The sequence below is a fragment of the Streptomyces sp. 5K101 genome (assembly GCF_046506645.1).
GTDB lineage: Bacteria > Actinomycetota > Actinomycetes > Streptomycetales > Streptomycetaceae > Streptomyces.
In genome coordinates this window covers 282,115-333,358 of sequence record NZ_JBKFFO010000008.1, presented here as the reverse complement: position 1 = coordinate 333,358, position 51,244 = coordinate 282,115, and the positions used below count along the sequence as shown (strand labels likewise).

General features: G+C 73.0%; 41 protein-coding genes, 1 tRNA gene and 2 pseudogenes. 27 read left to right on the top strand and 17 right to left on the bottom strand.

Annotated features, from left to right (window positions below):
- The first annotated feature begins 152 nt into the window (after positions 1-152).
- The 6 genes from ACLB9X_RS18445 to ACLB9X_RS18420 all read left to right on the top strand — a co-directional run bounded on the left by ACLB9X_RS18445 (position 153) and on the right by ACLB9X_RS18420 (position 5,729).
- Positions 153-1,622 carry a sensor histidine kinase gene (locus ACLB9X_RS18445; protein WP_410361473.1) on the top strand — a complete coding sequence of 490 codons (1,470 nt, stop codon included), beginning with the start codon at positions 153-155 and terminating at the stop codon, positions 1,620-1,622.
- Positions 1,619-2,035: a roadblock/LC7 domain-containing protein gene (locus tag ACLB9X_RS18440; protein ID WP_410361461.1), complete on the top strand. Its 417-nt coding sequence runs from the start codon at positions 1,619-1,621 to the stop codon at positions 2,033-2,035. Before ACLB9X_RS18445 ends, ACLB9X_RS18440 begins: the two co-directional genes overlap by 4 nt.
- Positions 2,032-2,391 (top strand): DUF742 domain-containing protein, encoded by a 360-nt coding sequence (locus tag ACLB9X_RS18435; RefSeq protein WP_410361460.1) that lies wholly within the window; start codon positions 2,032-2,034, stop codon positions 2,389-2,391. Before ACLB9X_RS18440 ends, ACLB9X_RS18435 begins: the two co-directional genes overlap by 4 nt.
- Positions 2,372-2,992 (top strand): GTP-binding protein, encoded by a 621-nt coding sequence (locus tag ACLB9X_RS18430; RefSeq protein ID WP_410361459.1) that lies wholly within the window; start codon positions 2,372-2,374, stop codon positions 2,990-2,992. Before ACLB9X_RS18435 ends, ACLB9X_RS18430 begins: the two co-directional genes overlap by 20 nt.
- A 243-nt stretch (positions 2,993-3,235) precedes the next feature.
- Complete coding sequence (locus ACLB9X_RS18425; protein WP_410361472.1) at positions 3,236-4,330, top strand: selina-4(15),7(11)-diene synthase; 1,095 nt, start codon at positions 3,236-3,238, stop codon at positions 4,328-4,330.
- A gap of 40 nt (positions 4,331-4,370) precedes the next feature.
- Positions 4,371-5,729, top strand: coding sequence for a cytochrome P450 (locus ACLB9X_RS18420; protein WP_410361458.1), 1,359 nt, complete (start codon positions 4,371-4,373; stop codon positions 5,727-5,729).
- A gap of 92 nt (positions 5,730-5,821) precedes the next feature.
- Here ACLB9X_RS18420 and ACLB9X_RS18415 read toward each other — a convergent pair whose 3' ends face one another.
- From ACLB9X_RS18415 to ACLB9X_RS18395, 5 genes are all read right to left on the bottom strand, one after another.
- Entirely contained in the window at positions 5,822-6,733 is a 912-nt protein-coding gene (locus ACLB9X_RS18415) for a LysR family transcriptional regulator (RefSeq protein WP_410361457.1), read from the bottom strand.
- A 58-nt stretch (positions 6,734-6,791) separates the two neighbouring features.
- Entirely contained in the window at positions 6,792-7,742 is a 951-nt protein-coding gene (locus ACLB9X_RS18410) for a DMT family transporter (RefSeq protein WP_410361456.1), read from the bottom strand.
- 180 nt (positions 7,743-7,922) lie between these two features.
- The gene (locus tag ACLB9X_RS18405) at positions 7,923-8,153 is read right to left on the bottom strand and encodes a hypothetical protein (RefSeq protein WP_177150869.1); all 231 of its coding nucleotides are present in this window, start codon (positions 8,151-8,153) and stop codon (positions 7,923-7,925) included.
- A 23-nt stretch (positions 8,154-8,176) separates the two neighbouring features.
- Entirely contained in the window at positions 8,177-10,423 is a 2,247-nt protein-coding gene (malQ, locus tag ACLB9X_RS18400) for a 4-alpha-glucanotransferase (protein WP_410361455.1), read from the bottom strand.
- 10 nt (positions 10,424-10,433) lie between these two features.
- Entirely contained in the window at positions 10,434-10,703 is a 270-nt protein-coding gene (locus tag ACLB9X_RS18395) for a hypothetical protein (RefSeq protein WP_410361454.1), read from the bottom strand.
- A gap of 296 nt (positions 10,704-10,999) precedes the next feature.
- Here ACLB9X_RS18395 and ACLB9X_RS18390 point away from each other — a divergent pair, with 296 nt between their 5' ends.
- Positions 11,000-13,912: a beta-N-acetylglucosaminidase domain-containing protein gene (locus ACLB9X_RS18390; protein ID WP_410361453.1), complete on the top strand. Its 2,913-nt coding sequence runs from the start codon at positions 11,000-11,002 to the stop codon at positions 13,910-13,912.
- A 111-nt stretch (positions 13,913-14,023) separates the two neighbouring features.
- On the opposite strand, the gene ACLB9X_RS18385 is transcribed toward ACLB9X_RS18390, so the two are convergent.
- Entirely contained in the window at positions 14,024-14,560 is a 537-nt protein-coding gene (locus tag ACLB9X_RS18385) for an HNH endonuclease (protein WP_177150873.1), read from the bottom strand.
- A 293-nt stretch (positions 14,561-14,853) separates the two neighbouring features.
- Here ACLB9X_RS18385 and ACLB9X_RS18380 point away from each other — a divergent pair, with 293 nt between their 5' ends.
- The 14 genes from ACLB9X_RS18380 to ACLB9X_RS18315 all read left to right on the top strand — a co-directional run bounded on the left by ACLB9X_RS18380 (position 14,854) and on the right by ACLB9X_RS18315 (position 34,004).
- Entirely contained in the window at positions 14,854-15,924 is a 1,071-nt protein-coding gene (locus ACLB9X_RS18380; protein WP_410361452.1) for a mechanosensitive ion channel family protein, read from the top strand.
- 183 nt (positions 15,925-16,107) lie between these two features.
- Entirely contained in the window at positions 16,108-17,310 is a 1,203-nt protein-coding gene (locus ACLB9X_RS18375) for an ROK family transcriptional regulator (protein ID WP_410361451.1), read from the top strand.
- Between the two features lie 103 nt (positions 17,311-17,413).
- Positions 17,414-18,751 (top strand): ABC transporter substrate-binding protein, encoded by a 1,338-nt coding sequence (locus ACLB9X_RS18370; RefSeq protein ID WP_410361450.1) that lies wholly within the window; start codon positions 17,414-17,416, stop codon positions 18,749-18,751.
- Positions 18,751-19,704 (top strand): carbohydrate ABC transporter permease, encoded by a 954-nt coding sequence (locus ACLB9X_RS18365; protein ID WP_410361449.1) that lies wholly within the window; start codon positions 18,751-18,753, stop codon positions 19,702-19,704. Before ACLB9X_RS18370 ends, ACLB9X_RS18365 begins: the two co-directional genes overlap by 1 nt.
- A 3-nt stretch (positions 19,705-19,707) precedes the next feature.
- Positions 19,708-20,619 (top strand): carbohydrate ABC transporter permease, encoded by a 912-nt coding sequence (locus tag ACLB9X_RS18360; protein WP_410361448.1) that lies wholly within the window; start codon positions 19,708-19,710, stop codon positions 20,617-20,619.
- A 3-nt stretch (positions 20,620-20,622) separates the two neighbouring features.
- Positions 20,623-21,888 carry a 6-phospho-beta-glucosidase gene (locus ACLB9X_RS18355; protein ID WP_410361447.1) on the top strand — a complete coding sequence of 422 codons (1,266 nt, stop codon included), beginning with the start codon at positions 20,623-20,625 and terminating at the stop codon, positions 21,886-21,888.
- A gap of 89 nt (positions 21,889-21,977) precedes the next feature.
- Positions 21,978-22,949: an N-acetylglucosamine kinase gene (locus tag ACLB9X_RS18350; protein ID WP_410361446.1), complete on the top strand. Its 972-nt coding sequence runs from the start codon at positions 21,978-21,980 to the stop codon at positions 22,947-22,949.
- 327 nt (positions 22,950-23,276) lie between these two features.
- Positions 23,277-24,674, top strand: a complete 1,398-nt coding sequence (locus ACLB9X_RS18345) for a hypothetical protein (RefSeq protein ID WP_410361445.1) — start codon at positions 23,277-23,279, stop codon at positions 24,672-24,674.
- An 11-nt stretch (positions 24,675-24,685) separates the two neighbouring features.
- Positions 24,686-25,795, top strand: coding sequence for a glutamate ABC transporter substrate-binding protein (locus tag ACLB9X_RS18340; protein WP_410361444.1), 1,110 nt, complete (start codon positions 24,686-24,688; stop codon positions 25,793-25,795).
- Positions 25,796-25,931: 136 nt separating this feature from the next.
- A complete protein-coding gene (locus ACLB9X_RS18335; RefSeq protein WP_410361443.1) occupies positions 25,932-27,269 on the top strand; it encodes a hypothetical protein in 1,338 nt (445 codons plus the stop codon).
- Positions 27,266-29,914 carry a tetratricopeptide repeat protein gene (locus ACLB9X_RS18330; protein ID WP_410361442.1) on the top strand — a complete coding sequence of 883 codons (2,649 nt, stop codon included), beginning with the start codon at positions 27,266-27,268 and terminating at the stop codon, positions 29,912-29,914. The genes ACLB9X_RS18335 and ACLB9X_RS18330 overlap by 4 nt, the downstream gene beginning before the upstream one ends.
- A 3-nt stretch (positions 29,915-29,917) precedes the next feature.
- Positions 29,918-31,240, top strand: coding sequence for a protein phosphatase 2C domain-containing protein (locus ACLB9X_RS18325; protein WP_410361441.1), 1,323 nt, complete (start codon positions 29,918-29,920; stop codon positions 31,238-31,240).
- Positions 31,241-31,372: 132 nt separating this feature from the next.
- Complete coding sequence (locus ACLB9X_RS18320; RefSeq protein ID WP_410361440.1) at positions 31,373-32,734, top strand: vWA domain-containing protein; 1,362 nt, start codon at positions 31,373-31,375, stop codon at positions 32,732-32,734.
- Between the two features lie 67 nt (positions 32,735-32,801).
- Positions 32,802-34,004 (top strand): FHA domain-containing protein, encoded by a 1,203-nt coding sequence (locus ACLB9X_RS18315; protein ID WP_410361439.1) that lies wholly within the window; start codon positions 32,802-32,804, stop codon positions 34,002-34,004.
- A gap of 55 nt (positions 34,005-34,059) precedes the next feature.
- Here ACLB9X_RS18315 and ACLB9X_RS18310 read toward each other — a convergent pair whose 3' ends face one another.
- Both ACLB9X_RS18310 and ACLB9X_RS18305 read right to left on the bottom strand, forming a co-directional pair.
- Positions 34,060-34,362: a hypothetical protein gene (locus tag ACLB9X_RS18310; protein WP_410361438.1), complete on the bottom strand. Its 303-nt coding sequence runs from the start codon at positions 34,360-34,362 to the stop codon at positions 34,060-34,062.
- A 274-nt stretch (positions 34,363-34,636) separates the two neighbouring features.
- The gene (locus ACLB9X_RS18305) at positions 34,637-34,867 is read right to left on the bottom strand and encodes a DUF397 domain-containing protein (RefSeq protein WP_410361437.1); all 231 of its coding nucleotides are present in this window, start codon (positions 34,865-34,867) and stop codon (positions 34,637-34,639) included.
- A gap of 86 nt (positions 34,868-34,953) precedes the next feature.
- Here ACLB9X_RS18305 and ACLB9X_RS18300 point away from each other — a divergent pair, with 86 nt between their 5' ends.
- The gene (locus tag ACLB9X_RS18300; protein ID WP_410361436.1) at positions 34,954-35,289 is read left to right on the top strand and encodes a helix-turn-helix transcriptional regulator; all 336 of its coding nucleotides are present in this window, start codon (positions 34,954-34,956) and stop codon (positions 35,287-35,289) included.
- Positions 35,290-35,313: 24 nt separating this feature from the next.
- A complete protein-coding gene (locus ACLB9X_RS18295) occupies positions 35,314-36,180 on the top strand; it encodes a transcriptional regulator (RefSeq protein WP_410361435.1) in 867 nt (288 codons plus the stop codon).
- A gap of 406 nt (positions 36,181-36,586) precedes the next feature.
- On the opposite strand, the gene ACLB9X_RS18290 is transcribed toward ACLB9X_RS18295, so the two are convergent.
- Together ACLB9X_RS18290 and ACLB9X_RS18285 are read right to left on the bottom strand one after the other, a co-directional pair.
- Positions 36,587-37,570, bottom strand: a complete 984-nt coding sequence (locus tag ACLB9X_RS18290; RefSeq protein ID WP_410361434.1) for a methyltransferase domain-containing protein — start codon at positions 37,568-37,570, stop codon at positions 36,587-36,589.
- Positions 37,571-37,663: 93 nt separating this feature from the next.
- A pseudogene (locus tag ACLB9X_RS18285) lies at positions 37,664-38,616 on the bottom strand (IS481 family transposase).
- 250 nt (positions 38,617-38,866) lie between these two features.
- Here ACLB9X_RS18285 and ACLB9X_RS18280 point away from each other — a divergent pair.
- The 3 genes and pseudogenes from ACLB9X_RS18280 (at position 38,867) to ACLB9X_RS18270 (ending at position 41,381) form a co-directional block, all read left to right on the top strand.
- Positions 38,867-39,274: a globin gene (locus tag ACLB9X_RS18280; RefSeq protein ID WP_410361433.1), complete on the top strand. Its 408-nt coding sequence runs from the start codon at positions 38,867-38,869 to the stop codon at positions 39,272-39,274.
- 512 nt (positions 39,275-39,786) lie between these two features.
- Positions 39,787-40,437 (top strand): annotated as a pseudogene (locus ACLB9X_RS18275) (FtsX-like permease family protein); the annotation flags it as partial.
- Positions 40,434-41,381, top strand: coding sequence for an ABC transporter ATP-binding protein (locus ACLB9X_RS18270; protein WP_410361432.1), 948 nt, complete (start codon positions 40,434-40,436; stop codon positions 41,379-41,381). The pseudogene ACLB9X_RS18275 and the gene ACLB9X_RS18270, both read left to right, overlap by 4 nt.
- Positions 41,382-41,883: 502 nt before the next feature.
- Here the strand turns inward: ACLB9X_RS18270 and ACLB9X_RS18265 are convergent.
- The 7 genes from ACLB9X_RS18265 to ACLB9X_RS18235 form a co-directional block, all read right to left on the bottom strand.
- Entirely contained in the window at positions 41,884-42,552 is a 669-nt protein-coding gene (locus tag ACLB9X_RS18265; RefSeq protein WP_410361471.1) for a hypothetical protein, read from the bottom strand.
- An 8-nt stretch (positions 42,553-42,560) separates the two neighbouring features.
- On the bottom strand, positions 42,561-43,043 hold the full coding sequence (locus ACLB9X_RS18260; protein ID WP_410361431.1) for an acyl-CoA thioesterase: 483 nt from the start codon (positions 43,041-43,043) through the stop codon (positions 42,561-42,563).
- An 8-nt stretch (positions 43,044-43,051) separates the two neighbouring features.
- Positions 43,052-44,716, bottom strand: a complete 1,665-nt coding sequence (gene ettA, locus ACLB9X_RS18255; RefSeq protein ID WP_365990518.1) for an energy-dependent translational throttle protein EttA — start codon at positions 44,714-44,716, stop codon at positions 43,052-43,054.
- A 238-nt stretch (positions 44,717-44,954) separates the two neighbouring features.
- Positions 44,955-46,370 (bottom strand): Cys-Gln thioester bond-forming surface protein, encoded by a 1,416-nt coding sequence (locus ACLB9X_RS18250; protein ID WP_410361430.1) that lies wholly within the window; start codon positions 46,368-46,370, stop codon positions 44,955-44,957.
- 258 nt (positions 46,371-46,628) lie between these two features.
- Positions 46,629-47,081 (bottom strand): single-stranded DNA-binding protein, encoded by a 453-nt coding sequence (locus ACLB9X_RS18245; RefSeq protein ID WP_410361429.1) that lies wholly within the window; start codon positions 47,079-47,081, stop codon positions 46,629-46,631.
- A gap of 120 nt (positions 47,082-47,201) precedes the next feature.
- Entirely contained in the window at positions 47,202-49,100 is a 1,899-nt protein-coding gene (locus ACLB9X_RS18240) for a GTPase (protein ID WP_410361428.1), read from the bottom strand.
- 6 nt (positions 49,101-49,106) lie between these two features.
- The gene (locus ACLB9X_RS18235) at positions 49,107-50,750 is read right to left on the bottom strand and encodes a dynamin family protein (protein ID WP_410361427.1); all 1,644 of its coding nucleotides are present in this window, start codon (positions 50,748-50,750) and stop codon (positions 49,107-49,109) included.
- Between the two features lie 311 nt (positions 50,751-51,061).
- On the opposite strand from ACLB9X_RS18235, the gene ACLB9X_RS18230 reads away from it, so the two are divergent.
- Positions 51,062-51,134: transfer RNA gene (locus ACLB9X_RS18230), tRNA-Arg, on the top strand.
- Positions 51,135-51,244 lie beyond the last annotated feature (110 nt).

The following is a 51,244-nucleotide window of genomic DNA, read 5'->3' as shown; positions in this document are numbered from 1 at the left end:
CCCCCCGCCCCCCCCCCCCCCGCCTCTTTGTGCTTTCGGCCGTCGACAACGCGCCAGCCCGTAACCCCGGCGTCAACTCCCGTGCGCCAAGCGGGATATGCTCCCGCCCGTCGTTTCATGTGATCTCTTCCCGTTCGATTCTGAGGATGCTGATGGTTCGACAGGGAACGTCGACCGGACGTCCACGGGCGGGGGCGAGCCTCGTCTGGCGGCTGCCCGTCGCCGTGACCGCCGTGGCCGCGATCGTGGCCGCGTTACTGGTCTCCGCGTCGGCTCGCACCCCCGTACTGATCGTGTCCGCCGTCGCCGTCGCCATGGTCGCCGTCGCCTGCGCCGTGGTGGCGCGCCGGGACAGACTGGTCGCCGACCTGCGCGAGCGGGTCGCGGCGCAGGACGCGCTGCTCGCCCACCGCGCGGCCGAGACCAGCCGCCTCGCGGGCGAGCTGCTGCCCCAGGTGGTCGATGCCCTGCGCAAGGGCGGCTTCCCCGAGGACGTGCTCGCCGCCGTCGACGCACCGGCCGAGCACCACGCGGTGCTCCGCTCCGTCGCCGACGCGGTCAGCGCCGAGGAGGACCTGCGCGAGTCCGCGCAGCGCGCCTTCGTGAACATCGCCCGTCGCGTTCAGGCCATCGTTCACCAGCAGGCCCAGGAGCTGCGGGAGATGGAGGACCGGCACGGCGGGAGCCCGGAGGTCTTCGGCGACCTGCTGCGCATCGACCACGGCACCGCGCTGATCGGCCGGCTCGCCGACTCGATCGCCGTCCTCGGCGGCGCCCGCCCGGGCCGCCAGTGGAGCAAGGCCGTCCCGCTCTACAGCGTGCTGCGGGGCGCCATGTCGCGGATCATCGACTACCAGCGCGTGGAGCTGCACTCGGTCTGTGAGGTCGCCGTCGTCGGCACCGCCGTCGAACCGCTGATCCACGCCCTGTCCGAGCTGCTGGACAACGCCACCCGCTACTCGCCGCCGCAGACCAGGGTCCATCTGACCGCGGTCGACGTACAGTCGGGCGTCGCCATCGAGATCGAGGACGGTGGCGTCAGCATGAGCGAGGAGGCACGCAGGCGCGCCGAGCGGATGCTGCGCCAGGCGCAGCAGGGCATCGACGTCAACGACCTGGGCGAGACCCCGCGCCTGGGCCTCGCGGTGGTCGGCCGGCTCTCGCAGGCGTACGGCTTCCAGGTGTCGCTGCGCTCCTCCGCGTACGGCGGTGTGCGCGCCGTCCTCGTCGTCCCCCAGGCCCTGATCACCACGTCCGCCTCGGCGACCGGTCTGGCGCACGGCATCGGCGCGGCGTCCGTCCCCCGTCCCACCGGTTCCGACACCCACGAGCGGCTGCCGCGCCCGGTCACCGGCCCCACGGCGCCCCTGCCGGCGGAGGACGCACCGCAGGTGACCGAGCGGACCGCGAACGGACTGCCGCAGCGACGCCGCAAGAACCGGGCGACCGCTCCCGCCGTCCCCGCGGCCGGGGCGGCCACGGCCCCGACGGCTCCCGCGACCCAGCCGGACTCCGCGGCGGACGCAGCGCCGGCGGTGCAGCCCGGCATGTGGCTGGCCGCCTTCCAGAGCGGCCTGTCCGGCGACACCCCCCCGACGAGCAACGGAAACGAGCAGCCATGATTCAGCGGCAGTCCCACCAGAGCAACATGGACTGGATGCTCAAGGACCTGGCAGAGGGCGTACCGCAGACCCGAAACGTCGTCGTGCTGTCCGCCGACGGACTGCGCATGGCGCAGTACGGCGCGGACACGGACACGGCAGACCGGCTGGCTGCCGCCTGCGCCGGACTGCAGAGCCTCGCGGCCGCGGTCGCCGCCGAACTCCCGGACGGCGACGGCGGGATGCGGCTCGTCGTCATCGAGATGAACGGCGGCTTCTTCTACCTGATGGCGGCCGGCGCGGGTGCCTACCTCGCGGTGCTCGCCGACGAGGGCGTGGACGCCGGACTGATGGGCCAGCGCATGCGGGACCTCGTACTGCGGATCGGAGAGCACCTGAGCACGCCGCCGCGGCACGAGGGGCAGACCGCGTGAGCGAAGCGGACGAGGTCTGGGAGCCGAGCGGTCCGGAGCGGCTGTACGTCATCACCGGCGGCCGCAGCGGATCCTTCGCGCCCACGGCCTTAGATCTGGTCACACTGATCGTGGCCAGGTCCGGCCCCAAGCCCGGGATGCAGCCGGAGCACGCGGCCATCATCCGGATCTGCCAGGCGCCGCTCTCGGTGGCCGAGATATCCGCCTACCTGGGCCTGCCGGTGAGTGTGATCACCGTGCTGCTCAGCGACCTGTTGGCCGAGGACAAGGTGCTGGCCCGCGCACCCGTCCGGGCCGCCCACCTCCCCGACCGCGCTTTGATTGAGGCAGTGATCGATGGACTTCAGAAGCTCTGAGCAGGCTCTCGGCCCGCGGAGCGAGGACGTGCTGCCGGCCACCACCACGGCCGCCGTCAAGGTGGTCGTCGTGGGTGGCTTCGGCGTCGGCAAGACGACCCTGGTCGGTTCGGTCAGCGAGATCAGGCCGCTGACGACCGAGGAGACGATGACCCAGGCCGGCGTCGGCGTGGACGACACGCAGGGCGTGGAACGCAAGACCTCGACGACGGTCGCGATGGACTTCGGCCGCATCAGCATCAACGAGGAACTGGTGCTGTACCTGTTCGGCACCCCGGGGCAGGAGCGCTTCTGGTTCCTGTGGCGCGGGCTGTTCGAGGGCGCGCTCGGCGCGGTTGTGCTGGTCGACACCCGCCGGCTGGAGGTGAGCTTCGACGTCATCGGCCGGCTGGAGGAGCGCGGCGTGCCGTTCGTGGTGGCGGTCAACTCCTTCCCGGACGCGCCTCGTTACCCGGTGGAGGAGCTGCGCGCCGCGCTGGACCTGCCGGAGTCGGTGCCGATCGTGCTGTGCGACGCGCGGGACCGCGCGTCCAGCCGGGACGTGCTGATGGCCCTGATGCGCTATCTGCAGTCCCTGGCCCGGGCGCAGGCGGCGTCGTGACCGGTCGCCCGTGCCCGGCGGCCGGGGCCGGCGAGGGGCCCGCACCGGCGAGCGCCCGCGGCGGAGTCCATGCAGCGATTCCGGCCGCCGATGGGCCGTTGTGCACCGTTTCGCCGGGGATTCGTCCTGTTGGATCAGCCAATCCGGCTGAGTACGATGCGCCTAGATGATCACTCTGAGGTGCAAGTCGCGCGTGTGACAAGGGCGTTGACGCGCCGCACCCGCGTCGAGAGGCAGGCCGCCGTGGAGTCCGAGCTGACCGTCCCGCCGATCTTCTCGCCCATTCCACCTGCGATACACCCCCGGCACGCGGACATAGACGTCCAGACCGCGGCCTGGGCCGAGACGTACCGCATCGGCTCCGAGGCGCTGCGGGCCAAGCTGGTGGTGCAGGACATCGGCACGTTCGCGGCGCGGATCCTGCCCGAGGGCCGCGAGGAGGTCGTCTCGCTCCTGGCGGACTTCGTCCTGTGGCTCTTCGGGGTGGACGACGGACACTGCGAGGAAGGCGAACTGGGCCACCGCCCCGGCGACCTGGCCGGCCTGCTGCACCGTCTGATCCGGGTGGCGCAGAACCCCGAGGCGCCGATGATGCATGACGACTCGCTGGCGGCGGGCCTGCGGGACCTGCGGATGCGCATCGACCGGTACGGCACGGCGGGCCAGACGGCCCGCTGGGTGGACGCCCTGCGCGAGTACTTCTTCTCCGTGGTGTGGGAGGCCGCGCACCGCAGGGCCGGCACCGTGCCCGACCTCAACGACTACACCCTGATGCGGCTGTACGACGGCGCGACCTCGGTCGTCCTGCCCATGCTGGAGATGGGCCACGGCTACGAGCTCCAGCCCCACGAGCGGGACCGCACCGCGGTGCGCGCCGTGGCGGAGATGGCGTCGTTCGTCATCACCTGGGACAACGACATCTTCTCGCACCACAAGGAGCGCAAGGCCCCCGGCTACTACCTCAACGCCCTGCGCGTGCTGGAGCGGCAGGGCATGAGCACCGAACAGGCGCTCACGACCGCGATAACCCAGCGGGACCGGGTGATGTGCCTGTACACCCGCCTGTGCGGGCAGCTGTCCGAGCAGGGCAGTCCCCAGCTGCGGCAGTACCTGCGCAGCCTGTCCAGCTTCATACGCGGCGCCCAGGACTGGGGCATCAGCTCCGTGCGCTACACCACCCCCGACGACCCGGCGAACCTGCCGCCCGTCTTCAGCGACACCCCGACCGACGACCGCCACGAGCCGCTGGACATCCCCGCCGTCGCCTGGTGGTGGGATCTCGTCCCCGGCTCCCCCGCGCCCTCCGTGCACGGGCGGCGCGCCGCGTACACCGCCTAGAGCGGGCCCCCACAGCCGTATCCAGGGAAAGGATTCTCCGGTGTCAGTCGGAGTTCAGCCGGCCGACCTGCGGTCGGTACCCGTCGCACCCGGCGCGGTGCCGCTGCTCGGCCACGCCCTCGCCCTGTGGCGCCGGCCCCTCGGCTTCCTCACGTCCCTGCGGGAGAGCGGCGAACTGGTCCGGGTGAACCTCGGCACCATGCCGATGTACGTCGCCACATCGGCGGAGCTGATCCACGAGGTCACCGTCCGCCAGGCCCGCAACTTCGAGAAGGGACGCTTCTTCGACCGGCTGCGTCCGCTCGCGGGCAACGGCCTCGCCACGGCGGGCGGCGAGGTGCACCGGCGCCACCGCCGGCTGATCCAGCCGATGTTCCACCCGCAGCGGATCACCCTGTACGCGCAGGCGATGAGCGCCAGTGCCACCGCGCTCGCGGACTCCTGGACGGCGGGCCAGGAGATCGAGATGGAGCAGGCGATGGCCCAGTACGCCGTCGAGACACTCGCGACGACCCTGTTCTCCACGGACATCGGGCAGCCCGCGGTGGTCGCCGTCCGCGAGAACCTTCCGGTCGTGCTGAAGAACCTGCTGATACGGGCGGCGTCACCCAAGTTCCTGGACCGCCTCCCGATCAAGCCCAACCGGGACTTCGACGCCGCGGCCGCGACCCTGCGCTCGGTCATCGACCAGGTGGTCGCCGAGACCCGCCGTACCGGCGACACCGGACACAACGACCTGCTGTCCGTGCTGCTGGAGGCGCGCGATGCGGAGACCGGAGACGCACTGTCCGACACCGAGGTCAGGGACGAGCTGAGCACCATCCTCTTCGCCGGCGCGGAGACCACCGCGTCCACGCTCTCCTGGACCTTCTACGAGCTCTCGCAGCACCCCGAGGTCGAGGCGCGGCTCGTGGCCGAGATCAAGGACGTGGTGGGCGACCGCCCCGTCGCCATCGAGGACGTGCCCCGGCTGGAGGCGGTCCGGCGTGTGCTCGACGAGGTGATCCGGCTGCACGGCGTCACCCTGCTCATGCGCCGCGCGACGGCACCCGTGGAGCTCGGCGGTTACGCGCTGCCCGCGGGCACGGAGGTGGGCTTCAGCCTCTACGCGATGCACCGGGACCCCGACCTGTACGAGGACCCGGACCGCTTCGACCCCGACCGCTGGCTGCCCGAGCGCCGTACGGCCGTGTCCCGCCACTCGTACATCCCGTTCGGCGCGGGCAACCGCAAGTGCATCGGGGACGCCTTCGTGTGGACGGAGGCGACGATCGCGCTGGCCACCGTGCTCGCCCGCTGGCAGCTGCGCCCGGCGGGGGGCCATGTGCCGAAGGAGGTGGCGTCGGCGGTGGCACACCCGGACCGCATGCCGATGACCGTGACGCCCCGGGACGCGTAGCGCGGCCGAGGAGCGCGCCCGGTCGGCGTCGAGGTCGCGTGCCCGAGCCCCCGCAGCGCCATGGCCGGCCGTGGGCGAGCCGCCGCGGCGGCTCAGCACGCCCGTGCCGACGCACGCAGGGCCGACAGCACCCGTGCGATGCGCGGCGACGTCTCGGAGCCACGCCGTACCGCCGCCAGGACGTGACGGCGCGGCTGATCGTGCTCCAGTACGCGCATCACCACGCCGCCCCGGCGCTCCGCCGCCGCCATGCGTGGGACCAGCGCGACGCCCATCCCCGCCTCGACCATCGCGAGGATGGCGGTCCAGCCCGCCGCGCTGTGCGCCTGTTCGGGAACGAAACCGGCGCTCTCGCAGGCCGCCAGCGTGATCTCCGACCAGGGGCCGCTGCCGCCGAAGATCCAGGGCTCGTCCGACAGGTCGGCCAGCCGCAGCCCGGCCCGCTCCACGAGCGGATGGTCCGCCGGCAACGCCACGTCGAGCGGGTCGGCGAGCAGGGACACCAGGGCGAACCGGGGATCGCGGGCTGTTGGGGCCTGGGCGGCCAGCGAGAGCGCCAGGTCCACCCGGCCCGACGACAGCAGGTCGTACGCCTCGGCCGCCTCCGTCTCCCTGATGCGCACCTGCAGCCCCGGATGCGCGGCCCGCAGCCGCCGTACGGCCGGAACGACCAGAGCGGGCACGGCCGTCGAGAACGCCCCGACCCGCACCGTGCCCGTCTCGCCCCGCAGGTACCCGGCGAGTTCGGCGTCGGCGCGCTCCAACTGGGCGAACACCGAGTCCGCGTGACGGAGCACCAGGTGGGCGGCGTCGGTGAGCCGGACCCGGCGGCCGTGCGCCTCGAGGAGCGGGACGCCGAGCTGTGCGGACAGGTTCGACAACTGCTGGGAGACGGCCGAGGGCGTCATCATCAGCTCCTCGGCCGTCGCGGTCACGGTCCCCCGCTCGCCGAGCGTGCGCAGGATCCGCAGCTTCCTGATGTCCCAATCCCGCGTACCGTTCATGCCGGCACGCTATCCCGGCCGGGCCCGGCCACCGCCTGCCGCGCGCTTCAACGACGGGTCACTCGGCGACCGTGGCGCTCCTCGCCGCCGCCAGCATCACTCCGCCGAGGATCAGTCCCATGCTCACGAACTGCGCCGTCCCCATCGACTCGCCCAGCACGGCGTACGAGAGCAGCGCCACGCACACGGGCTGCAGGTAGTAGACGGCTCCCGCGCGGGCGGCGCCGATCAGGGCGATGGCGCGGTTCCAGGCGAAGAACGCGACCGCGGAGGAGAAGACGCCCACGTACACCAGCGGGCCCACCGTTCCCACCGTCGGCGTGAAGCCGCCCTGGAGGGCGAGGCTGACGGCGAAGAGGGGCGCGAGCAGCAGCGCTCCCAGGACGAAGGTGACGAAGACCAGGACCACCCCGTCGATCCCGGCGGGACGCCGCCGCAGCAGCGCGCTGTACGAGGCGAAGCTGAGCGCCGCGGCGAACATCCACAGGTCTCCGGCGACGAAGTCCACCGACAGGGACCCGTCGCCGACCAGCAGCAGCACACCCCCGCAGGCGACCAGCATCCCCGTGGTGCGGCGCGCGCCGAGCCGGGTGCCGCCGAGCCTCTCGTACAGCGCCATCACCACGGGCGACGCGGCCATGATCAGGCCCATGTTGCCGGCGGACGTGGTGAGTCCGGCCTGGTTGACGAGGGTGTTGTAGACGGTGACGCCGAGCAGGGAGGCGGCGAGCAGGAAGGGCAGATGGCGGCGGATCAGGGCGCGCCGGCGCCAGGCGGCACGCACCGCGAAGGGAGCGACCGCGACGATGGCCACGATCCAGCGCCAGAAGGCGGCCTGCGCCGGGGGCACGGAGTCGTGCAGGGCCCGCGAGGTGACGAAGCTGCCGGACCAGACGACGGTCGCCACCGCCGCGAACAGCAGTCCCGATGCCGCTCCCCGCCGCGCCCGTCGCGCGGCGTTCGTCCTGCTGGTGGTGGTGTGGGCGTGCTCCGGGGCCGTCACGGCCATCCTGTGCCTTCCTGTCGGGCGGGCGGTGCGTCCACCGTCGCCCGGGAAGACCTCTTAGGTCCATCGAATACTTACGACGATTGTTTTAAGCAGATCCGAATGATTCGGGCTCCGGGCACGACAAAGGCGCCCCGGACGCGTCAGCGTCGGGGCGCCTCGAAGGCTGGGGTCAGCGCGGCGTCAGCTCTGCTTCCTGGACTTGTCGAGCACCATCACCAGGCCGGCGATCACCACGAACAGGGCGATCGGCGCCACGACATACAGGCCGAGGGTCTCGGCCACGCTCAGGCCGGGACCCGGGTCGTCGCCGTCGTCCGGGGTGAGCGCGAGCGCGGGGGACGACATCAGCAGCATCATCAGCGTCGTACCGGCTGCGACGGCGCCGGCGCGCAAGGCGTTCTTCTTGTCCACGGTGCCAACGTAGCGAACGCCCTTCAGGGCCGCGCGCCCGGGGGTACCGTACGGGACCCGGAGCCGGTGGCCGGAGGTGTCGTGCGGGACCCGGAGCCGGTCGCCGAGGGTGCCGTACGGGACCCCGACCCGGTCGCAGGAGTTGTCGTACCCGGCCCGGAGCCGGTCGCCGCGGGTGCTGTACGGGAGGGGGCGGCGGTTTCCACGGGCGCGAAGGCCGTCATCAGCCGGTGCAGGCGCGGCGAGGCCGCGAGGTCCTCCAGGGACACCGGCCCGCCCTGGCCGTCCGCGACGGGCAGCCGCCAGTTCGGGTACTCGTCCCAGGTGCCCGGCAGGTTCTGGGGGCGCAGGTCGCCGACCGCGTCCGGCAGCCACACCCCGACCATGCGCGCCGGCGTGCGCAGCAGGAAGCGGTAGACCGCCCGAATACCGGCCTCCTCGTCGCCCGCCCCCTCGGGCAGCAGGCCGAGGCGCTCCAACACGCCCAGCCACTCCCGCACATCGGCCGCGTCCTCCGTCCGCTCCTGCTCCAGGCCCCGGGTCAGCAGCCCGAGCCGGTGGCGCAATTCCACGTGGCCGCCGCTGAGCCGGGCCGCGGTGGAGGGCAGGTCGTGGGTGGTGGCGGTGGCGACGCATCCCTCCCGCCACCGCTCAGGCGGCAGCGGGCGGCCGTCGCCCGCCCAGTCCCGCTCGAACCAGAGCACGGAGGTGCCCAGCACGCCACGGTCCGCGAGCGCCTCCCGCACGCCCGGCTCGACCGTGCCCAGGTCCTCGCCCACGACGACGGCGCCCGCGCGGTGCGCCTCCAGGACGAGGACCGCGAGCATCGCCTCGGCGTCGTAGCGGACGTACGTGCCCTCGGTGGGCGGGGCGCCCTGCGGCATCCACCAGAGCCGGAACAGGCCCATCACATGGTCGATGCGCAGCGCGCCCGCGTTGCGCAGGATGCTGCGCAGCAGGCCCCGGTACGGCGCGAACCCGGAGGCGGCCAGCGCGTCCGGGCGCCAGGGCGGCAGCCCCCAGTCCTGGCCGCGGGCGTTGAACGCGTCGGGCGGGGCGCCGACCGACATCCCGGCGGCGAAGACGTCCTGCTGGGCCCACGCGTCGGCACCGTCGGGGTGCGCCCCCACGGCCAGGTCGTGCACGACGCCGACGCCCATGCCCGCCTCGCGTGCCGCCCGGCCCGCTGCGGCCAGCTGCGTGTCGGTCAGCCACACGAGACGGCTGTGGAAGTCGACCCGGTCCATCAGCTCGCTGCGCGCCCGCGCGGTCTCGGGCGAGCGGGGATCGCGCAGTGCGACCGGCCAGCTGCGCCACGCGGAGCCGTGCACCTCGGCGAGCGCGCACCAGGTCGCGTGGTCCTCCAGGGCCCGGCCCTGCTCGGCGAGGAACGCGCAGTAGGCGGCGTGGCGGCCGGGCCCCAGGGGGACGGTGTGCAGGATCTCCAGAGCCTCGCGCTTCAGCTCCCACACGGCGTCCCGGTCGATCAGCGCACCCTTGGCGAGGACGGATTCCCGCAGCTCGGCGCCCTTCTCGCGCAGCTCCTCCAGCCGTGCGCGCTGCGCGGGAGCCGCGTACGCGTACTCCGGGACGTCCTCGACGCGCAGGTGGACGGGGTCGGGGAAGCGGCGTGAGGAGGGGCGATACGGGGAGGGGTCGGCGGGGGCGCCCGGCACCGCCGCGTGCAGCGGGTTCACCTGGACGAAGGACGCGCCCAGCGCGCGGCCGGACCAGGCGGCGAGCTCGGCGAGGTCTCCCAGATCGCCCATGCCCCAGGACCGGGCGGACAGCAGGGAGTAGAGCTGCACCAGGAAGCCGTACGAGCGGCCCTCGGGCCGGGGCACCTCGCGGGGCGCGACGACGAGGTGCGCGGCGGAAGTGCGGCCGTCGGGGGTCTCGGCGCGGAGCCGGTGCACGCCGTGCGGCATCCGGCCCCAGCCGCCGGGGCCTTCCGTCTCGGGGTCGGTCTCGCCGCCGCCCTCCGTCTCGACGTACAGCCGGGTGCCGCCGGGCAGATCGCCGAGCGCGGACGGCGGTCGCGTCCGCGCGCCGTCCTGCCAGACGACGACCGTCCGCGGCAGCAGCCGCTCCGTCGCGGCGCGGTCCGCACGGTCCAGGGCGGCGGCGACCGCCTGTGGGGTGGACGCGTCGATGCCGAGCGCGGCGAGGACGGCCACGACGGTGGCGTCGGGGACCGCCACAGTGACGCCCTCGGAGGGCTCGAAGGTGGTGGCGACTCCGTGCAGCGCGGCGAGCCTGGCAAGGCCCATGCGGACTCCTTCAGACCCCTGGTGACTCCGCGCCGCCCGCCGTGCCGTGGGCGGTCGGCTCGCTCGTCAGGGGCGCGATGTCGGCGAGCGGGGGCTCGCTGGTGAGAGGGGCGGCGTGAGCGAGCGGCGGCTCGCTCGTGAGCGGCACGTCGGGGGCGAGCGGGGGCTCGCCGGTGAACTGTGCCGCGTGGGTGGGCGGGCAGCCTGCCGGGGCATGCGCCGGCTGCGCCGGGACCTGTTTGGACAGGGCGGAGAGCAGCAGGTGCGCGGATGCGGCCACGGTAAATCACTCCAAGCGGGCGTGAACGGTCGTGAACGGGTCACAGCAGCCCTACCCCGTGGGCACGACCACAGACGTAAACGACCGGCCAACGTGTTCCGCGTCACATGGTGTTGCCCGTCCGGCGGTCGGCCACGGCGACGCGCCGATCCGCCCGGGAGGTCTGCGAAGTCGCTCCGATCACCCCGCCGCACCAGGCAAAAGGCACACAACGGCCACGTGCATTGACACCCTCACGGTGGGGGTGGTGGGCTCGAACCGACCGGAACGGCAGGGGAGAACGAGGGGAGACCGGCGTGCGGCTCGGGGGCGGAAGACGTACAGCGGCGGCCGTCGCCGTCGCCGTCATCGGCGGCCTGCTGGGCGGGGCGCCGGGGGCCGTCGCGGCCCCCGCGGACCCCGGTGCCCCGGCCGGATCGGCGCAGGACCCCGAGGGCGCCGCGGCGACACCTTCCGTGTGGCCGCGCCCTCAATCGCTGCGCCCCACGGGCGGTGCCATCCCGCTCGGCGACGAGGCGACCGTCATAGCGGACCCGGCCGCCGACCCGTACGCGGTCGGGCTGCTGAAGGACCTGCTGCACGAGGCCGGCGTGCGGACCGTGCACACCGAACTGCCCGGCCGCGGGCCGGTGTTCCGGGTCGGAGGCCAGGGCGCGCACGAGGCGCTGCGCGCCCTGCGCGCGGCGGAGCGCGCCGACCTGCCCGCGGGCGGCTACCGCCTCGCGGCGGGCCGCACCGCGGGGCGCGACACGGTCGCGCTCGACGGGGTGGGCGGCGACGGCCTGTTCCACGGGGTGCAGACGCTGCGGCAGCTCGTGACGGACGGCCGCGTCGCCGGCGTCGTCGTGCGCGACTGGCCCGCAACGGCCGTGCGGGGCATGACGGAAGGCTTCTACGGCCAACCCTGGTCGCACGAACAGCGGCTCGCCCAGCTCGACTTCATGGGACGCACCAAGCAGAACCGCTATCTGTACGCCCCCGGTGACGACCCCTACCGGCAGACGATGTGGCGCGAGCCGTACCCCGCGGCGCAGCGCGCGGAGTTCCGCGAACTGGCCGAGCGCGCACGGCGCAACCACGTCACCCTCGCCTGGGCCGTCGCGCCCGCGCAGTCCATGTGCCTGGCCGACGACGGGGACCTGCGGGCGCTGACCCGCAAGATCGACGCGATGTGGGCGCTGGGGGTGCGCGCCTTCCAGCTGCAGTTCCAGGACGTGAGCTACAGCGAATGGCACTGCGAGAAGGACGCGGACACGTACGGGTCGGGTCCCGAGGCCGCGGCGAGGGCCCAGGCCCGGGTCGCGGACGCCGTCGCCCGGCACCTGGCCGGCCGCCACCCGGGCGCGGAGCCGCTGTCGGTGATGCCGACCGAGTTCTACCAGGAGGGCGCCACGGAGTACCGCACGGCGCTCGCGAGGGAGCTCGACGGGGCGGTGCGCGTGGCCTGGACCGGTGTCGGCGTCGTGCCGCGCACGATCACGGGGCGTGAACTGGCGGGCGCGCGGGACGCGTTCGGCCATCCGCTGGTCACGATGGACAACTACCCGGTCAACGACTACGCGCAGGACCGGCTGTTCCTCGGCCCGTACTCCGGCCGGGAGCCCGCGGTCGCGACCGGCTCGGCGGCTCTGCTGGCCAACGCGATGGAGCAGGCGTCCGCCTCCCGCATCCCCCTGTTCACCGCGGCCGACTACGCCTGGAACCCGAAGGGCTACCGCCCCGAGCAGTCCTGGCAGGCCGCGCTGGACGACCTCGCGGGCGGCGACCCGCGCACGCGGGAGGCGCTGGCGGCCCTGGCCGGGAACGACGCGTCGTCGATCCTCAGCCCCGAGAGCGAGTCGGCGTATCTGCGCCCGCTGATGGACGCGTTCTGGGACTCGCGCACCACGCCGGACGCGCGGGCGCGGGACCGGGCGGCCGAGGCGCTGCGTGCGGCGTTCACGGGGATGCGCCGTGCGCCCGAGCGGCTCGAGCACACCGCGGACGGGCAGCTGGCCCGCGAAGTACGGCCGTGGCTGGACCAGTTGGCCCGCTACGGCCGGGCCGGCGAGCTGGCGGTCGACATGCTCCGGGCACAGGCGCGCGGGGACGGGCAGGCCGCCTGGCAGGCGTCTCTCGACCTGGAGGCGCTGCGCAAGGAGCTGCGGGCGAGCCGGGCCACCGTCGGCAAGGGCGTGCTCGGCCCGTTCGTCGACCGCGCGGTGAAGGAGTCGCGGGCCTGGACGGGTGCCGACCGGGCCCGGGAGGGCGAGGACACCGTACGGCTGGGGCGGCCGCGTCCGCTGACGGCGGTCACGGTGATGACCGAGCCCACGGCCGCCCCGCGCGGGCGTCTCGAGGCGCACGTGCCCGGCGAGGGCTGGCGTGCGCTCGCGCCGCTGTCGGCCGGGGGCTGGACGCAGACGGACGCCAGGGGCGTGAGGGTCGACGCACTGCGGGTGGCGCCGGACGGGGACGGGCCGGTGCCGGTCCGTTCGGTGGTGCCGTGGTTCGCGGACGAGCCCGCGGCCGGGCTCGACCTCGTCCGCGCCCAGACCAGCGCCGAGATCGGCGGCGCTCCGCAGCGCGCCGGGGTGCGGCTGACGGCGCAGCGGCCCGGTGCGGTGCGCGGCGCGCTGACCGCGAAGGCGCCGGCGGGCATCGAGGTGAAGGTGCCGAAGGAGACGACGGTGCCGCGCGGGCTGCGGACCACGGTGCCGGTGGAGGTGACGGTCCCCGAGGACACCCCCGCGGGCGAGTACCAGGTGCCGCTGTCCTTCGCGGGACAGGAGAGCACGCTGACGGTGCGCGCCTTCCCGCGGACCGGCACCACGGACCTCGCGCGCACCGCCGGTGTGCGCGTGTCCTCGTCCGGCGACGAGACCGCGGACTACCCGGCCGCGGCGGCCGTCGACGGCGACCCGCGCACCCGCTGGTCCTCGACGCTCGGCCCGACGGCCTGGTGGCAGCTGGAGCTGCCGCGGCCGGAGCGGGTGGGCATGGTGGTGCTGCACTGGCAGGAGGCGTACGCGACGCGGTACCGCATTCAGGTCTCGTCGGACGGCCGGGTCTGGCGCACGGCCGCGACGGTCACGGACGGCAAGGGCGGCCGTGAGTCGGTCCGCATGGACGCCGGGGACACCCGCTTCGTCCGCGTCCAGGGCGACGAGCGGGTCACCGACTTCGGGTACTCGCTGTTCTCGGTGGAGACCTACGCCGTCGCCGAGTGACGCGCGGGCACGGCCGCGGAGCGAGGGACGGCCGGCGGCGCCGGAGTGCGCGGCGCCCTCCCCGGGCGGCGCTCGGCGGGGAGGGCGGGCACAAAAAATGGCCCGCGGTCGTCAGGCTGAGATGCCGTCGATCCGGGCCATCGCGTCGTCCGCGCCGTACGGCTGCAGGTAGGGCAGCCAGCGCGGGTCCCTATGTCCGGTCCCGATGATGCGCCAGGCCAGTCCGCTGGGCGGCGCGGGCTGGTGGCGCAGGCGCCAGCCCAGTTCGCGCAGGTGCCGGTCGGCCTTGACGTGGTTGCAGCGGCGGCAGGCGGCCACCACGTTGTCCCAGGCGTGCTGTCCCCCGCGACTGCGCGGAACGACATGGTCGACGCTGGTTGCGACGCCACCGCAGTACATGCAGCGCCCGCCGTCGCGGGCGAAGAGCGCTTTGCGGGTGAGAGGAACGGGCCCCCGGTAGGGGACCCGCACGAACCGTTTGAGCCGCACCACGCTGGGAGCGGCGACGACACGGGTCGCACTGTGCATGAAGGCGCCGGATTCCTCGAGGCAGGTTGCCTTGTTCTCGAGGACGAGGACGAGCGCGCGGCGGAGCGGTACGACGCCGAGCGGCTCGTACGACGCGTTGAGGACCAGGACGTGCGGCACGGTGGATGCCTCCTTGTACGCCGGCGGCGCGTGGCTCGCGCCGGGACGATCTGTCTTCAGTTTGTCCTCATGGCCGGTCCCGGCGCCACCACGTGCAGGTAACGGGCTGGAAGTGTTTTCCGCCACAGGGCCTCGGGACGTTCCTCCCCCTTTCTTCCCCCGCGTGAGCCTTGTCTCTCCCCCGGCCGACCACGCCGTGACAGCCTTCGTCCGCCGTTAGGGTGGTTGGGGCTGTCCGGCGGATCGTGGCCGCCAGGCCCCTCGTCCCACCGCACGCCTGGAGGTCTCCCCCCGTGACCGCGTTCTGGTCCGCCGTCCGCGCGGATGCCGATCCCTCGCCCGCACCCGTCACGCTCGACGAGGCCGCCAAGCAGGCCGGCAACGCCGCGGGCTGGGTCGAGGAGAACTGGTCGGTCTGGCTGAACACCGGGCTGCGCATCGCGCTGATCCTCGTCGTGGCCCTCGTGCTGCGCATGCTCGTGCGCCGGGCCCTGACCAAGCTGATAGAGCGGATGAACCGCTCCGCGCAGGCGGTGGAGGGCACGGCGCTCGGCGGTCTGCTGGTCAACGCCGAGCGGCGCAGGCAGCGCTCGGAGGCCATCGGCTCGGTGCTCCGCTCGATCGCGTCCTTCGTCATCCTCGGCACCGCGTTCCTGATGGTCCTCGGCGCGTTCAAGATCGATCTCGCGCCGCTGCTCGCCTCCGCCGGTGTCGCCGGTGTCGCGATCGGTTTCGGCGCGCGTAACCTCGTCACGGACTTCCTCTCCGGCGTCTTCATGATCATGGAGGACCAGTACGGCGTCGGGGACTCGATCGACGCGGGCGTCGCCTCCGGCGAGGTGATCGAGGTCGGCCTGCGCGTCACGAAGCTGCGCGGCGACAACGGCGAGATCTGGTACGTCCGCAACGGCGAGATCAAGCGGATCGGCAACCTCAGCCAGGGCTGGGCGACCGCGGGCGTCGACGTCACGGTCCGCTCGTCCGAGGACCTGGACCGGGTCAAGGCCGTGATCGGCGAGGTGGCGGACGACCTGGCCAAGGACGAGCCGTGGAACGAGCAGCTGTGGGGCCCCGTCGAGGTGCTGGGCCTGACCGAGGTGCTGCTGGAGTCGATGACGTTCCGGGTGTCGGCGAAGACCATGCCGGGCAAGTCGCTCGGCGTGGAGCGGGAGCTGCGCTGGCGGATCAAGCGGGCCTTCGACGCCGCGGGCATCCGGATCGTCGGCGGCCTGCCGCAGCCGGCGGAGGCGGCTGCCGCCGACCCGGCGGCCGGCATGGCGGCGCCGTCCGCCTACGCGTCCACGACGTCCCCGCAGTCGCTGGCCGCCTCTCCGATCCCGCCGCCGGCGAACCTGTCGAAGTAGCGCCCGGCCGGGCCGGCCCCGGCCCGCACCGCTCGCAGCGCCCCCTCGGTAACTCTTTGGTTGCCCAGGGGGCGTTTGCCATTGACGACGCGCTGACCGGCGGCCTACTTTTCCCCTACGAGAATAGGAAACTTTCCTAACAGTGCCGCCAGTCCTCCGGATCGAAAGGCAGGTGCGACCGTCGTGGCCGGAACCACCCCCGGAACCCCGCGTGTGCTGCGCGCCATGAACGACCGTGCCGCACTCGATCTGCTGCTGGAGCACGGCCCCCTCTCCCGTACCCGGATCGGCAAGCTCACCGGCCTGTCCAAGCCCACCGCGTCCCAGCTGCTGGCCCGGCTGGAGGCGGCGGGCCTCGTCGTGGCGACCGGCACCACCGAGGGGCGGCCCGGCCCGAGCGCCCAGCTGTACTCCGTCAACGCCCGCGCCGCCTACGCGGCCGGGCTCGACGTCACCCCGCAGCGCATCCGCGCCGCCGTCGCCGACATCACCGGCGAGACCGTGGGCGAGTTCGAGCTGCCCACGCCGGGGCGCCGTACGGTGAGCGTCGTGCGGCAGGTCGGCGACGCGCTCGACGGCGCCGTCAAGGCCGCAGGCGTCACCCGCGCCGACGTCCACCGCACGGTCGTGGGCACGCCCGGCGCCTTCGACCCCTCCACGGGACGCCTGCGCTACGCCTCCCACCTGCCCGGCTGGCACTCCCCCACGCTGCTGGACGAACTCGCCGCGGCGCTGCCGATGCCCGTCGAGTACGAGAACGACGTCAACCTCGTCGCCGTCGCCGAGCAGCGCGGCGGCGCCGCCCACGGCCACGAGGACTTCGTGCTGCTGTGGAACGAGGAGGGCCTCGGCGCCGCCGTCGTCATCGGCGGCCGGCTGCACCGCGGCTTCACCGGTGGCGCGGGCGAGGTCGGCTTCCTGCCCGTGCCCGGGACCCCGCTGGTCCGCCAGGTGACCAAGGCCAACAGCGGCGGCTTCCAGGAACTGGCCGGCGCCCAGGCGCTGCCCCGGCTCGCGCGGGAGCTCGGCATCGAGGGTGTCGGCAGCGGTCCCCACGCGGAGGTCGCCGCCACGCTGGTCGCCCGTGCCGCGGAAGCGGACTCGGGACCGTACCGGCAGCTGCTCGACGCCTACGCGACCGGGCTCGCGACCGGTCTGGCGTCCATGGTCGCCGTGCTCGACCCCGAGCTCGTCGTCCTGTCCGGCGAGGCAATCGTCGCGGGCGGGGAGCCGCTGCGCGAGCGCGTCCAGGCCGAGCTCACCGAGCTGGCGGCCTCCCGGCCCCGGCTGTTGCTCGGCTCGGTGCGCCGCAGCCCCGTGCTGCGGGGCGCGCTGGAAACCGCCCTGGCCACGACCCGCGACGAGGTCTTCGACACCTCCCGCTGACCCCTCGTCCCCCGCTTCTCCCCTTCCCCGACTCCGTCCTCGCCGACTCGGTCCTCGCCGACTGTTCCACGCCGACTCGTCCACGCCACAGGGAGACACCGCCATGCCCAGAAACCGCCGGACGACGGCCGCCGCGCTCGCGGCGGCGGCCGCCACAGTGCTCCTCGCCTCGGCCTGTACCGGCTCCGCCGGGACCGAGGCCACCGACGACCCGAACGCGAAGACCACGCTGACCTTCTGGCACGGCTGGTCCGCGCCCGGCGAGGTCGCGGCGATCGAGGCCAACATCAAGGCGTTCGAGGACAAGCACCCCCATATCAGGGTCAAGGTCGTCAAGGACATCACCGACGACAAGCTCAACCAGGGCCTCCGTGCGGGCGGTTCCAGCGCCCCGGACGTCGTCTCGTCTTTCACCACCGACAACGTCGGCCGGTTCTGCTCCTCCAAGGCGCTCACCGACCTCAAGCCGTTCCTGGACGAGTCCGGCATCGACCCGCACAAGACGTTCCTGCCACAGATGGCGAGATACACCGAGCACGACGGCACCCGCTGCACGGTGCCGCTGCTGGGAGACGCGTACGGCCTCTACTACAACAAGACCGCGTTCGAGGAGGCCGGCATCAAGGCCCCGCCGAAGACGCTGTCCGAGTTCGACGCGGCGGTCAAGAAGCTCACCGAGCCCAAGGGCGACGGCTTCGCACGGCTCGGCTTCATGCCCCTGTACCTCGGATACGAGACCACGGTCGAGCACTACGGCGGCCAGTTCGGCATCCGGTACGTCGACACGGACGGAAAGTCGAACACGGCGCAGGACCCGGCCGTGAAGGCGATGCTGACCTGGCAGAAGAAGCTCGTGGACGACCTCGGCGGCTTCTCGAAGCTCAACCGTTTCCGCACCTCGCTCGGCGACGAGTGGGGTCCCAAGCACCCGTTCCACACCGGCCAGGTCGCCATGCAGCTCGACGGCGAGTGGCGCGGCAAGATGGCCTCCGACGCGAAGCTCCCCTTCGAGATCGGCGCGGCGCCCTTCCCCGTCCCCGACGACCAGGCGGGCGACTACGGCAAGGGCTACCTCTCCGGCACGATCCTCGGCATCGCGAGCAACAGCCCGAGGAAGAACGCCGCGTGGGAGCTGGTGAAGTACCTGTCCACCGACACCGACGCGGTCGTCTCCTTCGCCAACGCCATCCACAACGTGCCCTCCACCGTGGCGGCCCTGAAGTCACCGAAGCTGAGCAACGACCCCCTGTACCGCACGTTCGTCGACATCGCGCAGCACCCCAAGAGCTCGCACGCCCCCTCGTCCGTCAACGGCGGCGCCTTCCTGCTCACCCTCCAGGACCACGCCCAGAAGTACGAGAAGGGCACCGAGAAGGACCTGGACGCACTGCTGCGGAAGAACGACATCCAGGTCGACAAGGACAACGAGCAGGCCCGCTGATGACCACGGCCCACCTCGCACCGGCGGTGAGGGCCAGGCGCCGCCGCTCCGCGCTGCGCACCCTCGGCTTCCTGTCGCCCTGGCTCGTCGGCTTCGGCGTCTTCTTCGCCTACCCGCTGATCGCGACCGTCTACTTCTCCTTCATGGAGTACGACGGGTTCGCCCCGCCCTCCTTCGTGGGCCTGAGGAACTGGGTGTACGTCTTCCGGGACAACCCGTTTTTCTGGCCCGCGCTGGCCAACACCCTGTGGCTCGTCCTGGTGATGGTGACGCTCCGCGTCGTCTTCGGGCTGGGCATCGGCCTGCTCGTCACCCGGATCAGGACGGGCGCGGGCGTCTTCCGCACCCTGTTCTACCTGCCCTATCTGGCCCCACCGGTCGCGGCGACGATGTCGTTCGTCTTCCTGCTCAACCCCGGCACGGGCCCGGCCAACACCGTGCTGGGCGCGCTCGGGCTCGGGCAGCCGGAGTGGTTCAACAGCGCCGTCTGGTCCAAGCCCTCGCTCACGCTGCTCGCGCTGTGGGGCATCGGCGACCTGATGGTCATCTTCATGGCGTCGCTGCTGGACGTGCCCAAGGAGCAGTACGAGGCGGCCGAACTGGACGGCGCGAGCGCCTGGCAGCGCTTCCGTTTCGTGACGCTGCCCACCATCTCGCCGATCGTGCTCTTCGCGGTCGTCACCGGAGTGATCGCGACCATGCAGTACTACACCGAGCCCCTGGTGGCCGCGAAGGTCGCCAGCGGGGTGATCGGCGGCTCCGGACAGCACTTCGAGCCCGGCTACCCCGACAAGTCCACGCTCACCGTCCCGCAGGTCGTCTACAACCTGGGCTTCCAGCGCTTCGACACCGGAGCGGCGTGCGTGGTCGCGTTGGTGCTGTTCGCACTGGCCATGGTGTTCACGGCGTTCCTGATGCGCCGGCGCAGCGGCTTCCTGTCGCCGGAGGACTGAACGATGACCGGGACGACCACTCCCCTGCGCCCGCTCGCCCCGTCGGCGGCCGTGCCGCACGTGGGTACCGCCGCCCGGCGCTCCGCGCGCCGCAGGGCGGCTCTGGAATGGGTCGCCGTCCACGCGCTCGGCATCGCCGCCGCGCTGTTCTTCGTGCTCCCGTTCGTCTTCGTGTTCCTGACCGCCGTGATGAGCGACGACCAGGCGCTGACCCGCGACCTGTGGCCGCGCACCTGGGAGTGGGGCAACTTCGCCACCGTGTGGCGCACGCCCGGGTTCCTGACCTGGTGGCGCAACACGCTGCTGTACGCGGGGCTCGGCACGGTGCTCGCCGTGGCGAGCAGCCTTCCGGTGGCGTACGCGCTCGCCAGATTCCGCTTCCGCGGGCGCAACGTGATGATGATGCTGGTGATCGCGGCGATGATGCTGCCACCGCAGGTGATCATCGTGCCGATGTACCTGTTCTGGGCGAAGCAGATGGATCTCGCGGGCACGCTGTGGCCGCTGATCGTCCCGTTCGCCTTCGGCAACGCGTTCACGATCTTCCTGCTGCGGCAGTTCCTGCTGACGATTCCGCGCGAGTACATCGAGGCGGCGAGGATCGACGGCTGCGGCGAGTTCTGCGCGATGGTCCGCGTGGTGCTGCCGATGGCCAGGCCGGCGATCGCCGCCGCCGCGCTGTTCCACTTCTTCTCGTGCTGGAACGACTACTTCGGACCGCAGATCTACGCCTCCGAGAACCCGGCCGCCTGGACCCTGAGCTACGGCCTGGAGTCCTTCAAGGGCGCCCACCAGACGGACTGGAACCTGACCATGGCGGCCACGGTGCTGATCATGGCGCCGGTGATCGTGGTCTTCTTCTTCGCACAGAAGGCCTTCATCGAGGGCGTCACCCTGACCGGAGTGAAGGGCTGAGACATGAAACTCGCTGTTGTGGGGGGCGGTTCCACCTACACGCCCGAGCTGATCGACGGCTTCGCACGGATGCGCGAGACGCTGCCGGTCTCGGAGCTGGTGCTGATCGACCCCGACGCCGGCCGGCTCGAACTCGTCGGCGGCCTGGCCCGCCGGATCTTCGCCAAGCAGGACCACGACGGACGCATCGTCACCACCTCCGACCTGGACGGGGGCGTCGCCGACGCGGACGCGGTCCTGCTGCAGCTGCGCGTCGGCGGCCAGGCCGCCCGCGAACAGGACGAGACCTGGCCCCTGGAGTGCGGCTGCGTCGGCCAGGAGACGACGGGCGCGGGCGGTCTCGCCAAGGCGCTGCGCACCGTCCCGGTGGTGCTCGACATCGCCGAGCGCGTCCGTTGCGCCAACCCCGGCGCGTGGCTCATCGACTTCACCAACCCGGTCGGCATCGTGACGCGGGCGCTGCTCCAGGCCGGCCACCGGGCCGTGGGCCTGTGCAACGTCGCCATCGGACTCCAGCGCAAGTTCGCGCGGCTCCTCGACGTGGCCCCGGCCGACGTCCACCTCGACCACGTGGGGCTCAACCACCTCACCTGGGAGACCGGTGTGCGCCTCGGCGGCCCAGAGGGCGCGGACATGCTGCCCAAGCTGCTCGCCGAGCACGGCGACGCGATCGCCGACGACCTGCGGCTGCCGCGCCCGCTGCTGGACCGGCTCGGCGTCGTCCCCTCGTACTACCTGCGCTACTTCTACGCGCACGACGAGGTCGTGCGGGAGCTGCGCACCAAGCCGTCGCGGGCGGCGGAGGTGGCGGACATGGAGCGCCGGCTGCTCCGGATGTACGGCGACCCGGCCCTCGACGAGAAGCCGGAGCTGCTCGCCCGGCGCGGCGGCGCGTTCTACTCCGAGGCCGCCGTCGACCTCGCCGCGTCGCTGCTGGGCGGCGCGGGCAGCCCGGTGCAGGTGGTGAACACCTGGAACAAGGGCACGTTGCCGTTCCTGCCGGACGACGCGGTCGTCGAGGTGCAGGCCCGCGTCGGCACCGGCGGCGCGGTACCGCTGGCCGTGCCGGAGCTCGATCCGCTGTACGCGGGGCTGATCGCCGGTGTGACGGCGTACGAGGACCTGGCACTGGAGGCCGCGCTGCGCGGTGGACGCGACCGGGTCTTCAAGGCCCTGCTCGCCCACCCGCTGATCGGCCAGTACGCGTACGCGGAGAAGCTCACGGACCAGCTGATCGCGCACAACCGGGAGCACCTGGCGTGGGCGTGAGCGGCCTTCCCGGCAGACGCCCCGGTCCCGCGGCCCCGTCGGGGACCCCGTCCGCCGGACCGGACGGGGCCTCCCGCGGACCCGGCGGCGTGGTCCTCGCCATCGACGCGGGGAACAGCAAGACCGACGTCGCCTGCGTCGGCACCGGCGGGGCCGTCCTGGCGTCGGCCAGGGGGCCCGGCTTCCAGCCGCCGAGGGTCGGCGTCGCCGCGGCCGTCGACGCGCTCGCGTCGACCGTCGGCGAGGTGTTCGCCACGGCTCGGGCGGGCGGCACGCCGATCGGCGTCGCCGAGCACGTGTCGGCCTGCCTCGCCAACGCCGATCTGCCGGTGGAGGAGGCGGAGTTGACGGCGGCCCTGCACGCACGCGGGTGGGGGCGCACGACGCAGGTGCTCAACGACACCTTCGCAGTCCTGCGCGCCGGGGTCGACGAGCCGCGGGGCGTCGCCGTGGTGTGCGGCGCGGGCATCAACTGCGCGGGCCTGCTGCCGGACGGCCGCACGGCCCGCTTCCCGGCCATCGGGAGGCTCTCGGGTGACTGGGGCGGCGGGGCGGGACTCGCCGACGAGGCACTGTGGTTCGCGGCGCGCGCCGAGGACGGGCGGGGCGAGCCGACGGCGCTGGCACGCACGCTGCCCGCGCACTTCGGTCTCGACTCGATGTACGCGCTGATCGAGGCGCTGCACCTGGGCCGCATCCCGGCCGCGCGCAGACACGAGCTGACTCCGCTGTTGTTCGCCGCCGGCGCGGACGGCGATCCCGTGGCGCGCGGTCTGGTGCGCCGGCTCGCGGAGGAGGTGGTCGCGATGGCCACGGTGGCGCTGGGGCGGCTGGACCTTCTCGACGAGGAGGCGCCGCTGGTGCTGGGCGGCAGCGTGCTCGCCGCCCGACACCCCCAACTCGACGCGGACATCGCCGAACTGCTGGCCGTCAAGGCCCCGAAGGCGGTGGTGCGCGTCGTGACGGCGGCGCCGGTGCTGGGGGCGGCGCTGCTGGGTCTCGACCACGTCGCCGCGCCCCCCGAGGCACACCGCACCCTGCGGGACCGGTACGGGGGTTGAGGGACGCCGCCCGGACCGCGCCGCCGTCCGTTCCCTCCCCAGGCGGGGCGGGCGGCGCGGGGGGGGCTCGGCCGCGGGGCGGGCACGGCGGCCGCAGGATCACCCGTTCGGTGGGAACCGGACCGGGCCGGGAAGCGTATTCACTGTGGGGACAAGGGTGGGGGACGGGCCAGGCGCACGGCGCCGACCGGCGGCCCGGGGCGCGAAGAGTCGAACAAGATCCAGTCATTTGTGGTGTGAAGCAGTCCCCTGCGGCCATACTGCTGGCCGGGAGTTGTCCCAGGACCCGCCGGGGGGCGGGCCGTCGGCGACCGAGGGGGAGGTCACGTGACACACCCGCCGAATGTGCGCACCGTGCCTTCGCCGGCCGCGGCGCCCGTGCCCGTGCCCGCACGGCCTCCGGCAGGACCGGCGGCGCACGGCGGCGCGTGGGCCGAGGGAAGGCGGCGGCTGCGGGCCGCGGCGACGACCGAGCCGGGGCGGCTGCAGATCATCGGTGCCGTTCTCGCGGGGCTGATAATGCTATTCGGCGCGGTGACGGCGATGGAGGTCTCCGACCGGGCCGCTTCCGCCGACGACGTGGTGAGCCGGAGCCAGCCGCTCAGCGCCGACGCCGCCTCCCTGTACCGCTCGCTGGCCGACGCGGACACGGCGGCGTCGAGCGGTTTCCTCGCGGGCGCCGAGGAGCCCCGCGACGTCCACGAGAGGTACGAGAAGGACGTCGCGCGCGCGTCACGGCTGCTGGTCAAAGCCGCAACCTTCACCGAGAGTTCGAGCGAGTCGGGCCGTCAGATCGCCGAGCTGAACGAGTTGCTCCCGCGGTACACGGGCCTGATCGAGACCGCCCGCGCGAACAACAGGCTCGGCAGGCCGCTCGGCGGCGCGTATCTGCGCTTCGCCAACGAGCTGATGGCCAAGCACCTCCTGCCGGCCGCCCAGCGGCTGTACGACGCGGAGACGGCCCGGCTGGAGCAGGACGACGCGGACGCGCGCTTTTGGCCGGTGCTCTCGCTCGCGGCCGGCGCGGTCGCCTTCGTCGTGCTGCTGTGGGCCCAGCGGCGCAACTACCGCCGCACCAACCGGGTCTTCAATCAGGGGCTCCTCGCCGCCATTGCCGCGTCCACCGTGCTGCTGCTGTGGCTGGCGGTCGGGCACACGGTGGCCCGTGCCCAGCTGAACGACGCGAAGACGCACGGCCAGCAGTCCCTCAAGGTCCTGGGCGACGCCCGCATCAACTCCCTGAAGGCCCGGGCCAACGAGAACCTGACGCTGGTCGCCCGTGGCGCGGTGCTGACCGACGACGGCAAGAGCGACAAGTACGAGACGGAGTACGCCGGCGGCATGGTACGGCTCGGCGAACAGCTGACACGGGCGGAGAAGTTGGCCGACGACAGCGAGGGCCGCGATCCGGTGCAGGACGCCGTGCGGAGCATGTCGGAGTGGCAGACCCGCCACAAGGACGTGACCGAAACCGACAGGGCGGGCGACTACGACGGCGCGGTGCACAAGGTCATCGGCGGCAAGGGCTCCACGGACGAGTCGTTCGACCAGGTGGACAAGGCGCTGGAGAAGGCGCTGGCGCACGAGCAGCGGGAGTTCACCGAGGCCGCGGAGGACGCGCGCGGGGCGTTCGGCGGGCTGCCGGCCGGGGCGGCACTGCTGGCCGTTCTCGGGGCCGTGGCCGCGATCCTCGGCATCAACCGCAGGCTTTCGGAGTACCGGTGAGAGGGGGAGAGATGACGGACACCAGGTCGGGCTCGCGCCAGAGGCGCCCGAGCAGCCTGCGCGGCTGGGGCGGTGTGGCGGCCATGGCCGCCGCGTGCGCGCTGACCGCGGCCGTCACACTGCTGCCGCTGGCCCACGGCGGCGCGGACGCCCTCAGCCCCCAGCCCGCCGGTCAGGGCACGACGGTCCCCGGCCGGGCGGACGACTGCAAGGACCCGGAGGCGTCGCTGCGCCCGTCCGCGGCCGGCGGACCGGCCATCGACGCGATCAAGAAGCGGGGCAAACTGATCGTCGGCGTCGACCAGAACAGCTACCGCTGGGGCTACCGCAACCCGAGCGGCGGCCGGGAGAACGCAGACAATCCGGCCGCTCCGCCGAGCGGCGGCGCGGCGGGGTCGGGGGGACCCGGCGGCCGGACCGGCGGCGTCCTGGAGGGCTTCGACATCGATCTCGCCCGTGCCATCGCCGAGAACATCGTCGGCAGCAAGGACGCCGTCATCTTCCGCGCGATCCCGACCAACCAGCGCATCGCCGCCCTCGACAGCGGCGCGGTGGACATCGTCGTGCGCACCATGACGATCAACTGCGCCCGTATCGAGCAGGTCGCGTTCTCCACGGCGTACTTCCAGACCGGACAGCAGGTGCTCGCACCGAAGAGCTCACCGATCACCGGGTACGACACGTCCCTGGCGGGCAAGCGGGTGTGCTCGGCCGAGGGCTCGACGGCGTACGAGGCGCTGGAGGAGAACAGCTTCGGCGCCACCTTCACGGACGAGCACGACGGGCAGCCGGCCGACGAGGACCTGTACACCGTGCCGAACCAGCTGGACTGCCTCGTCAGGCTCCAGCAGGGCCTGGTCGACGCGATCGTCACGGACAACGCCCTGGCGGCCGGCCAGGCCGCCCAGGACCCGGCGGTCGAGCTCAAGGGCGGCAAGCCGTTCACCACCGAGTACTACGGCGTGGCCACCAAGCTGGGCAAGAACGACCTCGTGCGCCGGGTGAACCAGGTGCTCGTGGACTACCGCAAAGGGGCCTGGATGCAGTCGTACACGAAGTGGCTGGCCGCCGACCTGCCCGGCATAACCGCGCCGCCGGAGCCGAAGTACCGGGCGGAGTAGTCCGGGGCCGGTGAGCGGCGGCACGACAGCAGGAGCGGCAGGACGGGCACGGTCCGGGACGCGTCCGGGACCCGGAAGAGGTCGAAACGGTTCGGACCAGTGCCGATCAGTACGGAGACGAACGGAGAGGTGATCGATGGGCGTCGCGGGACCCTTCCCCGGCTCGGCGGGGACACCGCACGGGCCGGTGATGGACCGGGACGAGGTGGACCGTGCGCTGGCCCGGCTCGGCGCGGAGCACGAGGCGGTCGAGACCTCGCTCCTCGCCCTCCAGGACCACGCCGGGCGCCGTCTCCTCGAAGGGGCCGAGTTGACCGGCGTCACCAAGGAGCGCTGGGCCGCCGCCGAGCAGTCGATCACGCTCCTGTGGAACTGCTTCGACGCGTACACCGCCGCGCTGACGGACATCCGTGAGCTGCGCGCGCGCCGCCGCTGGTCCAGCCACGAGGACCTGGCCGAGCTGACCGAGCGGCTGCGCGGCCGCAGCGTGACGGTGCCCGGCCTGGCCGCGGCGCCGGCCCCGTCGCTCACCGGCCCCGCGCGACTCGCCGAGCAGTTCACGCTCGAGGAGCTGGTCGCCCGGATGAACGAGCTCTACGCGGCCGCGCTCGACATGGTCGTCGCCGCGGACGCGGTGTGGTCCGCGCTGCCCGCCCGGATAGACCTGCTCTCCGCCGAGTTGCAGCGCACCCGTTCGCTCGCCCATTCCGTGGGCGTCCGGCCCGGGGAGCACCCCTCCGGTGACGACCTGGAGGACATCACCCACGAGTTGTCGGCGCTGCGTTCCCAGGTGGTGTCCGACCCGCTCGCCTTCTGGCGCCCCGCGCCCGGCAGTTCGGCGCCGGGCGGCGGCCGCCCGGACACCGACCGCTACGACCGTGCGGCCCGCGCCCTGGAGGACGTGCGCCGGGAGATCGAGGCCGTCCTCCAGGTCCGGCAGGACTCGGAGGAGCGGCTGCTGAGGCTGCGCGACGTGCTCTCGCGCGCGGACCGGACGCTGACCGAGGCTCGCGCGGCACGCGGCGAGGTGCTGGCGAAGATCGCCGCGTCCGAGGTGCCCGCGGTCAGCGGGCCGCCCACGGCGCTCCAGGAGCGGCTGGTCACGGCCGCCGAGTACCGGCGGCACTCCCAGTGGCACCGGCTGTCGCCGCTGCTGGAATCGCTGGAGCGCGAGGCCGAGGACGAACTGCACCGGGCCAGGGAGTCGTTGACCGCGGTCACCGCACCGCTGGCCGTGCGCGCCGAGCTGCGCGGCCGGCTCGACGCCTACAAGGCCAAGATCGCCCGGCACGGCATGGCCGAGGACCCGCTGCTGATCGAGCGGTACGACGCGGCCCGGCGCATGCTGTGGAGCGCGCCGTGCGATCTGCGGGCCGCCGAGCAGGCGGTGCTGCGCTACCAGCAGGCCGCCGCCGAGGTGCTGGTGCCGCGCCAGGGCGGAGCGGAGCCCAGGGACCGCAGGAGGGATTCATGAGCGGGACGACGAACTGCCAACGACCCGACTGCGCGGGCTCGTACGAGGACATGGGCGGCGGTGAGATGTACTGCGACACGTGCGGGCTCGCGCCCGTCGTGTCCCCCACCGGCATGGTCGGCTCGCAGCCCACCGGCATCGCCGGCGGCGGCAGGGGCTCCGCGTCGGCGCGCAGCGGCTCGCGTTCCTCGCGGGCGTCGTCGCGTTCGTCGTCCTCGCGCCGCTCGGTGTCGGGCCGGCTGTCGCGTTCGCTGACCGACGGCAGTGCGTCGTCGCGCTCCGTCTCGGTGCGCAGCTCCGGTTCGTCCACCGCCTCCTCGGGCCGCGGCAGGCTGGGTGCGGGCCTGGTCGCCGTGCCGGAGGTGCCGCGGCCCGACCCGCGTACGGCGGTGATGGCCGACCCGGAGGTACCGGAGCGGAAGCGGTTCTGCTCGCGCTCGGACTGCGGGGCGCCGGTCGGTCGCGCGCGCGGTGACCGGCCCGCGCGCACGGAGGGCTTCTGCACCAAGTGCGGTCATCCGTACTCCTTCGTGCCCAAGCTCAAGAGCGGCGACATCGTGCACGGCCAGTACGAGGTGGTGGGCTGCCTGGCGCACGGCGGTCTCGGCTGGGTGTACCTGGCGGTGGACCGCGCCGTGTCCGACCGGTGGGTGGTCCTCAAGGGCCTGCTGGACACCGGCGACCAGGACGCCATGGCCGCGGCCATCTCGGAGCGCCGCTTCCTCGCCGAGATCGAGCACTCCAACATCGTCCGCATCTACAACTTCGTCGAGCACCTCGACCAGCGCACCGGTTCCCTCGACGGCTACATCGTCATGGAGTACGTGGGCGGCAAGTCGCTGAAGGAGATCGCCAACGGACGCCGCGGCCCGGACGGCCGGCGCGACCCGCTGCCGGTCGAGCAGGCGTGCGCGTACGGCATCGAGGCGCTCGAGGCACTCGGCCACCTGCACAGCAGGAACCTGCTCTACTGCGACTTCAAGGTCGACAACGCCATCCAGCAGCAGGACCAGCTCAAGCTGATCGACATGGGCGCGGTCCGCAGGATGGACGACCACGAGTCCGCCATCTACGGGACCGTCGGCTACCAGGCCCCCGAGGTCGCGGAGGTCGGCCCGTCGGTCGCCTCCGACCTGTACACCGTCGCGCGCACGCTCGCGGTGCTGACCTTCGACTTCCAGGGCTACACGAACGTGTTCGTGGACTGCCTGCCCGACCCGGAGCACATCCAGGTCTTCCGCACGTACGAGTCGTTCTACCGGCTGCTGGTGCGCGCCACCGACCCCGATCCGGGTCGCCGGTTCGCCTCGGCCCAGGAGATGGCCGAGCAGCTGACCGGGGTGCTGCGGGAGGTCGTGGCGATGCAGACGGGCCGGCCCCGCCCGGCGCTGTCGACCCTGTTCGGCCCCGAACCGCGCGTGACCGACACCGAGTTGTTCGCCGAGCTCGCCGAGGACGTCTCCGCGCTGGGCGCCCGTCCCGCCGCGGGCGCACGCCGCCCGAGGACCCGGGCGACGGGGACGTCTCCGGGAGTCGCCGCGGTGCCGCCTGCGGCTCCACCGGTGCCGTCGCCGCCCGGCGCGCCCGCGCCGCCGGCCGGCCCGCCCGGCCCCGCGGTCCTCGCCCCGGTGCCCGCCCAGCGCACCCCGGACGGCGCGGCCGCGCTCCCGGCGCTCGCGCCGCACCTCGCCGCGCTCGACACGTGCGGGGCGGCCCTGGCCCTGCCGGTCCCGCGCGTCGACCCGAGCGACCCGAACGCGGGCTTCCTCGCCGGCCTGATGGCCTCGGCCCCGGCTGAGCTGATCGCCGCGTTGCACGCGGCTGCGGCGAGTTCGCCGGAGACGCTGCTGCGCGAGGTGCGCGCCCGGCTGGAGATGGGCGATCTCGCCTCGGCGGCCGGGACGCTCGCCACCCTGGAGGGTTCGCGCCCGGACGACTGGCGCGTCGTCTGGTACCGGGGCGTCACCGCGCTGGTGACGGGCGATCACGAGGCGGCGGCGCTGTCGTTCGACGCGGTCTACGACGCCTTCCCGGGAGAGAGCGCGCCCAAGCTGGCGCTCGGCCTCTGCGCCGAGGTGCTCGGCCAGCTCGACAACGCCGCGGAGTACTACCGCCTGGTGTGGACGACTGACCCGAGCTTCGTCAGCGCCGCCTTCGGGCTCGCCCGCGTGCAGATCGCCGCGGGCGACCGTGCCGGGGCCGTACGGACGCTGGAGTCGGTCCCGGAGGCGTCGATCCACTACACGGCGGCGCGGGTGGCCGCCGTACGGGCCAGACTGCGTCGGCGCGCCGCGCACGAGCCGCTTCTGGGTGACCTGTCGGCGGCCGCCGCGCAGGTGGAGGCCCTGGGGAGCTTCGGTCTCGACCCGGTGCGACGCGAGAAGCTGGCCACCGAGGTGCTCGGGACGGCGCTCGACTGGGTACTCTCCGGAAGTCCCGGAGCCCTGCCGTCCGTTCCGACCGCACCCCCCGCGCCGAGCGCGAGCACACCGACCGTGCTGCTCGGCAGCGAACTGGACGAGCGCGGCCTGCGCTTCGGCCTGGAGCGCTCCTACCGGGTCCTGGCCCGGCTCGCCCAGCGCGGCGAGGAGCGGATCGAGCTGGTGGAGCGGGCCAACCGCTACCGCCCCCGAACGTGGGTGTGATTCATGGCGCAGATGCACCAGCCGGCCGACGGCACGGCCTGCCCGGGCTGCGAGGAGCCGGTGGAGCCCGGCGACCGGTTCTGCGGAGCCTGCGGGTACGACCTGTCGGCCGTGTCCGCGGCGTCGCCGGACCGCCCCACCCTGGTCATCGGGACACCGGTGGAGTGGCCGACCGCCACCGGCACCGACACGTCGGGCATGTCGCCGCGCACGCAGCAGCCGGGGGATCTGCCCGGCACCGACTCCGACGGCGGTGAGCTGTCGGGCCCCGGCGTCCGCTACGACACCCCGCCCTCCGGCGACTTCGAGCTGGCCGCCCCGGACCCGGCCAGGGCCGCGCCGGCCGACCCGCGCGCCACCGAACTCCCGCCCGCGCCGGGGACGTCGGGGGCGTCGGGGGCGTCGGGCAGCAAGCTGTGCGTGGCCTGCCGGTCGGGCCGCGTCGATCCCGACGGCTACTGCGAGCACTGCGGTCACGCCCAGCCGCGCGAACGCGACCACATGGAGCAGGAGCTGGAGTCGGTCGCCGCCGTCAGCGACCGCGGCCTGCGCCACCACCGCAACGAGGACGCGTTCGCGGTCTCCGCCACCTCCCTGCCGGACGGTTCGCCCGCCGTCGTCGCGGTCGTCTGCGACGGCGTCTCGTCGGCGACCCGCCCCGACGAGGCGTCGGCGGCGGCCGCTCACGCGGCCAGCGAGCAGCTCCTCGACGCGCTGCCGCGCGGCACCCACCCGCAGCAGGCCATGCACGAGGCGATCGTCGCCGCCGCCTCGGCGGTCAACTCCCTTGCCAAGGAAGACGGGAGCGACGACCCCGACCAGGGCAGCCGGCAGAACGCGCCGGCGTGCACGATCGTCAGCGCCGTCGCGGCCGGCGAACTGCTGGTCGTCGGCTGGGTGGGCGACAGCCGCGCCTACTGGGTGCCCGACGACCGCAGCGGCCCGCCCGCGCGGCTCACCGAGGACGACTCGTGGGCGGCGCAGATGGTCGCCGCCGGCCTGATGAACGAGGCCGAGGCGTACGCGGACGAGCGCGCGCACGCGATCACGGGCTGGCTGGGGGCCGACGCGTACGAACTGGACCCGCACACCGCGTTGTTCAAGCCGGACCGCTCGGGGGTGGTCGTGGTCTGCACCGACGGCCTGTGGAACTACGCGGAGGGCGCGGACGAGATGGCCCGGGCCGTCCCCGCCGACGCGGCTGAGCGGCCGTTGCACGGTGCCCAGGTGCTGGTCGGCCACGCCCTTGACGGCGGCGGCCACGACAACGTCACGGTGGCGGTGCTGCCGTTCGCGGTTCGGGCCGAAGGGGCGGGACCGGCCTGACCGAAGGCCGCCGCCGGCCCCACCTCCGGACCGCTCCGTCCCGGCCCGCGCCCGCAACCCGCTTCGCGCCCGTCCCGACCGTCCTGACCTGTCCGACATCTGCCCAGGTGGAGCCCCGAGGAGCCGATCCAGATGGCCGTTTTCGCCAAGTCCCAGGTACCGCAGTTCACGGTCGACGTCTACCAGAACGCATACCTTCCGGAGGGCGGCCGCGAGGTCAACGCGATCGTCACCGTGACCTCGACCGGTGGCGGCACCACGCGCGGCGTTCCGCTGCCCCGCGCGACGCCGACCCCCTCGTTCGTACCGGGCCCGGCGGCGCCGGCCGCCGGAGTCGTGATCATGGTGGACTGCTCCGGCTCCATGGACTACCCGCCGACGAAGATGCGCAACGCCCGCGACGCCACTGCCGCCGCGATCGACACGCTGCGCGACGGTGTCGCCTTCGCCGTGGTCGCGGGCACCCACAAGGCGGACGAGGTCTACCCGGGCGGCGGGCGGCTCGCCGTCGCCGATCCCGCCACCCGGGCCGAGGCGAAGGAGGCGCTGCGCCGGCTGAGCGCGGGCGGCGGCACCGCGATCGGCACCTGGCTGCGGCTGGCCGACCGGCTGCTCGCCTCCACGGACCTGGCCATCCGGCACGGCATCCTGCTCACCGACGGCCGGAACGAGCACGAGTCGCCACAGGACCTGCGGGCCGCGCTGGACGCGTGCGCTCGTCGGTTCACCTGCGATGCCCGCGGTGTCGGCACCGACTGGGAGGTCAAGGAGGTCACCGGTATCGCCTCCGCGCTGCTGGGCACGGCCGACATCGTCGCCGACCCCGGCGGCCTGGCCGCCCACTTCACGCGGATGATGGAGCACGCGATGGGCAAGGGGGTCGCGGACGTGGCGCTGCGGCTGTGGACGCCCGTCGGCGTGGAGATCGCGTTCGTCAAGCAGGTCGCGCCGACGGTCGAGGACCTGACCGGGCGGCGGACCGAGGCCGGCCCCCGGGCCGGCGACTATCCGACCGGTTCCTGGGGCGACGAGTCGCGCGACTACCACGTGTGCGTGCGGGTCCCTGCGGCGGGCACCGGCCAGGAGATGCTGGCCGCCCGTGTCTCGCTGATCGTGCCGGCGGCGGACGGCGGCGCGCCGGAGGTCCTGTCCCAGGGGCTCGTACGGGCGGTGTGGACGGACGACATGGTGGCGTCGACCTCGATCAATCCGCAGGTCGCGCACTACACCGGCCAGGCGGAACTGGCCCAGGTCATCCAGCAGGGTCTGGGCGCCCGCAAGGCGGGCGACGTGGACGGCGCGACGGCGAAACTGGGGCGTGCCGTGCAGCTCGCGGCGCGTTCCGGGAACGAGGACACTGCGAAACTGCTTTCGAAGGTGGTGGACGTCGTCGACGCGGCGACGGGTACTGTGCGGCTGAAGGCGAACGTCGCGGAAGCGGACGAGATGACTCTCGAGACGCGCTCCACCAAGACGGTTCGCGTGAAGAAGTAGACGAACGGCACGCACGAGCAGACGTGATCGGCCCTGGGGCCGGAGAAGGAGAGGGGGACGCGCCGACATGCCGACCTGCCCGAACGGACACCAGTCGGGTTCCGACGACTGGTGCGAGGTCTGTGGCCACCGCATGGCCGGTCCTGGCGCTCCCACGGGAGCCGTTCCGTCACCGCCTCCCCCACCGCCCTCCTACGGCTACCCGGGCCCGAGCGGCGATCCGAACGCCACCGCCCAGGCCGAGCTCTGCCCGCAGTGCCGTACGCCCCGTGAGGCCATGGCGCCCTTCTGCGAGGAGTGCCGGTTCAACTTCCTCACGAACACGGCCACGTCGTACACGCCGCTGGCCCCGCCGCGGCCGCCCGGCCTGAACCTCCCGCCGGGGTTCCAGTCGCAACCCGGGCCGCCCGCGCCGCCACCGCCGCACCAGGGACCGCCGCCGCACCAGGGGCCACCGCCCGGCCCGCCTCCGCACCAGGGGCCGCCCGCGCCGCCGCAGCAGCGTGACCCCTTCGAGTACCAGGGCTCGCGGCCGTCGCAGATGAACCGGCCCGCCGAGCCGCTGGGCCAGGACCAGTCCGGGCCGCAGCTGCCTCCGCAGGCGTTCCAGCAGGGCGGGCCGCCGCCCCCGCCGCCCGCGTTCCAGCAGTCCGGTCCGCCGGCTCCGCCCGCGCCGCCGAAGCCGCAGCACACGGGCGGGGGCGACGACTGGATGCTCTCGCCGCCGTCGCGCACGCAGTCGCCCCCGCCGCCCGCGTCCCAGAGCCCGCAGGCGACTCAGGGACCCCAGACACCCCAGGGGCAGCCGCAGGGGCCGGCGCCGTTCCAGCAGCAGGGCGGGCAGTTCCCGGGCGGGCCGGCTCCGGCGGGCTGGACGGCCGTGATCGGGCCCGACCGCGCGTACTTCATGGCGATGATGCAGCGCAGCGGCCCGGAGGCCAACGGGCTCAACCTGCCCGCGTACTCCCCCGAGCAGCGTCTGCCGCTCACCGGCACGCAGGTCACCATCGGCCGCCGCAGGCACTCGACAGGCGAGTCCCCGGACATCGACCTGTCCGTGCCGCCGGAGGACCCCGGTGTCTCGCACCAGCACGCGGTACTGGTCCAGCAGCCCGACGGCTCCTGGGCCGTCGTCGACCAGAACTCGACCAACGGCACCACGCTCAACGGCGCGGAGGACCCGATCCAGCCCTATGTCCCGGTCCCGCTGAACGACGGCGACCGGGTGCACGTCGGCGCCTGGACGACGATCACGCTGCGCCGCGCCTGAATCTCCCCTCCTCCGGACCGGCCCACCGGTCCGGGGGAGGCCACGCCCGAGCACGTCAGCCGAGCGGGCAGGTGAGATCGGGATGGTGCCGGTTCGGGCAGCACACCACGTTCAGCGAGACGATGCTGCCCGACCGGTTGTAGTACACCCAGCTCACATCGACGCCGACCGGCAGGACATCGAGCGCGTACTCCCGCTTCGTCTCCAGACTCGCGTACGCCTGCCGCCCGTCCTCGCGTTCCATCGTCGGGTTGTCGAGGAAGTGCTTCGTCATCCAGTCGAGGGCCGCCGTGGCGTCAGTCCACGTCCGCTCATGCGACGCCTGCCTGCGCTTCAGCAGCCAGTACCCGGACATCATGGGCGGCAGGTTCGAGGTAGGGAACTCGGCTGCGACCTCGCGATACCGCTGAAGAATGCGGATGGCCGTCTTACCTCGTCGGAAGCGGGAGGCGCGGGAGGGTCGGGGTACGGCGGCCGCCGGTCACCTTCCCGGTGGTAGCTGTCGGGCGATCCGATCCACGGGCCGTAGGCGTGAAAGTGTCCTGTCCAGGTCATGCGCGCCTCCCTGGGAGAAGGCGGGCCGTCCTCGCCAGTTGGAGGACGACCCGCCGGGGTTGAGATGTGTAGCAGGGTCAGGCGGTCAGACCCCGCCGCTTCACCCAGCCGAGGGCGAAGTCGTCCAGCTCGGACCCGGTGTAGCGCAGCTCCTTGCGAGCGCCCTCGGGCTTCGAGTCGCGGACGATGAACGAGTCGGCCGCGCCGGGGATCTCGGCGAAGTCGACGCAGCCCTCGGTGCAGGGGCAGCCGCAGAAGTTCGTCGTCGTCACGTCGCCGGCGACGGGCAGTTCGTAGAGGTTCCCCATGGGGTAGTCCTCCCTGGTGCAACTGCGTTGCGGGGATGCGGTCGCGCCATGGTTGAGAGCGGCACGACCAGGGGAAGGGGGCCTGTATGAGCATCGCCGAGAGGCGCAGGGCTCTGGGCTTCACCCAAGAGGGGTTCGCCTTCGCGGTGGGCGTCGACCGGCGCACCGTGGGCCGTTGGGAGCGGGGTACATCCAGGCCCCAGCCTCCCCAGCGGCCAAGGGTTGCCGAGGTGCTACAGATGGACCTCGAAAAACTCGACGCCTTGCTCGCCCCGGCCCAGGTGCTGCTGAAGCCCGAACAGTTACGGTCGAGCGCCGACGGCCCAAGGGACACAGACGAGATGATCCGACGCGAGTTTCTGCGCCTCATGGCGGTCTCAGGCGCGCTCGCCGCCGTCCCGATAGTCGAGGCCGACGCCTAGGAGGGCCCCGACGACTTCGGGCGCATGAACGGCCATCTGTGGCAGGTCTACCAGCTCGCGCGGACCAAGCACTCGGTGTACCCCGTGGTCCAGTCTCAACTCACCGCGCTGAACGATGCGCTGCGCAACGGGCGAGCCCAGACCGGCCCGCTGTGCATCGCGGCCGGAGGACTGTTCCAGCTTGCGGGCGAGTTGGCCTTCGACTCCAACCGGTACGACGATGCCGCCGCCTCGTACTCGCTGGCGGCGAGCGCGAGCAAGGAGGCCGGCGCGTACGACCTCTGGGCCTGCGCCCTCATCCGCAGTGCCTATGTGGACCTCTCGGAGCGTCGCTACAAGCGGGCCGCGGACACCCTTGGGGCCGCTCGCCGCGTCGCGCTGCGCGGGGATGGCAGCCTTGCGACGAAGCACTGGGCTGCCGCCGTCCAGGCCGAGGCGTACGCGTGGCTCGGCGACTTCGATGCCTGTGAAGAGGCGCTCGGCGAGGCAGAGAAGGTGGCCGACCTCGGTGGGCAGGTGTCCAACGGCGGCTGGCTGCGCTTCGACGGCTCACGCCTGGCGGAGGAGCGTGAAGCCCGGTACTTGCAGCTCAACCGGCTCGACCTTGCGGAGGCCGCCCTGACGGACGCGTTGAAGCTCGCGCCGCTCGCCCCCGGCCACTCCTTCCGGCGTCGTGGTGCGGTGCTCTCCGACCTGGCAGTCATCGGCGCCAAGCGGAAGGACTCCGAGCAGGTCCTGCACTACGCGGGCGAGGCCATCCGTCTGGCGCGAGCGTCCGGGTCCGGCTACGTCGCCCGTAGACTCCAACCTCTGACTGCCAAACTGGGCACCTTCGGGCGCGACCGGCGCATCGTCGAGTTGAGGGCCGAGATCGGCACCCTGACGGCATGACGAGAGGGGATGGCATGACCATCGAGGGCGCGCGGATCTTGGAGGAAGTAGTACCGGTACTGCCAACCAGATGAAGGCGCTCGCGGTTCTCGTCTGCGCCATGTTCTCGGCCCTCGCTGGGGTCGCGTGCGGCCATATCGCCGCTGCATGCGGTGCGTCCACGCTGGCCGGCATGTCGATGGGAGGCGGAGCGTTCAGACTGGTCTGCGGCCTCGGGCTCGTGGCCGTCAGTCTCTTCGACTTCACTGGCGGAGACGGCGCGACGGCCCCGCCAACTCGCAGCAGGGAGCGCCTTCGCCTTGATCAGCCCGCGGGGCACGCGCCGGTCGTGCAGTCCTCTCGCGCCCCCCCGGACCGGCCCACCGGTCCGGGGGGCGGCCGTGCTGCCGCCCGCGCGCGCCTGGCGTCAGGTGGGCGGGCCGAGCGGCCAGGCGTACGGGCCCTCGGGGTCGTCCAGCCAGGCCCACTGGTGGTCGCCGGTGACGGTGATCCCGAAGCGGGTGCGCTCGGGGCGGCGTTCGCGCTCCCAGAGGGACATGGCCTCGCGCGGGTCCAGGCTGCCCGCGGTCAGGCTCAGCAGGAAGCGGAACAGGTCGTTCTCGATCGCGCGCCGGGGCAGTCCGCCCGCGCGCGCCTCCGGTGGCATCAGCCCGCCGCGCAGCGGCACGAAGAAGGCCGACGTCAGCAGGAAGCGCCCCTCGGCGCTGCGCCCCTCCGGCCCCTCGCGCACCCGCAGCCGGATGACCCCGGTCGACAGCGGAGCGACGATCCGGGCGCCGGGGTTGCACTGCGGCAGCCACTCGCGCGGCACCGACGGCAGCGTGCAGGTCGCGATGACGCAGTCGAAGGGCGCGCGCTCCGGGCAGCCGCGCGCTCCGTCGCCGGTGACCACGGCGGGCCGGTAACCGGCGGCGGCCAGGTGCGTGCGGGCGGCCTCGGTGATCTCGGGGTCCAGGTCGACGGTGGTGACCGCCTCGTCGCCGAGGCGGTGCGCGAGCAGGGCCGCGTTGTATCCGGTGCCCGCGCCGATCTCCAGGACCCTGTCACCGTCGCGTACGCCGAGGGCCTGGAGCATCTCGGCCATCAGCGAGGGCTGGCTGGAGGAGGAGACGAGTTCGCCGTCCCGGACCCGGGTGGCGAGCGGCTGGTCCGCGTAGGCCCCGCGCAGCCAGCGGGCCTGCTGCTCGGGATCCGGGTCCTCGCACCACAGGCGTTCGTACGTGCCCACCCGGCCGATGAAGTAGTACGGCACAAACAGGTGCCGCGGCACCTCCTCGAAGGCGGCCCGCCACGCGGGGTCGGTCAGCTCGCCGGAGGCCACGATGCGGCGCACGAGAGCGGAGCGCGCCTCGGCGCCCGGCTCGGCGAATCGGTCCGCGTGTGCAGCCATGCCTCCACTCTCCTGCGCCCAGGACGCCGAGGCGAGCGCCCCCGCCGGGCGTGGCGGGCCCCGTCCTGGCGGGCAGGCCCGGGAGGGCGAGACCTAGGTGTATTGACCGGTGAGGTTGGGGACGCGGCTGGCGGGTGGTTTGCCTGCGAGCGCGGTGTGTCCGCGGTGGTGATTGCAGGGTGCAGCCATTGCGGGAACGCGTTGCGTCGTTCCTGCTCTGAGCGGTAGGGACGGGCGTAGGCCCATTCGTCGAGCAGGGTGCGGTTGAGGCGTTCGACCTTGCCGTTGGTCTGTGGCCGGTAGGGCCGGGTTCGCTTGTGGGCGATTCCGGCCGCCGCGAGGGTTTCCTGCCACAGGCGCGACTTGTAGCAGGCACCGTTGTCGGTCATGACTCGTTCGACGGTGATCCCGGCGCTGTGGAAGAACTCGTGGGCCCGTGCCCAGAAGGCGGTGGCGGTCTCCTTGCGCTCGTTGGTGAGGATCTCGCTGTAGGCGAGCCGGGAGTGGTCGTCGACGGCGGTGTGGATGTAGCTGTAGCCGGCGTTGTTGCGGGTCCTGCGGCCGGCCTGGCGGCCGATGCTTCGATGACCGCCGCCGTCGGGGATGTTGCCGAGCTTCTTGATGTCCACGTGCACCAGTTCGCCGGGCCTGTCGCGTTCGTAGCGGCGCATGACGCGGCCGGTGGCCCGGTCCAGGTGTGTCAGGCGGGCGAGGCGGTAGCGGGTGAGCACGCGGTGCACGGTGGAGGGGACCAGGCCCAGCAGGTGTGCGATGCGGGCCGGTCCCCAGCGGCGCGCGAGGCGGACCTTGATGATCCGGCGTTCGGTGCGGGTCGATGTCCTGCGGGTGCTGCTGTGCGGACGGCTGGAACGGTCGGTCATCCCGGCCTCGCCGAGAAGCCGGTAGCGGTCGGCCCACCGCTGGGCGGTGGTGGGTGAGACCTGGAAGCGTTCGGCGGCCCGGCGCAGGGGCCAGCCGTCCTCGACCACGCAGCGGGCAAGGCGCAGCCGTCCGGTCTCGGTCAGGGGTGCATTACGGTGGGGCACGAGGGCCTTCCTGGTCGGTGTAGACGTCGCAATCCACACCAGGCCAGAAGGCCCTCACCCATTTCAAGATCCCTCAGCCGAGACCTGCCTCACCCGTCCCCAACCTCCCCGGACAGAACACCTAGGGCTTCCGGCCTCGGTCGGGGCGTCTGAGAGCATGGAGGGTGCCGCATTCTCCGGGGGACGGCCCCCCGGCCCCCGGCCGACACCACTCGGGGCGTGCCAGAGACACATTGCGAGGCTCATCCAGGTGAACGAGATTCCGCACGGGACGCTTCAGGAGCAGACCTTCTACGAGCAGGTCGGCGGGGAGGAGACCTTCCGTCGCCTCGTCCACCGGTTCTACCGGGGCGTCGCCGAGGACCCGCTGCTGCGGCCGATGTACCCGGAGGAGGACCTCGGCCCCGCCGAGGAGCGGCTGGTGCTCTTCCTGATGCAGTACTGGGGCGGGCCGCGCACCTACAGCGACAACCGCGGCCACCCCCGGCTGCGGATGCGGCACGCCCCGTTCACCGTCGACCGGGCGGCGCACGACGCGTGGCTGCGGCACATGCGGGTGGCGGTCGACGAGCTCGGCCTGTCCGAGGAGCACGAGCGGCAGCTCTGGGACTACCTCACCTACGCCGCGGCCTCCATGGTCAACACCCCGGACCAGTAGCCTGCCGAGCCGCGCCGCGCCAGGCCGAGCCGGGCGGCGCCGAGCTACGCCGCGCCTTCGGCGCGGAATCCGATCCTCCGTCGCCGGATAACGGTCACGATCAGATCAAGGTCGGGCTGCAAGCGGTTTCCACGGACCGGTGTCCTCTGAAACCATCTCGCCAGGGTGGCTTCGGGGAGAATCCGGCTGGTGGGGGACGTGTGACGGGGTTCGTACTACTGCGCGTCGGAGCGCACCGTCTGCTGATCGCCGCGGCCCTGCTCGCCGTCGTCCTGACGACCTGCGTGCTCGCCGCGCTCACCGCGTTCTCCGGCTCGGTCGGCGACGCCGCGCTGCGCCACACGCTCGGCGGCCGGGAGGCGGCGAACGCCTCGCTGGTCGTCACCGCCCAGGTCGCCGACGAGCGGCGCGCGTCCGCCCACGAGGCCGTCGTCCGCAGCGCGCGGACGACGTTCGACGGGCTGCCGGTCACCGTACGGAGGCTGGAGCGCTCGGGGCCGTACGCGCTGCCGCGTTCCCTCGCGGTCGCGGCCGCGGACTTCCTCGTCGTCGACGGCTCCCGGCTGACCCACCGCGCGCCCACCGCCCTGCTCGCCACCGGCGACGCGGTGAACGGGCAGGAGCTGCGGGCCGCCGTACGCAGCCTGGACGAGGACCTCACCGTACGGCTGCGGGCCGAGGCACGGGCCTCCTTCACCGACTCGCCCCTGCAGTCGGGCGCGGAGCGCATCTACGCGGCCGCGATCGGCGCGGGCGCGGGGTACGCCGTCCTGGCACTGCTGCTGTCGCTGCTGCAGTCCGCACCGGAACGCACCACGCTCCTCGCCAGGCTGCGCACCATGGGCCTGACCACCCGTCAGGGGCGGCAGCTGCTGGGCCTCGAAGCGCTCCCCCCGGCGCTGCTCGCCGCGTCCGGCGGCGTACTCGTCGGCCTGGCCACGATCCGGCTGCTCGCTCCCGGTGTCGATCTGGTCCGCCTGGCGCTGGCCGCCGCACCGGGCGTCGCGCCGGTGGACGGCGCCGGCCTCCGCGCCGATGCCTGGTCGCTGGCGCTGCCCGCGGCCGGCGTGGTGCTGCTGACCGCGGCGGTCGCCGGGGCGCAGGCCTGGTGGACGGGGCGCCGCGGATCCGTCAACGAACTCAGGGCAGGAGACATGCGATGACCGACACGACCCTGGAGGAACTCGAACGCCGGGTCGCCGCCCGGCGCGAGCGGCCCTCGTACGGGCACGACGCGCTGATCACCTGCGACCGGCTGGTCCGGGTGTTCTCCACGGACGGCGTCGAGGTGCAGGCCCTGCAGGGGCTCCACCTCCTGGTGAAGGAGGGCGAGTTGATGGCCCTGGTCGGCGCGTCGGGCAGCGGCAAGTCGACCCTGATGAACATCCTCGCCGGTCTCGACGTGCCCACCGCGGGCGCGGCGCGCGTCGCGGGCTGCGACCTGCTCGCCATGGACGCCAAGGCCCGGCTGCGTTACCGCCGCGAGGTGGTCGGCTTCGTCTGGCAGCAGACGGCCCGGAACCTGCTGCCGTACCTGACGGCGGCACAGCACGTCGCGCTGCCGATGCAGTTGCGGGGCCGGAGCCGGCGCAAGGCGGAGCGCGTCCAGGAGCTGCTGGCCATGCTCGGCGTCGCGGAATGCGCGGAGCGCCGTCCGCGGCAGCTGTCCGGCGGCCAGCAGCAGCGTGTCGCGATCGCCGTCGCGCTCGCGAACAACCCCTCGGTCCTGCTCGCCGATGAGCCCACGGGCGAGCTGGACTCGGCGACCGGCGAACAGGTCTTCGCCGCGTTCCGCCGCGCGAACGAAGAGCTGGGCACGACGATCGTGATCGTCACCCACGACCAGGCGGTCGCGAGCGAGGTCCGCCGCACGGTCGCCATCCGCGACGGCCGCACCTCCTCCGAGGTGCTGCGCCGCACGGAGGTCGACGCGGCGACGGGCGAGGAATCGGTGGTGGCCCGCGAGTACGCGATGCTGGACCGCGCCGGCCGCCTCCAGCTCCCGGCCGAGTACACGTCGGCCCTGGGCATGGCGGACCGCGTGGCCCTGCAACTGGAACCGGACCACATCTCCCTCTGGCCGGACACGCCGCCACCCGCGCCCTGAGCCCCCATGCCCTCACGCGCGGTGCAGCGGCCGCGCACGGGCAGCCGCACCCAGGTACCCGCCCGCACGCGCCGCGCAGCGGCCGCGGACCCGGGGGTCACGGGGGCGGAGCCCCCGGATCCCGTCAGGGTTTCGGGGAGGGGCGGGGCGGGGAAGCCGCACGCCGGCCACGGAACGCCCCGCGCAGCAGGCGCGGACCGACGCACGCGCCGCGAAGCAGCCGGTGCCGGGCGGTCACGGGGCGCAGCCCCGAGTCCCGTCAAGCTTCCGGGAAGGGGTGAGGTGGGGGGAACCGCACCGCGGGGCGCGGGCACCGGGCACCGGGCACCGGGCACGCGCCGACAGCGGCCGCGGGTCAGCGCACGTGCCGCGCAGCGGCCGGGGACCCGGGGGTCACGGGGGCGGAGCCCCCGGGTCCCGTCAGGGTTTCGGGGAGGGGCGGGGTGGGGAAAGCGCACCGCGGGCCGGGCCACAGGGGCCCCGGGGGCCAAGCCCCCGGGCGTCAAGACGTCGGCCGCACCGGCGTCACGCTCAACCCGCCCAGCCCATTCGTCCGCACCGCCACCGACCCGAACGGCGTCCGCAGCCGCAGCCACGTACCCGCCGCCAGCAGCGCCACCGGCACTCCCGGGCGCAGGAAGCCGAGCGACTGCGCCGCGTGGACCGCGCGCAGCGGCAGGCCCGTGCCGCCCACCGTCCGCGACCAGATCTCGCGGCCGATGCGGTCCCGCTCGGCGCGCGTGCGCCGCTCCACCGGCAGCGCCTCGTCCCGCGCGCGGAACTCCGCGACGGCCGCCGCCACCGCGCCCCGCATCGCGTGCACGTCCGGCAGTCCCGCCAGCTCGCGCCAGCCGCCGCGCGGCGGCAGCACGCCGGCCCAGGGCGGCCCGGTCACGGCGCCGGGCACCGTGAACCGCGCGCCGCCCAGCGACTCCAGCAACTCCCCCGCCGACACGGTGACGTCGAGCTCGACGGGCTCGGCCAGCCGCGCCGTACGGATCGCGAGCACCTCGAAGGAGGGCGGGCGTCCGAACACGGCGAGCGCACCACTGCCGGCCTGCAGCCTGACCGCGGCGGCGCGGTCGTAGTGGATCAGCCGGGCGAGGAAGGCGGCGAGGTCGTCCGCCTCCCTCGCGTCGGCGAGGTGCAGGCTCTGCACGGGTACGGACATGGGCACGGTCATGCGACGAGGGCGCCCTCGGGCTTCTCGTCCCGGGCATCCCCGGCGGCGGCGCCGCTCCCGGCGCCGTCGTCGAGATACTTCTGCAGGAACGACTTCTCCTCCGCGCTGATCCGGCGCGGCCTGCCCTCGGCCAGGTTGTAGGGGACGACGACGGTCGAGGCCCGCACGTACACCTGCGCGGGGTCGTCCGCCTCCTTCACCTCGTAGGCGATGGTCAGCGACGCCGCCGCGATCCGGGTCACCCACGACTCGATGACCACCGGCTCGTGCCGGTGGACCAGCGGCCGCACGTAGTCGATCTCGTGGCGGGCGACCACCGATCCGCCGGAGAAGGACGGCGAACCGTCCCCCGGCGCCAGCCGGAACATGAAGTCGATCCGCGCCTCTTCCAGATACCGCAGGAAGACGACGTTGTTGACGTGCCCGAAGGCGTCCATGTCCGACCAGCGCAGGGGACAGCGGTAGATGTGGCGAGCCATGCGCTGCCTCAGCCCCGGGTGAGCTTCTTGTAGGTGGCGCGGTGCGGACGAGCCGCGTCCGGGCCGAGACGCTCGATCTTGTTCTTCTCGTACGACTCGAAGTTGCCCTCGAACCAGAACCACTTGGAGTCGCCCTCGTACGCCAGGATGTGCGTGGCGACGCGGTCGAGGAACCAGCGGTCGTGGGAGACGACCACGGCCGCGCCGGGGAACTCCAGCAGCGCGTTCTCCAGGGAGGACAGGGTCTCCACGTCGAGGTCGTTGGTCGGCTCGTCGAGGAGCAGCAGGTTGCCGCCCTGCTTGAGGGTGAGCGCGAGGTTCAGTCGGTTGCGCTCACCGCCGGAGAGGACCCCGGCCGGCTTCTGCTGGTCCGGGCCCTTGAAGCCGAAGGCGCTGACGTAGGCGCGGGACGGCATCTCGACCTGGCCGACGTTGATGTAGTCCAGCTCGTCGGAGACGACGGCCCACAGCGTCTTCTTGGCGTCGATGTTGGCACGGCTCTGGTCGACGTACGAGATCTTGACGGTCTCGCCGACCTTGATCGTGCCCGAGTCCGGCTTCTCCAGGCCCTGGATCATCTTGAACAGGGTGGTCTTGCCGGCGCCGTTCGGGCCGATGACGCCGACGATGCCGTTGCGCGGGAGCGTGAAGGACAGGTCGTCGATGAGGACCTTGTCGCCGAACGCCTTGTTCAGGTTCTCGACCTCGACGACGACGGAGCCCAGGCGCGGGCCCGGCGGGATCTGGATCTCCTCGAAGTCCAGCTTCCGCATCTTGTCGGCCTCGGCGGCCATCTCCTCGTAACGCGCCAGACGGGCCTTGGACTTGGCCTGCCGCCCCTTCGCGTTGGAGCGGACCCACTCCAGCTCTTCCTTGAGGCGCTTCTGCCGCTTGGCGTCCTTCTGGCCCTCGACCTTGAGGCGGGCGGCCTTGTTCTCCAGGTACGTGGAGTAGTTGCCCTCGTACGGGTGGGCGCGGCCGCGGTCGAGCTCGAGGATCCACTCGGCGACGTTGTCGAGGAAGTAACGGTCGTGGGTGATGGCGACGACGGTGCCGGCGTACTTGGCGAGGTGCGCCTCCAGCCACTGCACCGACTCGGCGTCGAGGTGGTTGGTGGGCTCGTCGAGGAGCAGCAGGTCGGGGGCCTCGAGGAGCAGCTTGCACAGGGCGACGCGGCGCTTCTCACCACCGGAGAGGTTGGTGACGGGCCAGTCGGCGGGCGGGCAGCCGAGGGCGTCCATGGCCTGCTCGAGCTGGGCGTCGAGATCCCACGCATTGGCGTGGTCCAGCTCCTCCTGGAGCTTGCCCATCTCCTCCATCAGCTCGTCCGTGTACTCGGTCGCCATCTGCTCGGCGATCTCGTTGAAACGGTCGAGCTTGCCCTTGACCTCGGCGACGCCCTGCTGGACGTTCTCCAGGACGGTCTTGGACTCGTCGAGCGGCGGCTCCTGCAGGAGGATGCCGACGGAGTAGCCGGGCGAGAGGAACGCGTCACCGTTGGACGGCTGCTCCAGGCCGGCCATGATCTTCAGCACGGTGGACTTACCGGCGCCGTTGGGGCCGACCACACCGATCTTCGCACCGGGCAGGAAGCTCAGCGTCACGTCATCGAGGATGACCTTGTCGCCGTGCGCCTTGCGCGTCTTGCGCATCGTGTAGATGTACTCAGCCAAGAGAAACCGTCCGGCAAGCAGTGGGTGGGCAGATACACCCATCTTGCCGTACGCCGCCCCCTGGACGGAAACCACGGCTCCCGGCCGACCTGTGTGCGGCCCCCCAGGCCCCGGCCGCAGCCCGCACACCCACTGTGAGCGGCCCCGCGCAGGGCGACGAGGCACGCGCGAAGGGCCCGGCACGTCACCCGTGCCGGGCCCCTCCCTCAGCGCAGTGTCACACTGCGCTGTCGTTCACTCACTCACCGGCGGCCGACGCCTTCTTGCGGAGGAAGAACACCGCGCCGCCGCCGACCAGCAGCAGCACGATCGCGATACCCGCGATCATCGGCGTGGCGCTGGAGCCACCGGTCGCGGCCAGGTCGCCCTCGCCACCCTCGGAGCCCGCGGACGTGCCGCCGGCGGACGCCGGGCTGGGCTGGGACGACGGGGTCTCGGTGCCCGGCTTCGGCGTGCCCGCGGTCTTGCAGTCCAGGACGCCCTTGAAGTTCTTCTCGAAGCCACCGGGGCCGGTGATCGTGAAGTCGTACGCCTGGTCCTCGGCGACCGGCACGGTCACGGTCCGGGACTCCCCGGCCGGGACGGTGTGCTTGATGCCGGCCAGCTCGAAGGTGAACGGCGAGTCACCCTTGTTGCCCGCCGTGATGTCCACGCCGCCCTTGGCGCAGTTCTTCTCGGCGGTGACGGACGGGATCGCGCCCGTCTTCGCCCAGATCGCGGTCGCGGTCGCGGAGACCGTGGACTGGCTGGACCCGGCCAGGATCTGGGTCTGGCTCTTGCTCGCGCTGGCGAACGCGCGTCCCACCGGCACCGACATGGTCGCCTGGGCGGTCAGCGAGGCCGTCCCGTCGGCGGTGCCCGCGGGAACGTCGAAGTACAGATTGCTGCCGTTGACCGCGGAGGTGAGCGGCTTGCCCGCCTCGTCCGTGATCTTGACGCCGCTGGCGGCGGCGTCGGCCGGCGGCGTGACGGTGACCTGGCCGGCGTCGGTGCGCACCGTCACCGGGCCGATCCGGCTGCCGGCCTTGCCCGAGACCGCGTTCGGCTCGAGGCTCAGCGAGGCCTTGGGCTCGGCGACGTCCTTCGCGGACTTCTCCAGCCAGTCGGCCAGCTTCTCGGCCGCGGGGTCGACCGCCGTGACATCGGCGCCGTCCGAGAAGCGCCAGATGGCGACCTGGGTGCCGGCCGCCGCGGTCTCGGCGGTCAGCGACCCGGCCTCCGCGCCCTTGGCCAGCGCGGCCAGGTCGTCGACCTGCGGGTAAGAGTGCTGGAGGATCCAGCGGATCTTGCCCGCGTCCTTGTTGGTGCGCAGCGACGTCTGGTCCCAGGGGGTCTCCAGGTACTTGGCCTGGTTCTGGGTCGGGTTGTGGATGTCGATGCAGTACGTCTTCAGCTGGCCGCCGCCTTCGACGGTCATCTCGAAGAGCCCGGCGGAGATCTCCTGATCCTCGCCGTCGTTGTGCAGCAGAGCCTTGTCGAACGTCTTCAGCCCGTCGAGGGTGGCGACAGCGCCCCCCTGGTGCTGAGTGCCGTCGTCGTCGGCGGCGGCCATGCCCGCGCCGGCGAGGGAGCCTGTGACGATCAGGCCCGAGACGAGGGCCGCCGCGGCAAGACGCGCGGCGCGCCGCCTGCGTACGGCAGACGCAGAGAACACAGCAAACACAGCAGAATTCCCCTCTGGGCGAGACGCTTCGCGTGTGACGCGTGGGGGAAGTGTCTCGCCGGCTAACTCAAGTGCCCCATGAGTACGCGGGAATCCTATGGACGGCGCGCAGCCCGGTCCCCCGTCATGTCATCTGATAACCATTCCGACTCGTAATCGTTATGACGGCCGGTCAATTCACGCCCGGATCACCCTTTTTACGGCCCTCGTCCACTGCGGCGCGTAACCGACTGCGGCCCCAACTCCCCCTCACAGGACGGCAACTGGCTTCCTCGCCTGCCGGGCCGTGCCCGGCTCCTGCGGCGCGCCCGGCTCCTCGCGCCGGGCCGCCGGCACCGCGTCGCTCCTCGCCACCCGCCGGAACGCCGCGGTCCCGCGCGTCAGGTCGTGCCCCGCCGCCAGCGCGTCGATGTCCACGAAGGTCCGCCGCCTGCCGTCGCCGTCCTCCTCGCGCACCTTCAACCTGCCGTGCACCACAAGCGGTTCGCCCACGGAGACGGAACCGGCCAGGTTCGCCGCGAGGGACCGCCAGGCGAAGACCGTGTAGAAGCTCGTCGGCCCGTCCGTCCAGGTGCCGCTCTGCCGGTCCCACCGCCGCGACGGCACCGCGAAACGAAATCGCGCCATCCCTCCCGTGGCCGTTTCCCTGTACTCCACATTCGTGGCCACATTCCCGACCACCGTCACCATGGTGTCGTTCATGACGGTCACCTCCCCGTCCGGTCGCATTGCCCGATCGCTGACTTCCGGGTTCCATGCTGGACAGGACGGGACAAGACCCGTGGACGGCTGTGGACAGGCGATGCGTTGTGGACAACTCCGTCACCCGATCCGGGTACGCACCCTTCCGTGCCCCGACCCCGGCCGTGCCGGCCCCGACACGGTCGCGTACTGCTCCCGCACCTCGCGGTAGCGCATGAGTTCCGCCGAGATCGGGTCGAGCACCCTGGCCCTGCCGCACCCGGCGGCCGCGTCCTGGAGCCTGCGTCTGACGTCCTGTCCGTATCTCCGCGCGGGACCCTTGGCCGCCGCCGCGCATGCCCACTCCACCAGCGGGCCGCCCACGATGCCCGCGAGCATCACCAGCACCGGGGGGATGAGTCCCGGCTCCAGCACGCCGACGATCTGGCCCACCAGCCATAGTCCGCCGAAGACCTGAAGCAGCGTCATCGACGCTTGGGCCAGTACGGCGGCCGGCCACCACCCCGGGCGCTGCGGCCGTCCGCTCGTCGCCGCCGCCTCGTGCGCCGCCAGCTCGTCCAGTGCTTCGGGCAGCCCCTGGGCGCCCCGTACCGCCGCCTCGCGCACCGCCTGTCCCCACGGGGCGGGCAGCCCGCGCGACGCCTCGCCGGCGACCGTGCGCACCGCCTGCTCGACCCGCTGGCGCGCGGTCAGTTCCTCCTCCACCGGAGCGGCGGGCGGCTCCAGGGCCGCCCCCGGCATGCGTGTGCGCTCGTACCAGCGCCACAGCCGCAGCCAGGGCGTTCCGCACGCCCGCGACGCGTTCCTGCGCCACTCGCGCTCAGCGGCCTCGCCGGCCGCCGTCGCGCCGATCGCGTCCGCGAGCCGGGCCGAGAAGTCGTCGCGGGCGCGCTCGTCGAGGCCCGCCCGGCCGTCGGCGACGTACACGGAGCGCAGCTTCGCCGCTGCCGCGTCCACGTCCGCGGACAGCCGCAGCGCCGCCGCCTCGCGCCTCTGCACGAACGCGCCGATCATCTCGCGCAGTTCGCCCACGCCCTCGCCGGTGAGCGCGGACAGCGCGAGAACGGTGGCACCCGGTTCGCCGTGCTCGCCCAGCGCCATGCCGTCCTCGTCGAGGAGCCGCCGCAGGTCGTCCAGGACCTGGTCGGCGGCCTCGCCGGGGAGCCGGTCGATCTGGTTGAGCACCACGAACGTGATCTCGGCGTGCCCGGCGAGCGGCCTCAGGTAGCGCTCGTGCAGGGCGGCGTCCGCGTACTTCTCGGGGTCGACGACCCAGATCACGGCGTCGACGAGCGCGAGCACCCGGTCGACCTGCTCCCGGTGCTGCACGAGGGCCGAGTCGTGGTCGGGCAGGTCGACCAGCACCAGCCCCTGCAACTCCTCGTCCCCGTCGCCGCCCGCGAGCGGCCTGCGGCACAGCCTGCCCGGGATGGCGAGCCGGTCCAGCAGTCCGGCGGCGCCGTCCGACCAGGTGCAGGCGATGGGCGCCGACGTGGTCGGCCTGCGCAGCCCGGTCTCCGCGATGCGCACCCCGGCGAGCGCGTTGAACAGGGTCGACTTGCCGCTGCCGGTCGCGCCGGCGATGGCGACCACCGTGTGGCGGGAGGAGAGCCGCTGGCGGGCGGCGGCCTCGTCGAGGACCCGGCCGGCCTCCGCGAGTGTGCGGCCGTCCAGGCGTGCCTGGGAGAGCCCGAGCAGTTCACGCAGCGCGTTCAGGCGGTCGCGCAGCGGCCCGCCGTAGGCTCCGCCGACCGGCAGGTGGTCGTCGCTACCCCGCGAGTCGTGGCCGGCCTCCCCGTCGCCGGGTTCCGCGTCGTCCGGGTCCGGTTCGGCGGACCGCGGCTCGGCCCGACGCGCGATGAGCCCGTCGTCCCATCGGTCACCGGCCCGGCTCCCGGCGGCCGTCCCGTTCCCGGCACGCCCCACAGCGCCGTCCACTTGCTCACGGACAGCCTCGTCGACGGTCTTGGCGACGGCCTCGTTCCCCGTCTCGTTCTGGTCGTCGGTGACGGCGGTCACCCGCGCTCACCTCTCCTTCTGCAGTAGGGACAGCGCGGCGATCAGCTCGGCCTGCGGCTCGGGGGTCACGTGCAGAGCGTCCAGGGGCGCCAGGCGGCGGTCCCGTTCGCCGTGCAGGACGGCGTCGATGAACGTCGAGACCACTTCGCCGCCCTTGTCGCGCAGCCGCAGCGCGCCCTGGGCGCCCATGCGTTCGGCCAGCCGGTCCCCCGCGCCGCGGGCGCGGCGGCCGCCGAGCAGCGCGGTGGCGAGCAGCGCGGCCACGGTCTCCGCGTCGGGGGCGGCGTTGCGCTCCATCCCCCGAACCTCCTCCTCGGCGATCTCCTCGAGGACCCGCCGCCAGCGGCGCACCGCCATCCAGATCCGCTCGCTCGTCTCCAGGTCGAGGCGGCGGCGCGGGGCGACGGCCGCCGCGGCGGGCTCGCGCCGCCAGGCGCTCTGCACCTGCTCGTCGGCGGCGGCGACGGCGCACTGCAGGAGGGCGGCCAGGCTGGCGACGAGCGCGTCGAGGACTTCCGCCGCCGTGCTGTCGCGGGGGTAGCCGCGCCAACGGGTGCGCGCGTCCCCGGCGAGCACGGCACCGGCACGCAACTGCCCCCGCACGCGCTCACGCTGCTTCTCGTACGCCTCCTCCACGGCGGCCGTGAGCCGTACGGCCGCCGCGTACTGGGCCGCGACCGCGCTCGCGAGCTCCGGCATCCGCGCGTCCAGGGAGGCGAGCACGCCGTCCGCGGTGCGTCCGAGCGCCTGCTGGCGCGCGGCCGGGTCCTGCGCCCGGTGCGCCAGCCAGGACAGCAGGGGCGCGACGGCGGTGGTGGGCAGCAGCCCGTTGCCGGCGCCCGCGGACTCGGGCAGCTCGGGGATCGTGAACCGCGGCACATGGCCGAGCCCAGCCTTGGTCAGCAGCGCCGCGTACTGGCGGGAGACCTCGTCGACGACCTGGTGCGGCACCCGGTCCAGCACGGTGATCAGCGTGGCGTCGTACTCCTTCGCCGTACGCAGCAGGTGCCACGGCACGGCGTCCGCATAGCGCGAGGCGGTGGTCACCATGACCCATACGTCGGCGGCGCAGATCAACTCGGCGGCCAGCACGCGGTTCTCCACGACGAGCGAGTCGATGTCGGGCGCGTCGAGGAGGGCGAGGCCGCGCGGGAGGCTGGAGGCGGTCTCGATCCGCAGCACCTTCTCGGCCAGGGCCTGTTTGCCGGGCCCGCGCCGCCGCCCGGCCTCGTCCCGCTCTCCCTCCTCCTCCCCGTGCCCCTGCCCCTGCTCCTCGGCCGGGGGCATCCAGACCCGGCTGAGCTCCGGGAGCACCCGCATGCCGGCGAACCAGTGGTGGTCGTCGGGGTGGCAGACGAGCACGGGCGTCCGTGTGGTGGGCCGCAGTACACCCGCCTCGCTGACCTTCCTGCCCACAAGGGAGTTGACGAGTGTGGACTTCCCGGCGCCGGTGGATCCGCCGATCACGGCGAGCAGCGGGGCGGCGGGGTCCTTGAGGCGAGGCACCAGATAGTCGTCGAGCTGCGCGAGCAGCTCGACACGTGTCTGCCGGGCGCGCGACGCGCCGTGAAGGGGGAGAGGCAGACGCACGGCGGCGACACGGTCGCGCAGGGCGGAAAGTGCGTCGATCAGCTGAGGCCGTGCATCCAAGGTCACCACATGCGAAGAATGCCCAATTTGATCGGCTTTTTGAAGCGTATGGGCCTCTCTGCGCGCCGATCGGACAGACGGGATACATGGGATGAGTGGGACGCAGGCATAACGAGTGCACAACACCCGTGACGCCAGGAGTCAAAAAGCGATGCACGAATGGCACCTGCCTGCGATTATCGGTCTCGCTTCACCGAACCTCCACATCGTGCCACGCAGGTGAGGCAGCCGGGCCAAGGTGATCGGAGCCCTATCCTTGATCCCGGCAGGCCGGACGACCCGAGCGGGACTCCTGGCCGCGGCCGCTTCCGGCCCCCGTAGCTCAGTGGATAGAGCAGGCGCCTTCTAAGCGCTTGGCCGCAGGTTCGAGTCCTGCCGGGGGCGCACAGCCCGCACCACCGCAAGGCCCTCCCATCGGGGAGGGCCTTTTTGCGCTCGCCGGGGAGACAGTAATGGGCGGGCGGTAGAGGACGCGTAAGTGCCGGGCGGGTCTC

What these genes read in the sequence shown, in the direction of transcription:
- ACLB9X_RS18330 (WP_410361442.1), top strand. Translation starts at nt 27,266, where the DNA reads ATGAGCGGGACGACGAACTGCCAACGACCCGACTGCGCGGGCTCGTAC.
- ACLB9X_RS18365 (WP_410361449.1), top strand. Translation starts at nt 18,751, where the DNA reads ATGACCACGGCCCACCTCGCACCGGCGGTGAGGGCCAGGCGCCGCCGC.
- ACLB9X_RS18325 (WP_410361441.1), top strand. Translation starts at nt 29,918, where the DNA reads ATGGCGCAGATGCACCAGCCGGCCGACGGCACGGCCTGCCCGGGCTGC.
- ACLB9X_RS18305 (WP_410361437.1), bottom strand. Translation starts at nt 34,867, where the DNA reads ATGGGGAACCTCTACGAACTGCCCGTCGCCGGCGACGTGACGACGACG.
- ACLB9X_RS18260 (WP_410361431.1), bottom strand. Translation starts at nt 43,043, where the DNA reads ATGGCTCGCCACATCTACCGCTGTCCCCTGCGCTGGTCGGACATGGAC.
- ACLB9X_RS18335 (WP_410361443.1), top strand. Translation starts at nt 25,932, where the DNA reads ATGGGCGTCGCGGGACCCTTCCCCGGCTCGGCGGGGACACCGCACGGG.
- ACLB9X_RS18370 (WP_410361450.1), top strand. Translation starts at nt 17,414, where the DNA reads ATGCCCAGAAACCGCCGGACGACGGCCGCCGCGCTCGCGGCGGCGGCC.
- ACLB9X_RS18270 (WP_410361432.1), top strand. Translation starts at nt 40,434, where the DNA reads ATGACCGACACGACCCTGGAGGAACTCGAACGCCGGGTCGCCGCCCGG.
- ACLB9X_RS18360 (WP_410361448.1), top strand. Translation starts at nt 19,708, where the DNA reads ATGACCGGGACGACCACTCCCCTGCGCCCGCTCGCCCCGTCGGCGGCC.
- ACLB9X_RS18310 (WP_410361438.1), bottom strand. Translation starts at nt 34,362, where the DNA reads ATGATGTCCGGGTACTGGCTGCTGAAGCGCAGGCAGGCGTCGCATGAG.
- ACLB9X_RS18445 (WP_410361473.1), top strand. Translation starts at nt 153, where the DNA reads ATGGTTCGACAGGGAACGTCGACCGGACGTCCACGGGCGGGGGCGAGC.
- ACLB9X_RS18415 (WP_410361457.1), bottom strand. Translation starts at nt 6,733, where the DNA reads ATGAACGGTACGCGGGATTGGGACATCAGGAAGCTGCGGATCCTGCGC.
- ACLB9X_RS18320 (WP_410361440.1), top strand. Translation starts at nt 31,373, where the DNA reads ATGGCCGTTTTCGCCAAGTCCCAGGTACCGCAGTTCACGGTCGACGTC.
- ACLB9X_RS18355 (WP_410361447.1), top strand. Translation starts at nt 20,623, where the DNA reads ATGAAACTCGCTGTTGTGGGGGGCGGTTCCACCTACACGCCCGAGCTG.
- ACLB9X_RS18245 (WP_410361429.1), bottom strand. Translation starts at nt 47,081, where the DNA reads ATGAACGACACCATGGTGACGGTGGTCGGGAATGTGGCCACGAATGTG.
- ACLB9X_RS18410 (WP_410361456.1), bottom strand. Translation starts at nt 7,742, where the DNA reads ATGGCCGTGACGGCCCCGGAGCACGCCCACACCACCACCAGCAGGACG.
- malQ (WP_410361455.1), bottom strand. Translation starts at nt 10,423, where the DNA reads ATGGGCCTTGCCAGGCTCGCCGCGCTGCACGGAGTCGCCACCACCTTC.
- ACLB9X_RS18295 (WP_410361435.1), top strand. Translation starts at nt 35,314, where the DNA reads ATGAACGGCCATCTGTGGCAGGTCTACCAGCTCGCGCGGACCAAGCAC.
- ACLB9X_RS18430 (WP_410361459.1), top strand. Translation starts at nt 2,372, where the DNA reads ATGGACTTCAGAAGCTCTGAGCAGGCTCTCGGCCCGCGGAGCGAGGAC.
- ACLB9X_RS18440 (WP_410361461.1), top strand. Translation starts at nt 1,619, where the DNA reads ATGATTCAGCGGCAGTCCCACCAGAGCAACATGGACTGGATGCTCAAG.
- ACLB9X_RS18300 (WP_410361436.1), top strand. Translation starts at nt 34,954, where the DNA reads ATGAGCATCGCCGAGAGGCGCAGGGCTCTGGGCTTCACCCAAGAGGGG.
- ACLB9X_RS18265 (WP_410361471.1), bottom strand. Translation starts at nt 42,552, where the DNA reads ATGTCCGTACCCGTGCAGAGCCTGCACCTCGCCGACGCGAGGGAGGCG.
- ACLB9X_RS18340 (WP_410361444.1), top strand. Translation starts at nt 24,686, where the DNA reads ATGACGGACACCAGGTCGGGCTCGCGCCAGAGGCGCCCGAGCAGCCTG.
- ACLB9X_RS18315 (WP_410361439.1), top strand. Translation starts at nt 32,802, where the DNA reads ATGCCGACCTGCCCGAACGGACACCAGTCGGGTTCCGACGACTGGTGC.
- ACLB9X_RS18290 (WP_410361434.1), bottom strand. Translation starts at nt 37,570, where the DNA reads ATGGCTGCACACGCGGACCGATTCGCCGAGCCGGGCGCCGAGGCGCGC.